The 53917-nt window shown below is 63.4% G+C and carries 70 protein-coding genes, 2 tRNA genes and 2 pseudogenes (1 of these 74 cut by a window edge); 43 read left to right on the top strand and 31 right to left on the bottom strand.

Features of this window, described 5'->3' with window-relative positions; all coding sequences use genetic code 11:
* From KBY72_RS05430 to hisF, 10 genes are all read right to left on the bottom strand, one after another.
* Positions 1-35: transfer RNA gene (locus KBY72_RS05430), tRNA-Ser, on the bottom strand; it reaches 50 nt to the left of the window's first position.
* Between the two features lie 36 nt (positions 36-71).
* Positions 72-2015, bottom strand: coding sequence for a ComEC/Rec2 family competence protein (locus tag KBY72_RS05425; protein ID WP_254993193.1), 1944 nt, complete (start codon positions 2013-2015; stop codon positions 72-74).
* 124 nt (positions 2016-2139) lie between these two features.
* A complete protein-coding gene (locus KBY72_RS05420) occupies positions 2140-2334 on the bottom strand; it encodes a hypothetical protein (RefSeq protein ID WP_254960089.1) in 195 nt (64 codons plus the stop codon).
* Positions 2331-3221 carry a glycine--tRNA ligase subunit alpha gene (glyQ, locus tag KBY72_RS05415; protein ID WP_106502163.1) on the bottom strand — a complete coding sequence of 297 codons (891 nt, stop codon included), beginning with the start codon at positions 3219-3221 and terminating at the stop codon, positions 2331-2333. The genes KBY72_RS05420 and glyQ overlap by 4 nt, the downstream gene beginning before the upstream one ends.
* Complete coding sequence (locus tag KBY72_RS14415) at positions 3218-3724, bottom strand: GGDEF domain-containing protein (protein ID WP_254960061.1); 507 nt, start codon at positions 3722-3724, stop codon at positions 3218-3220. The genes glyQ and KBY72_RS14415 overlap by 4 nt, the downstream gene beginning before the upstream one ends.
* A gap of 27 nt (positions 3725-3751) precedes the next feature.
* A complete protein-coding gene (locus KBY72_RS05405; protein ID WP_254960058.1) occupies positions 3752-4339 on the bottom strand; it encodes a cache domain-containing protein in 588 nt (195 codons plus the stop codon).
* A gap of 151 nt (positions 4340-4490) precedes the next feature.
* Positions 4491-5279, bottom strand: coding sequence for an EAL domain-containing protein (locus tag KBY72_RS05400; protein WP_254993192.1), 789 nt, complete (start codon positions 5277-5279; stop codon positions 4491-4493).
* 56 nt (positions 5280-5335) lie between these two features.
* Positions 5336-6040, bottom strand: a complete 705-nt coding sequence (gene ubiE / locus KBY72_RS05395) for a bifunctional demethylmenaquinone methyltransferase/2-methoxy-6-polyprenyl-1,4-benzoquinol methylase UbiE (protein ID WP_254960056.1) — start codon at positions 6038-6040, stop codon at positions 5336-5338.
* Entirely contained in the window at positions 6027-6311 is a 285-nt protein-coding gene (locus KBY72_RS05390) for a hypothetical protein (protein WP_254960055.1), read from the bottom strand. The genes ubiE and KBY72_RS05390 overlap by 14 nt, the downstream gene beginning before the upstream one ends.
* Positions 6312-6356: 45 nt before the next feature.
* On the bottom strand, positions 6357-7142 hold the full coding sequence (gene hisF, locus KBY72_RS05385) for an imidazole glycerol phosphate synthase subunit HisF (RefSeq protein ID WP_254960054.1): 786 nt from the start codon (positions 7140-7142) through the stop codon (positions 6357-6359).
* 57 nt (positions 7143-7199) lie between these two features.
* On the opposite strand from hisF, the gene KBY72_RS05380 reads away from it, so the two are divergent.
* From KBY72_RS05380 to KBY72_RS05370, 3 genes are all read left to right on the top strand, one after another.
* Positions 7200-7415 carry a DUF2862 domain-containing protein gene (locus tag KBY72_RS05380; RefSeq protein ID WP_254960053.1) on the top strand — a complete coding sequence of 72 codons (216 nt, stop codon included), beginning with the start codon at positions 7200-7202 and terminating at the stop codon, positions 7413-7415.
* 71 nt (positions 7416-7486) lie between these two features.
* Positions 7487-8407, top strand: a complete 921-nt coding sequence (chlG, locus tag KBY72_RS05375) for a chlorophyll synthase ChlG (protein WP_396121808.1) — start codon at positions 7487-7489, stop codon at positions 8405-8407.
* A gap of 1 nt (position 8408) precedes the next feature.
* A complete protein-coding gene (locus KBY72_RS05370; RefSeq protein ID WP_254960051.1) occupies positions 8409-10529 on the top strand; it encodes a transglycosylase domain-containing protein in 2121 nt (706 codons plus the stop codon).
* 7 nt (positions 10530-10536) lie between these two features.
* Here the strand turns inward: KBY72_RS05370 and KBY72_RS05365 are convergent, their stop codons facing one another.
* Together KBY72_RS05365 and KBY72_RS05360 are read right to left on the bottom strand one after the other, a co-directional pair.
* Positions 10537-11880: a 16S rRNA (cytosine(967)-C(5))-methyltransferase gene (locus KBY72_RS05365; RefSeq protein WP_254960141.1), complete on the bottom strand. Its 1344-nt coding sequence runs from the start codon at positions 11878-11880 to the stop codon at positions 10537-10539.
* Between the two features lie 120 nt (positions 11881-12000).
* Complete coding sequence (locus KBY72_RS05360) at positions 12001-12363, bottom strand: MGMT family protein (RefSeq protein WP_254960050.1); 363 nt, start codon at positions 12361-12363, stop codon at positions 12001-12003.
* 163 nt (positions 12364-12526) lie between these two features.
* Between KBY72_RS05360 and KBY72_RS05355 the strand changes: the two genes are divergently transcribed.
* The gene (locus KBY72_RS05355) at positions 12527-13222 is read left to right on the top strand and encodes a TrmH family RNA methyltransferase (RefSeq protein WP_254993190.1); all 696 of its coding nucleotides are present in this window, start codon (positions 12527-12529) and stop codon (positions 13220-13222) included.
* A gap of 21 nt (positions 13223-13243) precedes the next feature.
* Here the strand turns inward: KBY72_RS05355 and KBY72_RS05350 are convergent, their stop codons facing one another.
* Complete coding sequence (locus tag KBY72_RS05350; protein ID WP_254993189.1) at positions 13244-13444, bottom strand: hypothetical protein; 201 nt, start codon at positions 13442-13444, stop codon at positions 13244-13246.
* A gap of 113 nt (positions 13445-13557) precedes the next feature.
* On the opposite strand from KBY72_RS05350, the gene KBY72_RS05345 reads away from it, so the two are divergent.
* The gene (locus KBY72_RS05345; RefSeq protein WP_254960047.1) at positions 13558-13686 is read left to right on the top strand and encodes a hypothetical protein; all 129 of its coding nucleotides are present in this window, start codon (positions 13558-13560) and stop codon (positions 13684-13686) included.
* A gap of 45 nt (positions 13687-13731) precedes the next feature.
* The gene (locus KBY72_RS05340) at positions 13732-14850 is read left to right on the top strand and encodes an ATP-binding protein (RefSeq protein WP_254960046.1); all 1119 of its coding nucleotides are present in this window, start codon (positions 13732-13734) and stop codon (positions 14848-14850) included.
* 40 nt (positions 14851-14890) lie between these two features.
* Here KBY72_RS05340 and KBY72_RS05335 read toward each other — a convergent pair whose 3' ends face one another.
* From KBY72_RS05335 to KBY72_RS05325, 3 genes are read right to left on the bottom strand one after another with little or no spacing between them, the layout of a single operon-like run.
* Positions 14891-15754, bottom strand: a complete 864-nt coding sequence (locus tag KBY72_RS05335; RefSeq protein WP_254932458.1) for an ABC transporter permease — start codon at positions 15752-15754, stop codon at positions 14891-14893.
* Positions 15755-15771: 17 nt separating this feature from the next.
* Positions 15772-16227 (bottom strand): TA system VapC family ribonuclease toxin, encoded by a 456-nt coding sequence (locus KBY72_RS05330; RefSeq protein WP_254932459.1) that lies wholly within the window; start codon positions 16225-16227, stop codon positions 15772-15774.
* Positions 16208-16507, bottom strand: coding sequence for a hypothetical protein (locus KBY72_RS05325; protein WP_254932460.1), 300 nt, complete (start codon positions 16505-16507; stop codon positions 16208-16210). Before KBY72_RS05325 ends, KBY72_RS05330 begins: the two co-directional genes overlap by 20 nt.
* Positions 16508-16665: 158 nt before the next feature.
* On the opposite strand from KBY72_RS05325, the gene KBY72_RS05320 reads away from it, so the two are divergent.
* The 8 genes and pseudogenes from KBY72_RS05320 (at position 16666) to KBY72_RS14405 (ending at position 19427) form a co-directional block, all read left to right on the top strand.
* Entirely contained in the window at positions 16666-16890 is a 225-nt protein-coding gene (locus KBY72_RS05320; RefSeq protein ID WP_254932461.1) for an AbrB/MazE/SpoVT family DNA-binding domain-containing protein, read from the top strand.
* Complete coding sequence (locus tag KBY72_RS05315; RefSeq protein ID WP_254993188.1) at positions 16887-17051, top strand: type II toxin-antitoxin system PemK/MazF family toxin; 165 nt, start codon at positions 16887-16889, stop codon at positions 17049-17051. The genes KBY72_RS05320 and KBY72_RS05315 overlap by 4 nt, the downstream gene beginning before the upstream one ends.
* A gap of 201 nt (positions 17052-17252) precedes the next feature.
* A complete protein-coding gene (locus KBY72_RS05310) occupies positions 17253-17522 on the top strand; it encodes a CopG family transcriptional regulator (protein ID WP_254932463.1) in 270 nt (89 codons plus the stop codon).
* Positions 17519-18004, top strand: coding sequence for a TA system VapC family ribonuclease toxin (locus KBY72_RS05305; RefSeq protein ID WP_254932464.1), 486 nt, complete (start codon positions 17519-17521; stop codon positions 18002-18004). The genes KBY72_RS05310 and KBY72_RS05305 overlap by 4 nt, the downstream gene beginning before the upstream one ends.
* A 48-nt stretch (positions 18005-18052) precedes the next feature.
* Positions 18053-18325, top strand: a complete 273-nt coding sequence (locus tag KBY72_RS05300; protein WP_254993187.1) for a FitA-like ribbon-helix-helix domain-containing protein — start codon at positions 18053-18055, stop codon at positions 18323-18325.
* Complete coding sequence (locus KBY72_RS05295; protein WP_254993186.1) at positions 18325-18723, top strand: type II toxin-antitoxin system VapC family toxin; 399 nt, start codon at positions 18325-18327, stop codon at positions 18721-18723. Before KBY72_RS05300 ends, KBY72_RS05295 begins: the two co-directional genes overlap by 1 nt.
* Before the next feature lie 107 nt (positions 18724-18830).
* Positions 18831-19058: pseudogene (locus KBY72_RS14410) on the top strand (response regulator transcription factor); the annotation flags it as partial.
* 105 nt (positions 19059-19163) lie between these two features.
* Positions 19164-19427 carry a winged helix-turn-helix domain-containing protein gene (locus KBY72_RS14405; protein WP_315859525.1) on the top strand — a complete coding sequence of 88 codons (264 nt, stop codon included), beginning with the start codon at positions 19164-19166 and terminating at the stop codon, positions 19425-19427.
* Here KBY72_RS14405 and KBY72_RS05285 read toward each other — a convergent pair.
* The 5 genes from KBY72_RS05285 to KBY72_RS05270 all read right to left on the bottom strand — a co-directional run bounded on the left by KBY72_RS05285 (position 19396) and on the right by KBY72_RS05270 (position 21581).
* Positions 19396-19995: a zeta toxin family protein gene (locus KBY72_RS05285; RefSeq protein WP_254993185.1), complete on the bottom strand. Its 600-nt coding sequence runs from the start codon at positions 19993-19995 to the stop codon at positions 19396-19398. The two genes, KBY72_RS14405 and KBY72_RS05285, sit on opposite strands and share 32 nt — an antisense overlap.
* Before the next feature lie 8 nt (positions 19996-20003).
* Positions 20004-20420, bottom strand: coding sequence for a ParD-like family protein (locus KBY72_RS05280; protein ID WP_254960038.1), 417 nt, complete (start codon positions 20418-20420; stop codon positions 20004-20006).
* A 42-nt stretch (positions 20421-20462) separates the two neighbouring features.
* Positions 20463-20672, bottom strand: a complete 210-nt coding sequence (locus KBY72_RS14515) for a hypothetical protein (RefSeq protein WP_409995479.1) — start codon at positions 20670-20672, stop codon at positions 20463-20465.
* Positions 20578-21339, bottom strand: a complete 762-nt coding sequence (locus tag KBY72_RS05275; RefSeq protein WP_254993184.1) for a sensor histidine kinase — start codon at positions 21337-21339, stop codon at positions 20578-20580. The genes KBY72_RS14515 and KBY72_RS05275 overlap by 95 nt, the downstream gene beginning before the upstream one ends.
* Positions 21340-21425: 86 nt before the next feature.
* Complete coding sequence (locus KBY72_RS05270) at positions 21426-21581, bottom strand: hypothetical protein (RefSeq protein ID WP_254960036.1); 156 nt, start codon at positions 21579-21581, stop codon at positions 21426-21428.
* Between the two features lie 108 nt (positions 21582-21689).
* Between KBY72_RS05270 and KBY72_RS05265 the strand changes: the two genes are divergently transcribed.
* From KBY72_RS05265 to KBY72_RS05235, 7 genes are all read left to right on the top strand, one after another.
* A complete protein-coding gene (locus KBY72_RS05265; protein WP_254960035.1) occupies positions 21690-22118 on the top strand; it encodes a prepilin-type N-terminal cleavage/methylation domain-containing protein in 429 nt (142 codons plus the stop codon).
* Positions 22119-22739: 621 nt separating this feature from the next.
* Positions 22740-23780 (top strand): hypothetical protein, encoded by a 1041-nt coding sequence (locus KBY72_RS05260; protein ID WP_254960034.1) that lies wholly within the window; start codon positions 22740-22742, stop codon positions 23778-23780.
* Between the two features lie 86 nt (positions 23781-23866).
* On the top strand, positions 23867-24418 hold the full coding sequence (locus KBY72_RS05255; protein ID WP_254993183.1) for a hypothetical protein: 552 nt from the start codon (positions 23867-23869) through the stop codon (positions 24416-24418).
* Positions 24415-24954, top strand: coding sequence for a type II secretion system protein (locus KBY72_RS05250; RefSeq protein WP_254960032.1), 540 nt, complete (start codon positions 24415-24417; stop codon positions 24952-24954). Before KBY72_RS05255 ends, KBY72_RS05250 begins: the two co-directional genes overlap by 4 nt.
* Complete coding sequence (locus tag KBY72_RS05245; protein WP_254960031.1) at positions 24954-25529, top strand: prepilin-type N-terminal cleavage/methylation domain-containing protein; 576 nt, start codon at positions 24954-24956, stop codon at positions 25527-25529. The genes KBY72_RS05250 and KBY72_RS05245 overlap by 1 nt, the downstream gene beginning before the upstream one ends.
* A 9-nt stretch (positions 25530-25538) precedes the next feature.
* A complete protein-coding gene (locus KBY72_RS05240; RefSeq protein ID WP_254960030.1) occupies positions 25539-26057 on the top strand; it encodes a type II secretion system protein J in 519 nt (172 codons plus the stop codon).
* 16 nt (positions 26058-26073) lie between these two features.
* Entirely contained in the window at positions 26074-26208 is a 135-nt protein-coding gene (locus tag KBY72_RS05235; RefSeq protein WP_254960029.1) for a hypothetical protein, read from the top strand.
* 103 nt (positions 26209-26311) lie between these two features.
* Here KBY72_RS05235 and KBY72_RS05230 read toward each other — a convergent pair whose 3' ends face one another.
* From KBY72_RS05230 to KBY72_RS05215, 4 genes are read right to left on the bottom strand one after another with little or no spacing between them, the layout of a single operon-like run.
* Positions 26312-26890: a type II secretion system protein J gene (locus KBY72_RS05230; RefSeq protein WP_254960028.1), complete on the bottom strand. Its 579-nt coding sequence runs from the start codon at positions 26888-26890 to the stop codon at positions 26312-26314.
* Positions 26887-27399, bottom strand: a complete 513-nt coding sequence (locus KBY72_RS05225; RefSeq protein WP_254932257.1) for a GspH/FimT family pseudopilin — start codon at positions 27397-27399, stop codon at positions 26887-26889. The genes KBY72_RS05230 and KBY72_RS05225 overlap by 4 nt, the downstream gene beginning before the upstream one ends.
* Positions 27386-27793: a hypothetical protein gene (locus KBY72_RS05220; protein WP_254932258.1), complete on the bottom strand. Its 408-nt coding sequence runs from the start codon at positions 27791-27793 to the stop codon at positions 27386-27388. Before KBY72_RS05220 ends, KBY72_RS05225 begins: the two co-directional genes overlap by 14 nt.
* Positions 27790-28257, bottom strand: a complete 468-nt coding sequence (locus KBY72_RS05215; protein WP_254932259.1) for a hypothetical protein — start codon at positions 28255-28257, stop codon at positions 27790-27792. Before KBY72_RS05215 ends, KBY72_RS05220 begins: the two co-directional genes overlap by 4 nt.
* A 92-nt stretch (positions 28258-28349) precedes the next feature.
* Here KBY72_RS05215 and KBY72_RS05210 point away from each other — a divergent pair, with 92 nt between their 5' ends.
* The 4 genes from KBY72_RS05210 (at position 28350) to KBY72_RS05200 (ending at position 29124) form a co-directional block, all read left to right on the top strand.
* Entirely contained in the window at positions 28350-28490 is a 141-nt protein-coding gene (locus KBY72_RS05210; RefSeq protein ID WP_254960027.1) for a hypothetical protein, read from the top strand.
* Positions 28491-28523: 33 nt separating this feature from the next.
* Positions 28524-28688 carry a hypothetical protein gene (locus KBY72_RS14510; protein ID WP_409995480.1) on the top strand — a complete coding sequence of 55 codons (165 nt, stop codon included), beginning with the start codon at positions 28524-28526 and terminating at the stop codon, positions 28686-28688.
* 81 nt (positions 28689-28769) lie between these two features.
* On the top strand, positions 28770-28964 hold the full coding sequence (locus KBY72_RS05205) for an Rpn family recombination-promoting nuclease/putative transposase (protein ID WP_254932260.1): 195 nt from the start codon (positions 28770-28772) through the stop codon (positions 28962-28964).
* Between the two features lie 19 nt (positions 28965-28983).
* Positions 28984-29124 (top strand): DUF4351 domain-containing protein, encoded by a 141-nt coding sequence (locus tag KBY72_RS05200; RefSeq protein WP_254932261.1) that lies wholly within the window; start codon positions 28984-28986, stop codon positions 29122-29124.
* Positions 29125-29206: 82 nt separating this feature from the next.
* Here the strand turns inward: KBY72_RS05200 and lepA are convergent, their stop codons facing one another.
* Positions 29207-31015: a translation elongation factor 4 gene (gene lepA / locus KBY72_RS05195; RefSeq protein WP_106502140.1), complete on the bottom strand. Its 1809-nt coding sequence runs from the start codon at positions 31013-31015 to the stop codon at positions 29207-29209.
* A gap of 262 nt (positions 31016-31277) precedes the next feature.
* Between lepA and KBY72_RS05190 the strand changes: the two genes are divergently transcribed.
* From KBY72_RS05190 to serS, 8 genes and pseudogenes are all read left to right on the top strand, one after another.
* Positions 31278-31781, top strand: coding sequence for a hypothetical protein (locus tag KBY72_RS05190; protein ID WP_254993182.1), 504 nt, complete (start codon positions 31278-31280; stop codon positions 31779-31781).
* A 53-nt stretch (positions 31782-31834) separates the two neighbouring features.
* Positions 31835-32107 (top strand): NifU family protein, encoded by a 273-nt coding sequence (locus tag KBY72_RS05185; protein WP_254960024.1) that lies wholly within the window; start codon positions 31835-31837, stop codon positions 32105-32107.
* 466 nt (positions 32108-32573) lie between these two features.
* Positions 32574-35381, top strand: coding sequence for a hypothetical protein (locus KBY72_RS05180; protein ID WP_254993180.1), 2808 nt, complete (start codon positions 32574-32576; stop codon positions 35379-35381).
* The gene (locus tag KBY72_RS05175; protein WP_254960022.1) at positions 35378-36025 is read left to right on the top strand and encodes a hypothetical protein; all 648 of its coding nucleotides are present in this window, start codon (positions 35378-35380) and stop codon (positions 36023-36025) included. Before KBY72_RS05180 ends, KBY72_RS05175 begins: the two co-directional genes overlap by 4 nt.
* Positions 36022-36588: a prepilin-type N-terminal cleavage/methylation domain-containing protein gene (locus KBY72_RS05170; RefSeq protein ID WP_254960021.1), complete on the top strand. Its 567-nt coding sequence runs from the start codon at positions 36022-36024 to the stop codon at positions 36586-36588. The genes KBY72_RS05175 and KBY72_RS05170 overlap by 4 nt, the downstream gene beginning before the upstream one ends.
* A gap of 4 nt (positions 36589-36592) precedes the next feature.
* On the top strand, positions 36593-37246 hold the full coding sequence (locus KBY72_RS05165; RefSeq protein ID WP_254960020.1) for a prepilin-type N-terminal cleavage/methylation domain-containing protein: 654 nt from the start codon (positions 36593-36595) through the stop codon (positions 37244-37246).
* Positions 37247-37363: pseudogene (locus tag KBY72_RS05160) on the top strand (NifU family protein); the annotation flags it as partial.
* A gap of 56 nt (positions 37364-37419) precedes the next feature.
* Positions 37420-38697 carry a serine--tRNA ligase gene (serS, locus tag KBY72_RS05155; RefSeq protein ID WP_254960018.1) on the top strand — a complete coding sequence of 426 codons (1278 nt, stop codon included), beginning with the start codon at positions 37420-37422 and terminating at the stop codon, positions 38695-38697.
* A 50-nt stretch (positions 38698-38747) separates the two neighbouring features.
* On the opposite strand, the gene KBY72_RS05150 is transcribed toward serS, so the two are convergent.
* The gene (locus KBY72_RS05150; protein ID WP_254960016.1) at positions 38748-39998 is read right to left on the bottom strand and encodes an ATP-binding protein; all 1251 of its coding nucleotides are present in this window, start codon (positions 39996-39998) and stop codon (positions 38748-38750) included.
* 442 nt (positions 39999-40440) lie between these two features.
* The gene (locus KBY72_RS05140; protein WP_254960015.1) at positions 40441-41259 is read right to left on the bottom strand and encodes a neuromedin U; all 819 of its coding nucleotides are present in this window, start codon (positions 41257-41259) and stop codon (positions 40441-40443) included.
* Between the two features lie 195 nt (positions 41260-41454).
* On the opposite strand from KBY72_RS05140, the gene rseP reads away from it, so the two are divergent.
* The 3 genes from rseP (at position 41455) to KBY72_RS05125 (ending at position 45172) form a co-directional block, all read left to right on the top strand.
* Entirely contained in the window at positions 41455-42543 is a 1089-nt protein-coding gene (gene rseP / locus KBY72_RS05135; RefSeq protein ID WP_254931163.1) for an RIP metalloprotease RseP, read from the top strand.
* 56 nt (positions 42544-42599) lie between these two features.
* The gene (gene rpsN / locus KBY72_RS05130) at positions 42600-42902 is read left to right on the top strand and encodes a 30S ribosomal protein S14 (RefSeq protein WP_254931164.1); all 303 of its coding nucleotides are present in this window, start codon (positions 42600-42602) and stop codon (positions 42900-42902) included.
* A gap of 143 nt (positions 42903-43045) precedes the next feature.
* On the top strand, positions 43046-45172 hold the full coding sequence (locus KBY72_RS05125; protein ID WP_254931165.1) for a polyribonucleotide nucleotidyltransferase: 2127 nt from the start codon (positions 43046-43048) through the stop codon (positions 45170-45172).
* A 234-nt stretch (positions 45173-45406) separates the two neighbouring features.
* Here the strand turns inward: KBY72_RS05125 and KBY72_RS05120 are convergent, their stop codons facing one another.
* Positions 45407-46342: a 3'(2'),5'-bisphosphate nucleotidase CysQ gene (locus KBY72_RS05120; protein ID WP_254960013.1), complete on the bottom strand. Its 936-nt coding sequence runs from the start codon at positions 46340-46342 to the stop codon at positions 45407-45409.
* Between KBY72_RS05120 and rsmI the strand changes: the two genes are divergently transcribed.
* Both rsmI and KBY72_RS05110 read left to right on the top strand, forming a co-directional pair.
* The gene (rsmI, locus tag KBY72_RS05115; RefSeq protein ID WP_254931167.1) at positions 46341-47249 is read left to right on the top strand and encodes a 16S rRNA (cytidine(1402)-2'-O)-methyltransferase; all 909 of its coding nucleotides are present in this window, start codon (positions 46341-46343) and stop codon (positions 47247-47249) included. The genes KBY72_RS05120 and rsmI overlap by 2 nt on opposite strands.
* A gap of 39 nt (positions 47250-47288) precedes the next feature.
* A complete protein-coding gene (locus tag KBY72_RS05110; protein ID WP_106502124.1) occupies positions 47289-47528 on the top strand; it encodes a hypothetical protein in 240 nt (79 codons plus the stop codon).
* 42 nt (positions 47529-47570) lie between these two features.
* On the opposite strand, the gene KBY72_RS05105 is transcribed toward KBY72_RS05110, so the two are convergent.
* Both KBY72_RS05105 and KBY72_RS05100 read right to left on the bottom strand, forming a co-directional pair.
* A complete protein-coding gene (locus KBY72_RS05105) occupies positions 47571-48374 on the bottom strand; it encodes a hypothetical protein (RefSeq protein ID WP_254993178.1) in 804 nt (267 codons plus the stop codon).
* Positions 48375-48424: 50 nt separating this feature from the next.
* Positions 48425-48673, bottom strand: coding sequence for a hypothetical protein (locus tag KBY72_RS05100; RefSeq protein WP_254931169.1), 249 nt, complete (start codon positions 48671-48673; stop codon positions 48425-48427).
* A gap of 68 nt (positions 48674-48741) precedes the next feature.
* On the opposite strand from KBY72_RS05100, the gene KBY72_RS05095 reads away from it, so the two are divergent.
* The 5 genes from KBY72_RS05095 (at position 48742) to KBY72_RS05075 (ending at position 53850) form a co-directional block, all read left to right on the top strand.
* Positions 48742-48815 (top strand) — tRNA-Arg (locus KBY72_RS05095).
* 185 nt (positions 48816-49000) lie between these two features.
* On the top strand, positions 49001-50173 hold the full coding sequence (locus KBY72_RS05090; protein WP_254960010.1) for a site-specific integrase: 1173 nt from the start codon (positions 49001-49003) through the stop codon (positions 50171-50173).
* 174 nt (positions 50174-50347) lie between these two features.
* Positions 50348-50554, top strand: a complete 207-nt coding sequence (locus KBY72_RS05085; protein WP_254960009.1) for a helix-turn-helix domain-containing protein — start codon at positions 50348-50350, stop codon at positions 50552-50554.
* Positions 50554-53283, top strand: a complete 2730-nt coding sequence (locus tag KBY72_RS05080; protein WP_254960007.1) for a DUF3987 domain-containing protein — start codon at positions 50554-50556, stop codon at positions 53281-53283. The genes KBY72_RS05085 and KBY72_RS05080 overlap by 1 nt, the downstream gene beginning before the upstream one ends.
* Before the next feature lie 441 nt (positions 53284-53724).
* Positions 53725-53850 carry a hypothetical protein gene (locus KBY72_RS05075; protein ID WP_254960006.1) on the top strand — a complete coding sequence of 42 codons (126 nt, stop codon included), beginning with the start codon at positions 53725-53727 and terminating at the stop codon, positions 53848-53850.
* The last annotated feature ends 67 nt before the right edge of the window (positions 53851-53917 follow it).

Genomic DNA, 53917 nt, shown 5'->3' with positions numbered 1-53917 from the left:
GAGTCGTTCGCTTTCGACCACTCAGCCACCTCTCCAAAGACCCGCTGGGTCTTGATCACTCTAAGGACCGGTCAGCCGAGGGTGGCCTGCAGGTATCCACTGGGACCGCTGGCCGCCCAGGCCGCTGGCAAGCCCGCCGGGACAGCGCCACTGAGCCACAGCCGCTTGGCGCCAAGCTCCTTGAGGTGGTGGCGCTCGCGGGCGGAGGGCGCAAAACCCAGCCAGACGCCATCAATTCGGCCGCGCAGCACGCTTGGCTCTGAGCCATCAGCGGCCAGCTGCCGCCAGGCCCAGAGCGCCTGGCGGTCGGGCAACAGCAGCCAGCGCCAACGGCCCAGCTGCAGCTGGATGGCCCGGCTCTCGATCGCCACCGGTGCGGCGCTCAGCCCAGGGCTAGCCAGCCTTTGACCAGGCTGAAACGGCAAACTGCCATCGGCACTGGCCATCACCAGGCCCGCCTGCCCCTGCCAGCAGTTCGGTTGCTCGGGCGCCAGCGGATCTAGCAGTAGGGCCCAGTCGTAGCGCTGCACCCCCAGGCCCCGGGCCAGCTGGCTGGCCTGGCTGCAACTGAAGCCATCACCAGAACTGCTGACCAGCACCGCCCGGCCCTGGTGCCGCGCCACCAGCAGATCCAGCCGCCCCTGGTGCACCAGCAACAACTGGTCGCCGCTTAGCAAGCTGAACTGCACCACCACCACCAGCGCAAACAGGGCACCACCCAAAAGGCGCCAGCGCCGGGCCAGGGCAGGCCAGGCCAACGCCAGCAGCGCCACAGTGAAGAGCAGCACCAGGCCCGGGGCGGGGCGCCCCAATTGCCACTGGGCCATGGGCAGCGCCGCAAACACCTTGACCACCGCCACCAACACATTGGTAAGCCAGGCCACGGGCGCGGTGGCCAGCGGCAGCAGCGGCGGCAGCAGCACCGCCAGGCAGGCCAGGGCCATCGCCCCGAGGGTGAGGGGGGTGAGCAGGGGTGCCACCACCAAATTGGCGGGCACCGCATAGAGGGGCACCACGCCGAAGTGCAGCAGCTGCAGCGGCAGGGTGTAAAGCGAGGCCGCCAGCGGCACCGCCGTGGCTACCGCCAACCAACCCGGCAGCCAGCGGCGCAGGCCCAGCTCCAGCGGCCGGGCCGACACCACCAGTGCAGCAGTCGCCACAACGCTGAGCTGGAAACCCACATCGAGCAGCCAGTCGGGCCGCGCCAGCAGCAACACCAGGGCGCTGGCGACCAGGATGCCCAAGGGCCTGCCGCGATAGCCGCACTCCACCACCCCCAGGGCCAGGCCCCCCATCAGCACTGCCCTGAGCACGGAGGGCTGGGGGCCTGCCAACAGCACAAATAGGCCCATCGCCGCGGCCGCCAAAGTGAGCCGCCCCAGCCGCGGCAAGCGCTTGCCCAGGGGCAGCACCACGCCCAGCAGCACCGACAAATGGAAGCCGGAAGCCGCCAGGGCATGGGATAGCCCCGCTGCCCGAAAGGCATCGCGCAGCTCCGCCGGCACGGGCACCACGGCGCTACCAAGCACCAAGGCAGCCAGCACGCTGCCGTTGTTTGGGCCGGCATGCTGCACCAGCGCCTGGGCCATGCGGCGGCGCAGGTCTGCCACCGGCGTTGCCGCACGCTGCAGCACCTCAAAATCCTGCACCTGCAGCTGGCTGAAGCTCCCCTGGCGCACCAGGCGCTCTGCCGGTGCGGCCAGCAGGGGATAGGGCGACACCTGGGGGCGCCGCAGGCGGCCCTGCACCTGCAGGCGCCAACCCTGCTGCAGCTCCGGGCACTGACCAAAGCGCAGTTCGGTGCGGCCCACGGGCAGCTGCAGCAAAGCCCGGCAGGCCCCACCACCGCCGCTGGGCACTGGACCACCGCTGGGCACTGGATCACTGAGCAGAACACCCCGCAGCGTCAGCTCCAGCGGGCCCCCGGCTGCCTCGAGTTGAAGCACTGGATCGCCGGCCGCCGGCTGGGGCGGCGTGAACGCCAGCCAGCCCACCCGCAGCAGCAGCAGGGCCAAAAGCAGGCCCCACAAAAGCGGCTTCAGGCGCGGCCCGGCTGCGCCGGCAGTGTTCGCCCCACCCCCACAACAGGCCACTGGCCACTCCGCATGAACCCAGCCAGGGTTCCCACGCGGTCTGGGGTTAGAGGCGAGGAATCTGCAGCAACAGCTCGCAGAGCTCCCGGCTCGGCATCTCCTGTCCCACTAGCGGTGCCACCAGCTTGGCCACCGGGCGCAGGCGACAGGGCCACACGGCCCGCTCACTTAAGCGCCCCAACTGGAAGCTGCCGCCGGCCAGCACCACCACCAGCAAGCAGCGCTGCAGCAGCCTCTTCAAGCCGCCACGGGGCGTTTGGCCTCAGGGAGCAGCGGAAAACCGAGGGCTTCCCTTTCGGCCAGCCAGGCCTCCGCCACCTGACGGGCCAGGGTGCGGATGCGGCCGATCGTGGCGGTGCGCTCCGTGACCGAGATCACGCCGCGGGCCTCCAGCAGGTTGAAGGTGTGGCTGCACTTGAGCACGAAATCCAGGGCTGGAGCGGGTAGCTGCTTGGCCACCAGATCTGCCGCCTCCGCCTCATAGATGGCAAACAGCTGCTGAAGCCGCTCGGGGTTGGAGGCTTCGAAGTTGTAGGCGCAGTGACCCTTCTCAAATGGCAGCCAGATGTCGCCGTAGGAGCGATTGCCATCCCAGCTCAGATCCCAGATGCTCTCCACATCCTGGAGATACATGGCCAGGCGCTCCAGCCCGTAGGTGATTTCAATCGACACCGGACGGCAATCGAGGCCGCCGCACTGCTGGAAATAGGTGAACTGGGTGACCTCCATGCCATCGAGCCAAACCTCCCAGCCCACACCCCAGGCGCCGAGGGTGGGGGATTCCCAGTTGTCTTCAACGAAGCGAATGTCGTGCTCCCGGGCGCGGATGCCCAGCGCTTCCAGCGAGGCCAGATAGGTCTCCTGGATGCCATCGGGGCTGGGCTTGATCAGCACCTGATATTGGAAATAGTGCTGGGCCCGGTTGGGGTTGTCGCCGTAGCGGCCATCGGTGGGGCGGCGACAGGGCTCGGGGTAGGCCACGGCCCAGGGCTCGGGCCCGATCGCCCGCAGCACCGTGTGGGGGCTCATCGTGCCGGCGCCCTTCTCGGTGTCGTAGGGCTGCAGGATCAGGCAGCCCTGGTCGGCCCAGAAGCGGTTCAGGGTGCTGATGATGTCCTGGAAGTTCACGCTGCTGTGCTGGGCTTTGGATCGATTCTGCCCAGTAGGGGGGCCTCAGCCTCCAGGCACACAACCCGATCACGCCCCCCACGCTTGGCCGTGTAGAGAACCTGATCAGCCCGCAGCAGCAGCTCCTTAAGAGTTTCACCGTGCTGATAGGTGGTGACGCCGCAGCTGAGGGTGGGTGGGGCAATGGGCTCAGCCGAGCTGGAGGAAGCGGCCAGCAGCAACACCACCGCTGACACCGCCAGGGCAATCAGCAGATTCTGAGCAAGGATCGACAGCAGAGCTGCCTTGCTCGGATCGTTTTGCTGCAGCACCACAATCACCCAACCGAGTGCGGGGATCTGGCGACTGTTCACGAACAGCTGGCCCTCGCCATGGGGGAACTGCAGGGATGTGGCGGGCTGATTAAGGATCCGGGAAACATAAGGAGCCAGCCCGGAAACCTTTTTGAGGGTTGCCCCAGAGTCGGCGCCGGGGGAGAGCACCACCTGACCTGCATGGGTCACCAAGAGCACCCGGGCGCCATAGCGATCCTAATAGCGATTCAGCTCCCGGGCCAACTCGCGCACGTCCATACCTAAGCCGATAGAGCCAATGAAGCCACCCGCCTGATCCAGCACCCGAAAGTTGGTGAAGGCGGTTACCCGGTTGGGATCGGCCGTATCCCTATCGATGTTGACTTCAAAGGGATCGGCACTGGCCTGCACCCGGTAAAACCAGCGGTCGTTGGGATCGCTAGGGGAGACAGACTTAATCACCCCGTTTAGGTGGTAATAGCGACCGGTGCGATCGGACACAAAAAAGGCAGTGGTGGCTCCGTGTTCGGCCTGGATATTGCGGAGACAGCCAACCATTGCGGTTTGATCCCGCTCCCCGGCGGCAACCCAGCTCTCCAGGAAGGTGTTGCGTGCCATTGAAGACGAAAGCAGCGCCTGCGGGGTGAGGTACTGCTCCACTTCACCGGAGAGCGCCTGGGCCGTTAACGGCAGGGTGGTGTTGGCCAGCTGGCGATCAAGGATGCCGCGGGCACTGAAGTAGCTGAAGGCGCTGGAGGCTCCAAAACCGCAGAGCAGCAGCACCCCCATGGTGGGCAAAAACGGAAAGCGCCGCCCAGCCCGCACCGAAACAGGCCCAAAAGAAAAAGCTACTTAGCGTAAGCGGAGTCATAGGGCACTTAGCTCCAAGTTACCCCTCAAAAGATAGAGAATTAAAGGCATCTAGCCAGCCTGTTATTGTTCAACGCATTTGCTATACCAGCGACGGGGTTTTGATTCAGGATGCGTTGAGCATGCGGCCGAGCGACTCAGTGACGGCTGCGCTTGGCACGGTGAGGTTTTCAAACTGCTCAGCAGGTATGGCCTTGCTCCACAGCCAGCCCTGGCCCTGGTTGACGCCGATGCGGCGTAGGAAGGTGGCCTCCGATTCCGTTTCCACACCCTCGGCGCAGACATCCACGTTGATGGCGTGACAACCAGACACCAGCCACTTGAGAAAACGCTGGCGGAAGGAATCGGCATCAATGCCGGAGACAATCGAGCGATCCACCTTCACCTTGCTGAAATTCAGATTCAGCATGTGGGACAGGGGCGCATCTCCAGTGCCGAAGTCGTCCACCGCAATGGTGTGCAGCGAGGTGAGCTCGTTAATAAACGACGACTCATGCTGGCCGGACACACCACGCTCTGTGACCTCCACCACCAGGCGGCGACCAACCTTGCGGCGCAGGGTTTCGAGATCACCAACCGCCTTGGAGATCGGCCGGAAAAACATCTTGCCAGAGCCGATGTACTGGCAGGAGAGATTCACCGACAGCCACACGTTCGACTGCATCCGGTCGAGGGCCCGCAGAGCAAATATGAAAGAGTCTTGTGTGACGGAGATATTGAGAGCGGGATCTTCATCTAGAGCCTGAATCTCCTCAGAGCTGGGCACGTTGTGGTTGGGGCGCCACAGGACCTCGCCGCCGCAAACCCGGCCGGAAGAAAGGTCGATGATGGGCTGGATGTAGAAGTTTTCCAAAACCCTTGGGGATTCAACCCCTATGCAAAACAGATACTCCAATAGTAGTCACAATCGGGCCGCACACCAGGAGCCAGGATCCAAGCTGTCCACTGGCCTCAGGCCACCAGCTCCAGCAAACCCATCAGGCCACCAGCCAGGGGCCGATGCCTCACTTCGCTGAAGCCCGCCCGCCTCGCCAGCTGCTGCTGCTCGGAGCCCGTGGGAAACCGCTGCAGGCTCTCCTCCAGGTAGGCGTAGTGCTCGGGAATGCCGAACCGCTCGGCGGTGGGCACCACCAACCGGCGTAGATAAAAGCTCTGGAAACTCTCTACAGCCCCAGAGGTGCGATTGAAATCAAGCACTGCGGCGCGGCCGCCGTCGCGCAACAGCCGTCGCAACTCCAGCAGGCCTGCCCCTGGATCAGCGAGGTTGCGCAGCCCGTAGGCGATCACGGCCCCATCGCAACTAGCGCTCGCCAAGCCAGTGGCCAGGGCATCCCCCTGCTGCCAGCTCACCGCTAGCCAGGGCTGGGCGGCTGCCCGACGGGCCGCCACCGCCAGGGGGGCAGCGGCCGCATCTATGCCGAGCACGCTTCCACCCGGCCGCACCCGGTCAGCCAGCACTAGGGCCAGATCGCCGGTGCCGCAACAAAGATCTAAAAGATGCTGGCCAGGCTGGGGCTGCAACCAAGCAATCGCCTGACGTTTCCAGAGGCGATGCAGGCCAAAACTGAGCAGGTCGTTGAGCTGGTCGTAGCGGGGCGCTATCTGTTCAAACAGCTCCTGAACCGCATGTGGATCTCCGGGCCTAAAGCTGGCCATCCCAAGGCAACACAATCGAATCGAGACTGATGCCCGCATCCACAGCAGGCAAAAAGCTGGGGCTGGTGAAGGTGAGCACCATCACGGTGGCCAGGCCAACTGCAGCTGAGCACACCATGCAGCCAGCCAGCATCAACGAAAATTCCTGGCGATCGTTGGCGGCCTGCATCAGCTGCAGCGCCCAAGCAACCAGAGCCACCACAGCCGCCACCATGCCGAGGGCAATTGCGGTGGAGGCATTAGACGGGAGTACGGGAAGGGCAGAGAACAAGTGCTGGCCGAACCGAGTGAAGGTCTCTAGCCAATGTAACGAGCCTTAACAACTCAATGCGAGGGGCCGTATCGGCAAACCACGGCGCAGCAGCTCGGTCTTGATCTGCTCAACGCTGAGAATGCCATCGTGCAGCAAGGAGGCCAATAGGGCTGCTGAGGCATGGCCACCCGCCAGACCGGGGTCGAGGACCTCAGCGAGGTGGTCGATGCAGCCGGCACCGCCGGAGGCGATCACTGGCACCTGCACCGCATCGGCCACGGCGCGGGTGAGCTCCAGGGCGTAGCCCGCCTGGGTGCCATCACCATCCATGGAGGTGAGCAGGATCTCGCCAGCTCCGAGGGCCACCACCTGCCGGGCCCAGGCCACCGCATCGAGGCCCGTGTTCTCGCGGCCACCTTTGACGTACACATCCCAGCCCCCGCCAGCGCGGGCCCGGGCATCGATCGCCACCACGATGCATTGGCAACCAAAGCGCTCGGCGCCGCGGGCCACCAGCTCGGGATCGCGCACGGCTGATGAGTTGAGGCTCACCTTGTCGGCGCCGGCGCGCAGCAGGGCGGTGATGCCCTCAACGCTGCTGATGCCACCGCCCACGGTGAAGGGAATGGTGACCGCTTCAGCGGTGCGTTGCACCAGCTCCACCAGGGTGCCGCGGCCCTGGTGACTGGCGGCGATGTCGAGGAAAACCAGCTCATCTGCCCCAGCAGCGCTGTACCGACAGGCCAGCTCGACCGGATCACCAGCATCGCGCAGCCCAACAAAATTCACCCCCTTCACCACCCGGCCATCGGCCACGTCGAGACAGGGAATGATCCGCTTGGCAACCATGGACTGGAGCTCCGTAGGGCACTGTTAAGGTTGCGCCACTTTCCAGTCGCGCCGGCCATGTCCCAGGCTGCCACCATCAACATCGGCTCGAAGGTGCGGATCACCCGGGTTCGGGATCGCATCTCCAGTGAGATGGTTGATTCCCTGAAGGCCGATTCCACCGGCACCGTGACCGGCTTCCGCACGGTGGATGGCAAGGGCATCGGTGTGGTGGTGGAGCTAAGCGGTGGTCAGATCGCCTGGTTCTTTGACGACGAACTCACCCTCGCCTGAGGCCTAGGCCGTTGAGCAACAGCCCCAATCCCGAAGCGGCCAGCGGCGGCGGCGCCCGTCAGCTGCTGGGCATGAAGGGTGCCAGCGGTACCAGCAGTATCTGGAAAATCCGGCTGCAGCTGATGAAGCCGGTCACCTGGATACCCCTGATTTGGGGTGTGCTGTGCGGTGCTGCCGCCTCAGGCAATTTCCATTGGAGCCTCAGCGAGGTGGGAGCCTCGATCGCCTGCATGCTGATGAGCGGGCCCCTGCTGGCCGGCTACACCCAAACGATCAACGACTACTACGACCGCGAAATCGACGCGATCAACGAGCCATACCGGCCGATTCCTTCAGGAGCGATTCCTTTAGGCCAGGTGAAGGCCCAGATCTGGATCCTGCTGCTAGCAGGGCTAGGAGTGGCCTACGGCCTTGATCTCTGGGCCGGTCACACCACCCCGGTGCTGCTGCTGCTGGCCCTGGGCGGCTCCTTTGTGAGCTTTATCTATTCAGCTCCGCCGCTGAAGCTCAAGCAAAACGGTTGGCTGGGAAACTACGCCCTTGGCGCCAGCTACATCGCCCTGCCCTGGTGGGCAGGCCAGGCTCTTTTTGGCCAGCTCACCTGGACCACCGCCCTACTCACCCTGGCCTACTCCCTAGCGGGCCTTGGCATCGCCGTGGTCAACGACTTCAAGAGCGTCGAGGGCGACCGTGCCATGGGCCTGCAATCCCTACCGGTTGCTTTCGGTATCGAAAAAGCCAGCTGGATCAGCGCCGGCATGATCGATGTATTTCAGCTGGCGATGGTGGCCGTGCTGATCGCCATCGGCCAACACTTCGCGGCGGTGTTGTTGGTGCTGCTGATCATTCCCCAGATCACCTTCCAGGACATCTGGCTGCTGCGTGATCCAGTTGCCTTCGATGTCAAATACCAGGCAAGTGCCCAACCATTCCTGGTGCTCGGCATGCTTGTGACCGCCCTGGCAATCGGCCACAGCTCCCTCGTTAGCTGAGGTGAACCGCCAGCCCCCCGCCAACGGCAAAGCTCCCCAGCCCCGCCGCACCAACCTGGTGGGAGTAGGGCTGCTTGCAGCCCTGATTGGCGGTGGCGTTGCCTGCGGCCAGGCGGCGCTAGTGGCGGGCTTTGACAGCCTGCTGCCCGACGCCCGCGGCATCAACCACTTCAACCGCCCAGGCACCCTCACCATCCTCTCGGCCGATGGCCAGGTGGTGCACAAGATCGGGCCGGTTACTCGCGAAAAGCTGACGCCCGAAACGATGCCGGCGTTGGTGCAGCAGGCTTTTATCGCCGCGGAAGACCGGCGCTTCTATCGGCACGACGGCATTGACCCGGTAGGGATCGGCCGGGCCATGGTGCGCAACCTGCGCAAGGGCTCGGTGGAGGAGGGGGCCAGCACGATCACCCAGCAGCTGGCCCGCACCGTATTTCTGAGCCAGGATCGCACCCTGATTCGCAAGCTCAAGGAGGCCGCCCTGGCCGGCAAGCTCGAGCGCCAGCTCAGCAAACCGCAGATCCTCACCGAATACCTCAACGTCGTTTATCTCGGCTCAAGCGCCTACGGCGTGGCCGACGCGGCCTGGGTGTATTTCACAAAAACCCCAGACCAGCTAACCCTCCCGGAAGCCGCCCTGATCGCAGGGCTGCCACCAGCCCCCTCGGTTTATTCGCCCCTGGTGAATCCCGACCTGGCCCTGGAGCGGCGGGCAGTGGTGCTGCGCCGCATGGAGGAGGCGGGCTTCATCAGCGTCAGTGAGCAACAGCAGGCTGAAGCGGCACCGCTGCAACTGAAGCCAGCTGAACCCAAATACTTAGACAGCCGCGCCCCCTACTTCAGCAGCTGGGTGCAGCAGGAACTGCCCAAGGTGCTCAGCCCCGAGCAGCTCGAGGTGGGTGGTTTGACAGTGCGCAGCAGCGTCAATTTGGCCTGGCAGGAGAAGGCGCAGTCGGCGGTGAACATCTATGCCACCGGCAGCATGCAGGGCGCTCTGGTGGCGATGGAGCCCGGCACCGGCCTGGTGCGGGCGATGGTGGGTGGCACCGACTTCAAGGACAGCCAGTTCAATCGGGCAGCCCAGGCCCTGCGCTCGCCCGGCTCCACCTTCAAGTTGTTTGTGTATCTCACGGCCCTGCAGCGGGGGATGCTGCCAGAGCGAATATTCCGCGATTCGGCCCGCTGCTTCGCCGGCTACTGCCCCAAGAACTTCGGCAACCGCTACTTCGGTTCGGTGTCGATGGTGATGGCGCTGCAGAACTCGCTCAACACGGTGGCGGTGGGGCTGCTGCAGGAGCTGGGCTTCGACAAGGTGATTGAAACGGCCAAGAACCTCGGCATCACCCGCGAGCTGGGGCGCTTCTACCCCCTAGCTCTTGGCGCTACCGAGCAAACCGTGGTGGACATGACCGCCGCCTACGCCGCCATCAATAACGGTGGTATCTACGTGAAACCAACACCGTTTGAAGAGATCCTCGGCCCCGATGGCGAGCTGCTGTGGAGCCGCCGGGTGGATGGCGATCAAGGGCGCCGGGCCGTCAATAGCGACATCGCTGCCCTGATGCTGTGGATGCTGGAGCAGGCGGTGCGGTCGGGCACGGGCGGCGGCGCGGCCCTGCCAGACCGGCCGGTGGCCGGCAAGACGGGCACCTCAGAGGGGGGCCGCGACCTGTGGTTTATCGGTTCGATTCCCCAGCTCACCACTGGGGTGTGGCTGGGCTACGACGACAGCCGCACAACCAGGGACACCAGCGTGGTGGCCACCTACGCCTGGCGGGCCTTTATGGCGCCGATAAGCAAGGACCTGCCAGTGCGCCAGTTTCCGCCCAAGCCGCAGCTAGAGGACACCTACCGGCGCGATAAGAAGCAAGCTGAGCGCCGCCGTAAACCGGCAGCCAGCCCCGAAAGCTGGCGTGAACCGGCACCCCAGCCGTTGGAGCTTGATCCCACCCCCAGCCTCAACGAGCAGCCCTACACACCAGCCGTACCGGCCAGCCCTGCCGCGCCCCAGCCGCAAACACCAAGCACCCCTGCTGCTCCAAGCCCGGCGCCCGCCCCACCGCCACCGCCACCGCTGGAAGCCCCGCCACCCCCGGTGATGGCGCCACCACCACCCCCCTAACCCCGCCTTAGGCCTGCAGCCGGCCGGCAAAAAAGCCGTCGCCACCACTGGCGGCTGGCCAGCGCTGCCAGCTCTGCTGCAGCTGCCAGCCGGGGTGATCAGCAAGGAAGCCAGCGAGCAGCTGGCCATTTTCAGCCGGATGCACGGTGCAGGTGGCATACACGAGCTGACCGCCCGGCTTGAGCAGGGGCAGCAGGGATTCCAGCAGGGCCCGCTGCAGGGGCACCAACTCGGTGATGGATTCAGGGCTGATCCGCCAGCGGGCATCGGCGTGGCGGGCCAGGGTGCCGAGGCCCGAACAGGGGGCATCCAGCAGGATGCGATCAAACCAGCCGAGCCACTCAGGCTTCTCAGCCGCCAGGGCAGTGGCATCGGCGGCCAGGGTGTGGATGCACTGCAGGCCAAGGCGGGCGGCATTGACGCCCACCCGGCGCAGGCGCCCCTCGGAGCGATCCACGGCCCACACCTCACCCTCGTTGCCCATGAGCTCAGCGAGATGGGTGCTCTTGCCACCGGGGGCGGCGCAGGCATCGAGGATCCGCTCGCCGGGCTGGGGATCGAGCAGCAGACCCACCGCCTGGGCAGCGCGATCTTGCACGCACCAGTGCCCCTCGGCGTAGCCGGGCAGGGCGCGCAACTCACCGCTGCGGCCCAGCAGCGTGAGGCCCCCGGGCAGATCCGGCAGGGGGGCCGCCTCGATCCCGGCGGCAGTGAAGGCCTCCAAAACAGCAGCAGGCGTGGTGCGCAGCAGGTTGAGGCGCAGGTCGAGGGCGGGGGGTTGGTTGCAGGCCAGACCGAAGGCCTCGGGATCAGGCCACTGCAACGCCAGCTCAGCGAGCCAGGCGGGCAGGGAATGGCGCAGGCCATAGCTGGCGGCGGGGTCGCTGGGCAGGGGGCCCAGACCATCCCAGGGCTCAGGCCCGGCCTCCGCGCGCCGGCGCCCGCAGGCCCGAAGTAGGCCATTGGCCACCGGCGCCAGCCGGCCGAGTTTGCCCCGTTTCGCCAGCTCCACGGTGGTGCTCACCGCCGCGGAGGCCGGCACCCGGCTGCTGAACAGCAGCTGGTAGAGCCCCAAGTGCAGCAGCCAGCGCAACTTGGGCGGCTGGCGGGCTGCGGGCACCTTGCCGAGGGCATCGAGCCAGGCATCGAGCAGGCGCCGCTGGCGGATGGTGCCGTAGGCAAGTTCGGTGGCTAGGGCCCGGTCGGCGCCCTCAAGGGGATGGCGCTGGAGCTCCCGCTCGAGCGCCACATCGGCGTAGGCGCCAGCGCCCACCGCCAGCAACACCTGCCAGGCAAGCTGGCGCGGCGCCAGGCCAATCGCGGGAGTTTCGGCTGGGGGGGCGAGTGCCAGGGAGTGGGAAAGCGGAGGTCAAGGCTCCACAACTAGCGCGCAGGGGTGTGATGGGCGGGGGGAGGCGGCGGGGAAGGTGGCTGGGGAGGTGGATGTTTTTTGCTAGTTAGCTAAGGAGAACTAATTGATAAACACACCTTCTCCATCCCCAGCTCCAGTTCCAGCCCGCCAACGGTGCTGGGCCAGGGGAAGCTGGCCGGCTGCATCTACGGGGATGCCTTCAGCGAGCAGCAGCTCACGCTGGATCCAGTCGCTGCCTTCACGGCTGGGGTTGAAGCTGATCTGGCCGCGGGCATTCACCACCCGCTGCCAGGGAATGGGCGACGGCAACGGCAGCCGCCGCAGGGCCCAGCCCACCTGGCGGGCGGCGCCCCACACCCCAACCAGCTCAGCGATCTGGCCGTAGGTGGCCAGCTGTCCGCAAGGGATCTGGGCAACGACGGCGTAAACCCGCTGATCAAACGTGGGGGCGGGAGCTTGCATCGAGCGCCGGGCGGGAGGAAGCAAAGCTGGTTTGAGCTTGGGCAACCGAATGTTGAACCCAGCCTAAAAACAAAAAAGTGACTGCCGAAGGCCTACTTGTCATTAGGGAGACTGGGCATTCGGGAGATGCCCGTGATTCCGCACCTCAACTAAGCCCGACGCCATGCCCCTGCTGCCCCGCCGCTTTGAGCGGCTCAAGGCCGTGCTCGATCGCCGCATGGGCGATCTCACCGTGGTGCTTGAGCACGTGGATAAGCCCCACAACCTCTCGGCGATCCTGCGCAGCTGCGATGCGGTGGGGGTGCTGGAGGCCCATGTGGTGAGCCTGGCGGGCCGCACCCCCACCTTCAATTGCACCTCTAAGGGCAGTGAAAAGTGGGTACCGCTGCATCGCCATAGCGACGGCGCCAGCGTGGCCCTGCTGCGCCAACTCAAGGACCAGGGCTTTCGGCTCTATGGCACCCACCTGTCGGTGGAAGCGGTGGACTACCGCCAGTGCGACTTCACCGGCCCCAGCGCCCTGGTGCTGGGGGCGGAGAAGTGGGGTTTAAGCGCTGAAGCGGCGGCATTGGTAGATCAGCCGATCGTGATCCCGATGCACGGCATGGTGCAGTCGCTGAATGTGAGCGTGGCCTGCGCCACGCTGCTGTTTGAGGCGCTGCGTCAGCGGCAGGCCGCCGGGGTGCTGCCACTCCACGGCGAAGGGGTGCCGGCCGGGCGCTACGACAACCTGCTGTTTGAGTGGGCCTATCCGGAGGTGGCGGCCTGGTGCCAGCGGGAAGGCCGCCCCTATCCAAGCCTTGATGCCGAGGGGGCCATCAGCGAAACCCTGCCCCGCACGATCAAGCTCAGGCACTGAAGCCCGGCTACTGATGCTGGGCTACTGATATCTGCGGGCACTGGGCAGCCACAGGGCCAAGCCGAGGGCCAGCAGCTCCAGGAAAATCTGGCGGCCGCCCAGCAGCACCACCGCCAGGGCAACGGCAGCGAGAAACTTCTGGAACAGGCTCCAAACGTCGTCGTCATTGGCGTTGCCGCTGCACCAAAGCGCCGTCGCTGCAGAGAGCAGAAGCAGATCCAACCACCAGGGCATGGCTATCCACAGGCTGGCGGGACGTTCCCATTGTGGGGCGCCACTTGCAGGCCGTGTCCCCTAGCCCTGCAAGTTTGCAGATTCCGGCTTCGATCGGGTAGGTGGTCGACAAGATCACGATCCTGGAGCCCAAGGCCGCGCGGCTCAGCGGCGAGCGGCAGATCAACGCCAAGCCCGGGAGCATCAAGAAACAAGCGAGTAAACGCCTAGATCCCGTGCAAAATGGCTAGCAAAACTCCATTTTGGCTGCGTATATGGCGGCAGTGCGGCGATTTTTGCAGCCACCTCCTGGCAGCTTCTTCCTTTTTGGCCCCCGCGGCACCGGCAAGTCGACCTGGCTGGCACAGGTGTTTCCCGAAGCCCTGCGGCTGGATCTGCTGGCACCGGATGTACTGAGGGCCTACCAGGCCCGGCCAGAGCGGCTGGCCGAATTAATCGCTGCCGCTGGCAAATCCGCTCACACGGTGGTGATCGACGAAATCCAGAAAGCCCCCCAGTTGCTCGATGTGGTGCATGCCCTGGTGGAGCAGCGGCGTGATCTGCGTTTTGTGCTCACCGGTTCGAGTGCTCGCAAGCTGCGCCACGGGGCTGCCAACCTGCTCGGCGGGCGGCTGGTGGCAGTGCACATGGGGCCCTTCATGGCTGCTGAGCTCGGCCAGGATTTTGATCTGATGCGGGCCCAATCCAATGGACTAGTGCCCCTCGTGTGGCAGGCAGTGGATCCCCAGGCAACCCTGGCGGCCTATGCCTCGCTGTATCTGCAAGAAGAGGTGCAGGCAGAAGCCCTGGTGCGTCAGATCGGGGATTTCGCAAGGTTTCTAGAGGTGATTAGCTTTTCGCAGGGCTCATTACTAAACCTGGCAAACCTGGCCCGGGAAACCGAGATACCCCGCAAAAGGGCCGAAAGCTATCTGGGAATTCTTGAGGATCTGTTGATCAGCTTTCGACTACCGGTGTTTCAACGACGGGCCCAGCGGCAGCTGGTGCAGCACCAGAAGTTTTTCTGCTTCGATGCCGGAGTTTTTCGCTCCCTCAGGCCCCGCGGCCCGCTTGATGCACCGGAAGAGATTGGCGGCATCGCTCTGGAATCCCTGGTGGCACAGCACCTGCGGGCGCTCTGCCAGCTGCGGCCAGGAGGGGCCCAACTCAGCTTCTGGCGCACCCGATCTGGATTGGAGGTGGATTTCGTTGTGTATGGCCCAGACCTGTTTATGGCAATCGAGGTGAAACACAGCAGGCGCATCGATCGGAGCGACCTCAAGGCGCTGCGGGCCTTCGGCGAGGACTACCCGGAGGCAGAGCGCTTGCTGCTCTCCTTTTGCCCAGAACCGCTGCTGATCGATGGCATCCGCTGTGAACCTCTGGAAGCCTGGCTTAGGCAGCTGCGCCCCTGAAGGAGCCAGGCTTCTGCTCTGGGCTTTCAAGATCTGGGCTTCAGGATCCCGTCCGCTGGGCGCTGCCACCGCTGAGCCAGGTCTCGAGGCCTTCACCTAAAAACGACAGCCCCAGCACCAGCACAAACATGGCCAGGCCCGGGTAGAGGGCGGTCCACCAGATGCCGGTGGGCACGGCGGTGAGGGCCTGCTGCAGGTCGCCGCCCCACTCGGGGATGGTTTCGGGCAGGCCCAGGCCAAGAAAGCCGAGGCCACCGAGCACCAGCACGGCATCGGCGGCGTTGAGGGTGAGCAGCACCGGCACCGAGGTGATCACGTTGCGCAGCAGGTAGCGGCGCAGGATCCAGATCGGGCCGGCGCCAAGCGACTGGGCCGCCTCCACAAACAACTCGGCCTTCACCTGGGCGGTTTGGTTGCGCACCACCCGGAAGTATTGGGGGATGTAGACGACGCAAAGGGCGGCGGCGGCATTGGGCAGGCCCCGGCCCAGCAGGAAGGCCAGCACAACCGAGAGCAGCAGCACCGGCAGGGTGTAGAGGGTGTCCATCAGCAGCACCAGCACCCGATCCACCCAGCCGCCCAAGTAGCCGCTCACCATGCCAAGCGGCACACCGATCAGCAGGGCGATCACCAGGGCCAGCAGCACCACCTGCAGGGCCACGCCACTGCCGGCCAGGGTGCGCACGCACACGTCGCGGCCCAAACGATCGGTGCCGCACCAGTGGCTCAGCGAGGGCTGGGCGTAGATCGGATTTTGCAAGCCGGAGTTGGGATCGGCCAGCCAGCCGGCATGCACCAGCAGCGGCGTGAGCAGGGCCACCAGGGCGTAGGCCACCACGATCACCAACCCCCAGCGGGCCATGCGGGCCGAGAGGCTGGGGGCGCGGCGCAGCGATAGGAGCATGGCGCGACCTTACGCAGCTAGGCGGCGTGAGGCAACAGCCACAGATCCAATCCCTGGGGCTGAAAGCTGCGGAAATCGCGATCGAAGCTGATCAAACACCAGCCGCCCGCAATGGCCACGGCAGCCAGATAGGCATCCATCCAGCGCTTGGGGGCCACCTGATCGACAGCGGCCAACCTGGCCCAGTGGGCCATCACCCCGGGCGGCTCCTCCACAAACGCCACCTGCCGAAGCACCAACCACTGCTCAAGTGCTGCCATGGCATCGGCATTGGTAGCTCGTTCCACTCCGCACGAGCGAAACACGGCCGCGGTGCTGGCTAGGCGCAAAAAACTCTGCTGCGTGGCCCGGCACCACAGCCAAGGATCGGCGGGTGTGGCAGCCAAGAGCTCCTGACGGGCGCTTTGATGACAGGGATGGCCTTCAAAAGTGGCGGCCAACCACACGTTGGTGTCAACCAGGGAAGCCGGCACGCTGCTGGTCCTCCGCCGCCAGGGTGGTGTGCTCGAGCTCCAGAAGCTCCTGCAGCGAGGGGATTTGCGGCGCCACAGCTGGATCGCGGCGGAACACCGGCAGGCCATCGGCCGCCAACTCAAGTGGACTGCCTGGCCGGGTTGCTGGCTTGGCACCCACCTGGCTCAATCCCTGGCGAATGAACTCGGCAACCAGGTCTTTAAAGGGGCGACCTTCATGCAAGGCGCGCTGCCTGGCCTGATGCAGCAGTGTGTCTGGCAGATCGATGGTGGTTTTCACGGTCGACGCCCTCAGCAGCCACAAAAGCCAGCTTACTGGCATGCCAGCAAGCATGCCCAGTTGACCATGCCCAGCTGACCATGCGAGCCGAAAGGCTTCCTTACCGAAAGGAGACCTCAGCCCTAGGGTGGGATACCGAGGGCATTGGTGAGAGGGTGATGGAGGTCGCAACCCATACGGCCAAGGGGCAAGTGACCGTACCCAAGGCGGTGCGTGAAGCCTTGGGGCTGCGGCAGGCGGATCAACTCAGCTGGGAGATGGAAGATGGCTCGGTCCGCGTGCGGGCAATTGCTCCACTCGACCTGGCCTACTTACGCAGCCTCGATGCCAGCCTGCAGGAGTGGAGCAGCCCAGCGGATGAGGAAGCCTTCGCCGGGCTATGAAGCCGTTGGAACGTCATTCGCTGGTTCTGGTGCCGTTCCCCTTCACGGATCGCGCCACCCAGAAGCGGCGACCGGCGGTGGTGCTGTCTTCACCCGACTTCCAGCGCGCCTCAGGCCACGTGCTGCTGGCGATGGTGACGTCGGCCAAACAATCCGCGTGACCCCTGGATTGGAGGATCCAACACCACCAGGCCGCCGGCCTGCCCCAGCCCTGCCTGGTGCGCTTCAAGGTGTTCACGCTGGATGAACGCCTGATCCTGAAGACCCTGGGACACATGGCCCCGCCCGATCGCGATGGGGTCGCAGCCCAGCTGCACAAATTGGTGGGCTGAGAACGAGGCTGAAGATCGCGGCTAAGGTTGATGATTGATGCCTCACACCAGATGCGCACCACCCTGCGGCTGGATGACGACGTGCTCTCAGCAGCACGGGTGCTGGCTCGCGAACAGCGCCAACCCATCGGGAACGTGATCAGCGACTTGCTACGCCGCGCCCTAACCACCCCAGGGCCAGCAGATCCCGGCAGCCCGCCGCCGGAGCAGCGCAATGGGTTTCCGTTGCTGCCCCTGCAACCCAGCGGAGGCCCCGTGGATCTTGAGCTCGTCAACAGCCTGCGGGAGGACGGGGAGTGATCCCTGTTGCCCTGCTCGATGCCAACGTGCTAATCGCCTTAATCGACCCAAGGCATGTGCACCACGAGAGCTGCCACCGCTGGTTTTCCAGCCGGGGCGAAGCTCCCTGGGCCAGTTGTGTGATCACCCAGAACGCAGTCCTGCGGATCGTGGGGCATCCCCGCTACCCGAATTCCCCGGGATCGCCGGCGGTGGTGAGCCGGATCCTGGAGGAGCTGGTTGGCCATCCGCAGCACCGGTTCTGGGCAGACGCCCCGAGCCTGCTGGGCCTTAGCCATGTCAACCCCCGGGCCCTGGTGGACTCGGGCCAGATCACCGACACCTATCTCCTAGCTCTGGCGGTGCAACAGGGAGGGGTGCTGGCCAGCCTCGACCAACGCCTCACCACCGTTGCCGTGGCAGGCGGGCAGGCCAGCCTCGAGCTGATTGCCACGGACACCGCAGGCTTGGCAGGTCATGCCCCTGAACGCGCCAGCCAGTAGCTGGAGAGCCCAAGCAAGTGCATGCATAACGCATGCGCTTGCATTAAAGTGTTTACCGAGTCCGACACGATGACGATGCCGTCGCTTCAGATTCGCGACCTGCCCGAACCGCTGCATCGGCTGCTGCAGCGGCGTGCCCGGGCCCACAAACGCAGCCTCAGCCAGCAGGCCTTGTCCGACCTGGAAACCCAGGCGGGCGGAGATCCCCGTCTACGGCGCCGAGCGGCCCTGGAGCGCATCGAACAACGCTGGTCACAGAGCCCGCCCCTGAAGTGGTCCCAGTCCCCGGAAGATCTGGTCCGGGCCGACCGGGAGCGCTAATGGACGCCATGCCGACTTGTGTGCTGGATGCCTCTGCAGCGATCCGGGTGATAACGGGCGATCCGGTGGGGTCCAAGTGGCTGGATCAACTCAAACAGGCCCCGCTGGTCCTGGCACCAGAGTTGATGTTGAGCGAAGTAGCCAACACCTTGTGGAAACTGCAGCGCGGCGGCAACCTCAACGGACTTGATCCGCAGGCCCTGCTGGCGGATGCCCGCGATCTGGTGGATCAAATCGAACCGGATCGCCACCTACAGGTGGAGGCACTGGCACTGGCCTGCCACCTCGACCATCCTGTCTACGATTGTCTTTACCTTGCCCTAGCCAGGCGAGAGGCAGCCCAGCTATTAACGGCTGATCAGCGCCTTGAGGGACTTGCCTCCAAGGTGCTGCCGTGAAACTCATACCCAGCCCCCGCCTACTGATCGTCGACGACGACCCGGAGCTGCGGATGTTTCTGCGCACCGAGCTGGAGATCGAGGGCTAAGCCTGCACGGAGGCGGCCAGCGGCCAGCAGGCCCTGGGGTTGATCCGCGCCGAATCCTGGGACCTGCTGCTGCTGGATTGGACCCTGCCGGATTTCAGCGGTGTGGAGATCTGCCGGCGCTTGCGGGGCAGCGATGATCACACGCCGGTGCTGATGCTCACCGCCCGCGACGACGTGCGCGAACGGGTGGAGGCGCTCGATGCCGGCGCCGACGACTACCTCACCAAACCCTTTTCAATCGAGGAGCTGCTGGCCCGGGGACGGGCACGGCTGCGCAGCACCAGCAAATCCAGCAGCGAGCCGGAAATACTGCAGCTAGCGGATCTGCAGCTCACTGCGGCCAGCCGGGAGGTGAGCCGGGGCGGCGAAAGCATCACCCTCACCGGCAGGGAATTTGAGCTGTTGCACCTGTTACTGCGTCAGCCCAATCAGGTGCATAGCCGCGAAGCGATCCTCAACGCGGTGTGGGGCGAACAATGGGTAGGCGACGACAACGTGCTTGATGTCTATATACGGGCGCTGCGCCGCAAGCTAGAGAGAGAGGGCCAACCCAACCTGATTCAGACGGTGCGCGGCGTGGGCTTCATGCTGAAGGAGGCACCCCCAAGGGCCTAAGCAGATCGAGGGCCCAATCCGGGAGTGGATCTTGGTAGCGCTGCTCAAGGCCAGCAATGATTGTGGCTACAGGCAAAAACGGATTATCAGCAGAGGAATTATCAACAAGACGCACTTGATCGCAAAGGGGCAATGAAGCCTTTACATTTTTGAGCAGTCGGGGGATACGGCTGATCACCTTTTCAGCCGGAACGTGATGACCACCCTCTGATATGCGTTGGACGATCCGTGCCTGGTTTAAGGAGGCGTTATTGAGATGAATCAGCACCAAGATCACCTCGTAACCCAGTGCCTTGGCGCGGGCAACAAAATCGACCTTGGAAGGATGGGAATAGACCGTTTCAAAGCAAAAGCTGAAACCTCTCAGCAGCAATAATTCGCGCTGCTGCTCAGCCAGTAGGGCCGCCTCAAGCCCATGGGCTTCCGGGGCCTCCGGCTCGATGAGTTTGGCGAGGTTGTCGGCATTCACAAAGGGAAGACCCAGGGGCTCCAGGAAAAGCCGATGAAAGGTGCTCTTGCCGGCGCCGTTACCGCCCACCAGCAACCAGAGCTGTTTGCCAGAAACCACACGCTCGCTCAACCCAACTCCGGCTCACAGGGAATAAAGATGCCGTTGGAAAAGCTGCCGGTGCTGCGGCTGCCATCTGCTGCAATGCGCTCCAGCGCTCCGGGCTGACTGGCAGAAGCCTGGTAGCGGATGGCGGCATGACTCACCAAGTGGGGCAGCTCCCCGCTCTGCCTTGTCCTTTCAATGGCAGCGAACACCGCTTCTGGCGCCACGGGCTGAGCCACAACCGGCTCCACCTGCAGCCGCGCCAGCCCAGCTTGCACATCCAGCAAGCTGTCGGGGTCGACAAAACGACAAACCTGCCGGCCCAGTGCTGCCCAGTATTCGATCTGCTCGGCGGCGCTGCGATGGTGCCGGGCACCTGCCTGGGTAGCGCTTTGCATCAACTCCTCCTGCAGGCGCACCGGGGATGGGGATTTCGCCATAGCCCAGCTCGACAGGAGAACGGATTTGATCGTAGCAATCTGCTACGCGCTGACCACCTCCAAGCTCCTAGACAGGGGTAGATGCAGCTGAAAATCAGCGCCACCACCGGGGGCCTCGGCCACCTGCACCGAGCCAGCTTCCACACCAGGGCCTTGGTCACACACATGCAGCACCAGGGAATCGCCCTGCTGATCGGCGGCAAGGCTGACCGGCTGCGGCGTGGGGCTGTAGTGGAGGGCGTTTTCGATCAAGGCGGCCAGGCACTCCTGCAGCCGCTCCGGATCCCCCATCGCCACTAGCAGCTCCGCCGCTGGCGTATCTAGGCGCAAGCGCCAACCGCTGCTGACGGCCCGAATCAATGCGGGCCAGATCGAGCAGGTTGCTCACGAGGCTGCCCATGCGCAGGGCCTCCTGCTGAATCAGCTGCAGCGAGGGCGCTGTGGCCTCAAGACCCGGCTGGCGCAGCAAGCGCTGGGCATGGCCGGAGATCAGGGTGATCGGCGTGCGCAGCTCATGGGCCACGCCATCCACAAAGGAACGCTGCCGCTCCCAGGGAACCGAAAGGCGCTGCTGAAGATCGTTGAAAGCAAGGGCGACGGGCTGCAGCTCCTCGGGCTGCTCGGCCACGGGAATCTGGTCCCAGGCCAGGGGCGACGGCTGGGTGGCGGAGAGATGATTTGTGAATTCCTGCAGGGGCTGCACCAGACCCCTCTGCAACACAAGGCGCAGCAGGCCATTGGTGAATAGGCTGGATACACCGGCGGCTACCACCAGCAGCCAGAAGGCCAGGCGCTCCTGCTGCACCGAGGCGGTCACGTTTTGCTCTACCAACAGGGTGGCAGCGCTGCCATCCACCAGGGCCAGGGGCACCTGGCTCACCAGCCACTCCTGGCCACCACGGCTCTGCAGCACAGGCATCGCCTTGGGCTCTGAAGGGCGGCTGCCCCAGGGCTGCAGCAGCTGCAGGTGCCAGCCCGGCAGCAGGGCAGCCTTCAGCTGGGGCGCTAGCTGGCGGCGTTGCGGTGGGCGGCGTTGCGATGCAGCCCGGCCATCTGCTGGTTGAACAGCAGCAGCAGGCTGTAGCCAGCCAGCACCGCCAGCAGCGAGGTGCTCTGCAGCCAGAGCCGCAGTGGAGAAATCCGCACTGGCCAGCGGGCCATGGCGCAACAACCAGACAATCCTCTGATTCTGCTCAGATTGCCTCTGTTGGCACGGCGGCAAAACAGCGCAATAATTATTTCGTGTTTCAGTCGACGAGCCGCTTTTCCATGACCTCCAGCCTCCAATCCAAGCTTCTGGCCCAACGCGCGATATTCCAGCGCCTCCATAGCTCCAAGAAGCGCAGCAAGCTGCAAGCCGGCTTCACGCTGGTGGAACTGCTGATCGTTGTGATCATCATTGGCATCCTGTCGGCCATCGCCATTCCTGCATTCCTGAACCAGCAAGAAAAAGCCAGAGCGAAGGCAGCCGATTCAACCGTTATGAGCGCAGCACGAGCATGCGCCGCTCTTCAAATTGATACCGAACAGACTCAGTTCGTTGCGCCAGCTGGTATTACTCCCACCACATGTGCCGCAACCGGGACTGCGCAAACTTATACATCTTTGGTTGCTAATTTTCCCGCCCTTACCACACAAGCCGTTGCAACCATAGCAACTAATGGTGGCGTCTCCCTTACCACTCCAGCAGTTCCCTAGACCAATCTAAACAAGACCAGAGCCTCGCTTTTCCTATCCATCTAATTAATACTTTAGAACCATGCATCCCCGCTGACTACGATACAAGTAGTTGTCAGCCTTAAATCTCTTCCACGGGCAGGCTCCGGGGGAGAGATTTTTTATTAGATGCCAAGCCCCATATATTCCTTGCGACCCATACGCAAGCCAAGCGGGGAAAGCAAGCAGAGAGAGACCTTGGCGTAGTCAGCTCAAAACCCAGCAAGCCCCTGCAGCTCCATTGCCTTGTGCGACCAGCTACTCAGCAAAGCTACTCTTTTATCATACGTTTCCCGCTTACACAAAATAGTATCAGGAATATCGATTTTTCAAATATCATGCAATCGAGCAGCGTTCAATCTAATCAACCACAGCCCCGCCCAGGCATCAACAGCCAGTCCAGCCAGCAGCATCCTCACTTGATATTTCCGGTTTAAAAACCTCACCGCACCCCTAAGAAGTGGGCCAAATCAGCTATTACGAGCGGTGCCGCCTGAACCGCAAATCCGTTATCCACCGCGTGGCCAATAAAGTTTGCCACCACTACCAATACCAATCCCAAATTCTCTGTATACCCTGAAGTAAGACACCCCTATTCCCAGGGTGAAAATCCCGCCCCGCCACCTCAACAGAGCCCACCCAGAAGAAGGCTTCTCCCTCCCCCTGGTGTTGGTGGCTTCGCTGATGGTGCTGCTGGGCGGCCTGATGCTGGCCGATCGTGCCAGCGATGGCGTGATCAGTGCCGCCTTTCAGCGCGACAGCAGCGATGCGCGCGATGCGGCTGAAACAGGGGTCACCCGCATCGTGGGCGAGCTAAACCGGCCCCAAAACCGCGGCTTACTGGCCAAAAAAACTAGCGGCGCCGACCCCGCCAGCTACCGCTGGACCGCGGCAGATGCAGCTGCATCGGTGAATCCCTGCCTTGGCGGCACAAGCGGCAGGCCCGATCTGGAAAGCAACGCCAGCCTCGGCTACGCCGCTAATGCCCCATACAACCGGGTGCTGCTCAATGCCAACGGCCAGGTGGTGACCAACCTCAGCCAGGCCACCAAGGCATATCAGCTGCTGTGGGTGAAACGCCAGCCCCTTGCAGGCGTTGACAGCAACCCCCTACTGCGCATATTTCAGCCCACGGGCCGAGGCAAGGTGGTGCTCGCAGCGGAGGGCTCGGCCCTGCGCAATGGCCAGACCATCAGCAGTGTGCGCCTGGAAGAGGAGCTGCAACTCGTTCCCAAGTGCTGTGGCGTGCCCTTCGGGGGAGCCCACGGCAATGTGAACTACGGCCTAGGTAGTGATGGGGCCAGCGTTTGCATCTCAGCCAACTGGGGCTTTCTTGGCGGTGCCGCCGAGAACAACACTGGTTACATCAAGATCAATGGCATAACCACGATTGAAACAGGAGGAAGTAATTCAAAACCAGTAAATCCGCTGATTTGCATTGCCGACTCCACTCCCGATTGCGACTTCGATCCCACCTCCACCTCCTACACCCTGCAGGTGGCGACAGTGGATCTAAATCCTGTGCCGCAAGTGCCCGCACCAGCCCCTACCGGCGTAGGAAGCATCGCCCGGCTTGGCGGCTCCCTCTCTGCGGCAATCAAAGACACCCCCTGGCCTTTGCAACTTGCCACAGCAGTGATGTAATCAACGCCGCAAACCTAAGCAGCACGATCGTGCCGAATTGCAAGGCCGCAGACACCAGCACCGTAGCGTTTAATGCCGCTGTAGACATGAGCAGCACGACCAACCACAACTACTGCAAAACCCACGACAGTGATGGCGATGGCAGAGAAGAATTGCACTGCGTGCTGGACACGCTTGATTACAGCGCTTTCAACATAAAAGTGATCGGCACAAGTGTTCGGCTCCTACGGCTTTACTTCCCCAATTCAGGCACAGTAATTAGCAGCGGCGGCGGCAAAACACTGGAACATGCCGGGGGCGCGAAAATCACCGATCTATCCCTATTCGGCTGCGCCAGCTGCGGCACCCAGGTCGTTTCCCTAGCAGGTGGGGTCAGCAGTCTCAATCTGTTTGCCTGGTTTCCCCAAGGCTCAGTGACAATCAGTGGTGGCTCGCACTACAGCGGCGTGCTGTGGGCCAACCGAATCACCTCTAACGGCAGCGTCGCCTGGGTGGTGCCTGGCTCGGGGGTTGCCCAGGCCATGGGTCTCGCCGGCCACGGAGTACCGCCAGACACCGCTACCACCAGCGCTACCAATCCGCTGGTGTTCGACTGGGTGGCACGGGCGGTCGAAGGCTTCCGTTGGTATGGCAAATGATCCAATCCCATCAAGCTCAGCCACAACGCAACTCCGGCTTCAGCCTGGTGGAGTTGCTGGTGGCTGCTGTAGTGATGGCGATCTCCTCAATGGGCGGCACCTACCTGTTTAACCAGGCCACTAGCCAGGCCAGAGCCATCAGCCAAACCCTCGAACAGCAATTTGCGATCAACAATGAATTAGCGGTGATCCTTGATCACAACGACCGCTACACCTGCGCAACCATCCCCTGCAGCGTGCAAACCGGCGGCAATCCGCCAAACCAGAACCAATACGTGCCCGCCAATCCTGACAACCCAGCCCACACGCCCACTTTCCGTCAGCTCTGCGCAGTTGGGCTAGCAGACAACCTGATTAGCCACATCAACAGCACTCCAAAGCTCACTGGCTCCGAGATCACCCGCCGTGCCAGCACTGATCTCAGCAGCTCTGGCTCACCATCCTCCACACCACCTCAGCGCTACTTAGTGCGCTGGAGCGGCACCGATGGCCGCGTGCTGCGCCAGGTGCAGCTAATGCCCACCGTGGCGGCCTGATGCCCATGAAGCGCCCCTATCCAGGCTTCAGCCTGACGGAAGTGTTGGTGGTGGTGGCAATTTTGGGCGTGCTCTCAGGCCTGGTTATCGACGCAGGCAACCGCGACTGGCGCCGCGAGCAGGTGAATGCCGTGGTGGTGGAGCTAGCCGGCTGGCTCGAATCAGTGCGCCGCGCCGCCCTCAAGGGCAGCAGCTGTCAAGTGACACTTTTCGACGGCACCCTGGCCGCTGGTGCCGTACTGGCCCAGGGAGCTGATGTGGGTACAACCGATGCCGACTCTGTTGCCGCCGCCTCGCCCATCGCCAACAACTGCCGCAGCAGCCAGCCCCTGGTCATTCCCAGCCTCGGCACCAGCCAGCGCTTCCAGGTGGTAACCACCGCAGGCAGCTTTGTATTCACCCCGGCTGGCACCCTGTTTCCAGCGCCGGCAGCCAATGCGCCGATCGTAATTGAGGTGTCGCTGGCTGATGGCCAGGATCCTCTGCGCTGCGTGCAGCTAGAGGGCCTGATGGGCCTTATCCAGGTGGGCCGCCTCAACGCAGGCCACTGCGACACCGCCAGCGACCGCATCTGAGCAGAAGCCATGCCTATCCGCCGCCAACTCCGCACCGCAGGCATAACCCTGGTGGAGCTACTTGTGGTGCTGGCGATCGGCGGCGTGATCCTAAGCGGCGCCATCACCATGATGCTTACCCACATACGTACCAGCAGCCGGCTGACCGCCCTGCTACGCCTGCAGGACCAATGCGGCCGGGTGCAATTTCTAATTAACCACGAAATCCAGCAAGCTGAGCAAGCACATACTGAGGGCAGCGCCCTAGTGCTTGACGTGCCAGGAATGACCGCACCGATTCGCTACGAAGTTATTAGTGGTGAGCTAATCCGCAACGGACCACCCATAAACGCCCAAGGACGATTGGTGGATTCCAGCGCCAGCGATGCCTTGGTGGTGCGAGGCGTAGTCGACTTTGATGTGGACACCAGCAATGCCCGTCAACCGACTTATCGAATCAGCGTGCAGGATTCAAACGGCGTTATCTATAAAACTGCTAGTCCCGACGGCGCCCAGTGCCGCGTGCGCTCGATCACGGAAGGTGTATGAAAACCATGAACCAGTAGTGATCACACGCCGCGGTGAGGAGGAAACAACCTTTCTCCTGCGCAGCCCTGCCAACGCCCAGCGCCTGCTCCGCTCTATCGCCTGCCTGAACAGCGGTGGCGGAGAAGAACACGACCTACTGCCGTGCGACTGATTTTCTCCCCAGAGGCATGGGAGGACTAAATCCACCCTGCGTCATGCTTTAACCGGCTATTGGTAACGGCGCATCGACGCTGAAAATCGCATCGTCTACTGCATCAGCTGTCGCCAGCGTGGTCTGTCTGGTTTTGTACGGTATTTGCCCCAATAGCCACCGGCAAGCGGGAGCTCAGCCGCCCCCCATCGGCCCAGGCCTGCGCCAATTCCAGCTGCAGCACCCCCGCGCCAGCGGGCTGGGCCCGGAAGCCATCGCTGGCCGCCAACGCATCGAGCACCACCCGGTTTTGGGCTGCGCCGCTGCCCAGCTCGCCATGCAGGCCGTAGGCCGGTCCGCAGCGCATCAGCACCTTGCCCCGCCAGATCGGTTCAGCCGGCTTACCCAATGAATAGGTGATCGGGCCAGAGGCAGTATCCAGATGCAGCACCACGCTGCGGCCCGCCAGGTTGCAGGCCGGCGCCAGCCCGGCGGGATCGGCCAAGCCCCGCGCCTGGAGCAAATCACCGCGCACCAGCTCCAGGGTGCGCTGGGCCACAGCCCGCTCCCGCAGCAGCCGGCCAAAGCGCTGGCTCGTGGCCCCCTCCGCCACCAGCGCCTGCAGGATCACGCCACTGAGGCCGCAACCAATCGCCAGGGCCAGCAGCAACTCCACCAGCGAAAACCCTTGCTCCTCTTTCACAACGCCTCCTCGGCCCGGCAGGCGCTGCTGCTGGGCGAATCGCCCTGCCCGCCCTCGTAGCGGCCCAGCCGCACCACCCCCAGCGGCAGCGACATCACCAAACAACGGCGCAGATCCGTGCCCGCTGCGCTGATTACCACCGTGCCGCCATCAAGCACCAGGCCGTTGCTGCTGAAACGCAAGGCCCCAGGGAAATTGGAGCCGATAGCCACCCCGGTGGCCTCATTGGGCTGAAGCTCAACATCAGCCAAGCCGCAGCCGGGCAGGCTGCCGCCACTGGGCTGGCGCCAACCGCTGGGGCCCAGCTCGAGGGCGCAGGGCTGGCCCAGGCTCTGGGCTTGGCGGCGCGCCTGCTCTAAGCCCCAACCCAGCCGCCGGCTGGTGGTTTCCACCCGCATCCGCGCCAGGCTGCGCTGGCCGCCATCTATGGCCAGGCTGGCCAGCAAGCCCAGCACACTCACCGTCACCAGCAGCTCGGGCAGGCTGAAGCCTGAGTCAGGTCGTTGCATCGCCCTGCTCCGGGGGGTGGGCACCGCACAGCCCATAGGCCGCCGGGCTGAGCCAGCGCTGGCGCTCCAGGCCATTGGCGTCGCTAACCGCCACCCGCACCAGGGCTCCGGGCTCGGCGCTCACCTGGCGCACGAGGCCCTCGCCACTGGGCAGGCTTTGCAAATGGGCCGCAAGCCAGCTGCTGGCGGCCGTGCAATCAGCGGCAATCGCTGTGCCTGCCAGGGCCGTGAGCTGGGCCTGGCTAGCCAGGAGCGCTGCCTCCAGCTGGGCAGCCTGCTGCTGCTGCGCTTCCGCCTGGCGCGCCCAGCTGACGCTGCCCGACCACAACTGCAAGGAGCAACTCGACGAGGTCACAAACATCGCCGAAGCCACCATCGCCTCCACCAAGTTCATGGCGCCACCCCATTGCTGGTGCGGCCACGCAAACCGAGCTCCCGCACTGCCAGCAGCTGCTGGCTGCCGGTGCCTTCAGGGGTAAGGGTGCGGGACAGCTCCAGGCCATAGGCCGCCCGCAGGGCACGGGGCTGCTCCGCCGTGGGCTGCAGCTCCAAGGTGGCGGCAGCTCGGCCCCGCTGCAGGCCGCCGGCCGCAAGGGCGCCATCCCAATGGGGGCCGTCAAAAGCCACCAAGCGGTAGGCCACCGGGCCCACCTGGCCGGTTTGGCCCTCGACGGGGGTAGCTGGCGCCGCCAGCAGGTGCTGGGCCGCCGACATCAACTGATCTTCCGCCTGCCGCAACCGCTGGCCGGCCTGCACCTGGCTACGGGCCTGCAGCGCCGCCGCCTGGAGCGAAACGCTACTGAGCACAAGCAGCAGCGAGGCTGTGGCAGAGAGGGGCAACAGAAAACCAGCCGCCATGGGAGGAGGGCTAGCTAAAGAACGGGGGAACCGGGCCATGGGGCACCTGGCGTACAACGACCCGATCAGTGTTCCCACGGGCAGCAAAATCCTTGAAATTGCTATTGGCTCTGCTGCTGCTCACGGCAGTTGTTCTGGCAGTTGTTCTGGTAGCGGTGTTGCTGATGCGCGCCAAAGTGATGCTGAAGCGGCGGCGCCATTTCATTGAGCCGCCTTGCGGTGCTGTTTATTGATGTAGATAAGTTGAAAGCAATCAACGACACCGACTGCTGCTGGGCATCCTGGATCGCTCCGCCACCACCAAAGCAAATCTCCAGGCCTTACGCGCCGCGGGCATCGAGCTGTCGCCGGATAATTTCGGCACCGGCTACTCCTCGCTCAACTTGTTAAGTACTCAGCAGCCAAATGAGATAACAAGCGATCGCCGTTAGCCACAGCGCTGCCATTGGTGCTGGCACCTAGGGCTGTTGACGCACAGGCACTGTCGAAGACTTCCTCAAAACCAGATCCACATGGAGATCGTGGCTATCGGCCTTTCTGTCCGCACTCTTAAGGAGTTTGTACAGCTGTACAAACTCCTTAAGCAGTTCCAAAACAATCCCAACCGGATCCTCTCGCAAGTTGAGGGGCTTCCTGCTGACGCCGCCGGTTACACCTTTTCAGCACCAGCACTGAAAGAGCGCGAATATCGACTCGACGCTCGATGATGTGATCGCCCCTATCTTGGTGAGACGCTTTCCAACCCGATCTATCCCGGAGGCATGCGCCATGGGCGGCATCACCGCCCAGATCGAGGCCCTTGCGGAAGCCCTGCTCGATTTTCATGGACAGGACGACCTGGCCGCCTGGTTCGCTGCGCTCCCCTGAATTCCGTACAGCTTGTACAGATTTCAGGAGACAAAGCTTTTAAGACCCATCTACCCCAGAAATCACCCCGACCAGCAGATCCTTACTGATTCAGCTTGAGCACGGCCATGAAGGCTTCTTGGGGCACATCAACCTTGCCCATTGCCTTCATGCGCTTTTTGCCCTTGGCTTGCTTTTGGAGCAGCTTTTTCTTGCGGGAGATGTCACCGCCATAGCATTTGGCAAGCACATCTTTACGCATGGCGCTGATGCTTTCGGAAGCAATGATGCGGCTACCGATTGATGCTTGGATTGGAATCTTGAACTGCTGACGGGGGATCAGCTCCTTGAGTTTCTCCACCAAACCCTTGCCTACGTTGTAGGCCTTATCGCGATGCACAATCGTGGTGAGGGGATCGGCCTTTTCGGCATTTATCAATACATCAAGACGTACCAACTCATTTTTGCGGTAGCCGATCAGGCTGTATTCCATTGAGGCATAACCCTTGGTGCGCGACTTCATCTGGTCAAAGAAGTCTGTAACCACCTCGGCCAGCGGCATCTCGTAGTGGAGGGTTACCCGATCGGTGGTGATGTATTTCATATCGATGAATTCACCGCGCCGCTCCTGGCACAGCTCCATCAAAGCGCCGTTATAGATATTCGGGGTATAAATTTCAAGCTTCACATAGGGCTCTTCTATGGATTCACGCTTTTGCGGGTCGGGCAGGGTAGCTGGGTTATCCACCATCATGACGGTGTTATCGAGCATGTTCACCTGATAGATCACCGATGGCGCAGTAACGATCAGATCAAGGTTGTATTCCCGCTCCAGCCGCTCCTGCACGATCTCCATGTGCAGCAAGCCGAGGAAGCCACAACGGAAACCAAAGCCCATGGCGCTACTGGTTTCCGGCTCATATTTGAGCGCGGCATCAGAGAGCTGCAGCTTGTCTAGGGCTTCGCGCAAATCAGGGTATTGGTCAGCATCGGTGGGAAACAGGCCGCAGAACACCATGGGCTTGGCCTCGGTGTAACCGGGCAGCGGCTCAGCGGCAGGGTTTGATGCCAGCGTGATGGTGTCGCCAACGCGGGCATCGGCCACGGCCTTGATAGAAGCGGCCATGTAACCCACCTCGCCGGCATGGAGGGAATCCACCTGGCGCTGATCGGGCGCCATCACGCCCACCTCATCCAGTTCCACCACCTTGCCGCTGGCCATCAGCAGCACCTTGTCGCGCTTGCTAATCGAGCCGGAGATCACGCGGAAATACACGATCACGCCCCGGTAGGCGTCGTAGTAGGAGTCGAATATCAGGGCCCGCAGCGGCTCGGCCACTTTGTCGGCGGGAGCCGGCACCCGATCCACCACAGCCTGGAGGATTGCGGGCACTCCGAGACCAGTTTTTGCCGAGCAATGGATTGCATTGGAGCAGTCGAGCCCGATGATTGCCTCAATTTCTTCAGCGATGCGGTCTGCATCAGCACCAGGCAGATCGATCTTGTTGAGAACAGGAATGATCTCAAGATTGTTTTCAAGGGCCAGGTATACGTTGGCCAGGGTTTGGGCTTCCACCCCCTGGCTGGCATCTACTACCAGCAGGGCGCCTTCACAAGCCTGCAATGAACGGCTTACTTCATAGGAGAAATCGACGTGCCCAGGGGTATCAATCAGGTTGAGGATGTAGACCTCGCCATCGGCCGCGGTGTATTCCATGCGAGCGGGCTGGAGCTTGATGGTGATGCCGCGTTCGCGCTCCAGCTCCATGTTGTCGAGAAACTGCGCCTGCATGTCGCGAGCCGCAACGGTGCCGGTGTCCTGCAGGAGCCGGTCGGCCAGGGTGGATTTACCGTGGTCAATATGGGCGATGATGCAGAAATTACGGATCCGCTGAACGGGAACGTCGGTCATCTCGCCGGCGGAGGCTTCATGGGTGCTGCTGCCAGCTTAGGAGACGGAAGCCTGGGGCGAAACGGCCAGCTGGTCTACCCATCGAGGGATCGCCCCCAACTGCCAGTAGAAGAATCCACAAAGCTATAAAATTATTAATTGTTTTTGGGCCAGCGCTTTATCCATGGATCAGCCGTACCTTCCCAAGCCGCAAGCCCGAGACGATCACCGGCTCGTGAATCGGGAGGAGGGGCTGAACCTGCTGTTTGCCGCAGCCCAGGATGTGGCAAGGGCGGAGGGGAAGCTGGCTGATGGCATTTATGGCTCTTTGGAGCAGTCACACATCAGTGCGACCAGCTTCACACTGAAGAGTTCCACTGGCCAGATGATTGCCCGGATGTCCCTGGCTAAGGCAAGGGAGGTGATCGGTATACGGCGTCAGATTGCGCGAGATATGACCCGCAAGGCAGGGCTTGAGATCACACCCTATGCAAACGACCAATCAAATAAACGCAATTTCCGCAATCTCCCCGAGGAAATCCGGGCGCTCGGCTGGGCGATCAGTAATGGCCGTAGGTTCCCGGTCAAGGGCTACCAGAAGCGTGACATCTGGATCGGCCTGCTGCTTTTGATCCCAGGCATCATCCCAGGGGTGCTGTATCTGGGCTGGATCGCGCGGAAGCGCCGTCGCTATGAAAAAAGCCTCAAAGAGCTGGAAACTCGCTGGCATACCTACGGGCGGCAGGAGCCAGCCGAGAACCTATTTGCCCATTTCCACCTGGACTAAGCCAGGCGCAGGCCCAGCTGTCCTAAGCTTGGATTTCATTCCGGCTGGCCCAAATGAGCAGCGAAACCACGAGCGCAGCCCAGGCCCAAGACCCCCACGCCCTGACGCTGGAAAACGTGGAGCGCACCCTCGATGAGCTGCGCCCCTACCTAATGGCCGACGGCGGCAACGTGGAAGTGGTGGAAATCGACGGCCCAATCGTGAAAGTGCGCCTGCAGGGCGCCTGCGGCAGCTGCCCCAGCAGCACGATGACGCTCAAGATGGGAATTGAGCGCAAGCTAAGGGAGGCGATTCCTGAGGTGAGTGAGGTCATTCAAGTTATATAAACCAACCAAGCGGAATACCAATCAATTCCAGCCACTGGCAATCGATTCACCATAATGGATGCACATCCAAGGCCTCCCTTGTGGGCACATCAAAGACATAATTAGGCCTTGCTTACGCGCGCCCAATGACCTATGACCTAGCGAGTAAAATGTGTCGATCGGCGCGATGGTCGCGCTCCTAGCCATAGCGTCGGGGGGCTTGGGTATGGCTAATCCGTCGTTATGTGGCCTACCGCAAAGCTGTTGAAGACCTCGTTCTTCGCTGGCATATGAATGGCAAACGAGACCCCGACCCGTGCTTTTTCAAGCTTTAGAGCCGAAAAGGGTAGCCAGGCGTTTATAACCATCACAAAGGTGTCCATGCTGAGCACTGCCGTTTGCGGGCACCTTCCCCAGCCCTAGGCTGAATACAGCACCCCTGGCAGAGTCAACGAAGAAGCCGGGATCCTTCAGTGGAGTAGTGAGGATGTCTGGCCCCTTGAACCGACGCCTGCGAGTGGCCAAGGTGCTGATGCATGCTCTCGTCGCCAGTCGGCGCTCCGAAGATCACGGTGTAATCACCGTGGCAGTGGGAATCGTCGCGGCCCTGGTGCTGATCCTCAGCGGTGCGGCGATCGTGCAGTTGAGCAGCGGTAACCTGCGCGGGGTTTTTGCCTCCTCCGACACCCGCCAGGCGCGAGGGGCTGCGGCCGAGGGCACGGATCTGATGATCGACACATGGAACCAGCCCCAGAACCGTCAGCTGCTCGTATCGGGCCAGACCCCCACCACCTGGAACGCAGCCAACCTCAGAAGCCCCTGTTTTGAGTCAACCACCAACACCCGGCCCGGCCCCAACAATGACGGACTGCCCGATCAAGCCGCCATCAATTTGGGTGATGGCCAGTGGCGCAATGTGTTGAGCGGAGCAGTGGCCACTGCCACGCAGGATGGGCGGCAGTTCAGGCTGGTTCGGATCAGTTTCACCGCCTCAAACGGCGGCGCCACCCCCAATCCCCGCGGCCTGCGTCGCACCGCAACCCCTGGGGCTGCCGCCACCGGCGACACCCTGCCCGCGGGAGTCACCAGCTGGGACCAGCTGGTGAACCTCGATGATCCGGATGGTCTCGGCAACGCCCAGCCCGGGAGCAACAGGGGCTTTGTGGTGCTGGAGGTGGAGGGACGAGTGGTGCGCAATGGCCAGGTGGTAGCCAACTCCCGAGAAACCCGCGAATTCGAGGTGTTGCCCAAGTGCTGCGGCGCCTCAGTGGGAAGCAACAACTCCGGCGGCATGAACTACGCAGGCACCACTGGCTCGCTGGGCTCAGACAGCCGCGTGTGCAATCTCCAGTATGGAGTGGTTACGGGCTTCAACGATGGCTGGCATTGGTCGTATTTCGCCAACGACCAATTCACCCAGAGGAATCCCATCACAGGCGCGGTGGAGCGCTATTCGCCGATTCTTGGCGTGGTGGCGAACCCTGGCGATCTCTTCGAGCGCCGTAACTGCCGGGTGCGACCCGGCCGGGGCAAGCTTCAATCTGGGGACTGCCCAGACACATTCCAATCAGGCGATCCACGCGGCACCGATTCTAGCTTCAGCACCAACATCCGTGGTGCTGGTGCACCCGATGCTGCTGAGCAGATCTGCCAGCAAACAGGCACTCCCAGCTATTTTTCTGGTCCTGAATCTGATATCCGCGGCACATCGGCATCATGTTCACCGATCGTGCCTCTCCAAGCGACGGCCTTTCCCAACGTCAACGACTTTGTCCTCGGATGGACCGCCGGCTGGGGTCCAAGGAACATCATCACCCTGGCTACGGCCACCACCAACCAAGTGGCCAATGCAGCCATCTGGCCCAGCCTCAGCACCGACAACGGCGACGGCACAAGACCCAACAGCCAGGCCACCCTTCGCCTGCGCACCAACAATGAGGCCAACCGGCAGCGGGTGGAGCTCTGTTTGACCGATAAAACAACGGCAAGCACCGACAACTGCACCGCCAACACCTGGCTGAATGTGACAGCTTCTGAGGCACCGAACAGCAACTTCTACGGGCTCGGAGCCAGCGCTGCAGGCAGCCAGCTCTTTTTGGAAGCAGGGAATCCCTCCACCACGTCGAACCCTCTGCCCAACCTGACTATTTTTGGAGCTCAAACAATCCAAGGGAATACCAATCTGTTCCGTGACGTGAATCTTGACAGCTTCACAGCACCTTTCCTGCAGACTCCCTATCTCGAATTTGCGGTCAACAGGCAGGGCTTTGGTTCGACTACCAACAAGAGCCTGGCCGTCCAAGCGTCTCCCAACAACGGCACCAGCTGGTATGCCCTCACCGCGGCGCCCATCCCCGTGAGCTCAATCATCTCAAACACCAGCACAACAATCAGCCCAACAACAACCACAAGCTTCCGGCTGGGGCTGCCGTTCTCGGGCTCGGACGTGCGCATTCGATTCCTAGATGCTGGGACCACACAATGGGCCAGCAATGATAACGTCACCATCAGAAATCTGAAGATCGAATCAAGCCAGCCCACGACCGTGGCGAGCACCCCAACGGGAGTGAGAAACCTGACGGAAATCTTCCGAGGCCCCTGGTGTCAGTTCAGCAGCAGCTCCCCCGTCACGGCCGAGCCAGGCTTCCATTGCATCGGTCCCACCATCAACCAATTCGACGGCGGTCGCGTGTTCATCGACACCACCGGCGGCCCCTTGAGTTTGATTTATAACGAGCCCACCACCACAGACCGGCGATTCGGTATTGCCAATACGGCAAATCCGGAACGCTTCATCTTCCTTTCGCAGTCACCCGCCCAATTCACCCACGTCTTCTGCCCCTCCATCGTATCCGAATGCGCCAACGTCATCGACGATCAAACCTACAACTTCTCCGCCGTTGGCGAGCCTGATCGACTCAACTTCTTCGGTCGCAACACTGGATCAGCCGGCCAGGAACAGAACGTTTCAATAACAACGCCGTTTGGACAAACCGCCAAGGTAGGTGGTGTGTGGTTCTATCTACCCCAGGGGTTCGTGGAACTCACCATCAATGACTCTGGAGCAGCCGGCAGCGTTCCAGCAGGCTTCTACACCAACAACGAAGACAACTGGAGCTTCTACGGCCGAATCTGGGTGAAAAATTTCAGGCCCTTCGGCGCATTCCACCTGAGACTGCCCGATTCCAGGGTGGCCGGGGCTGGCGCCCTGGGCGTTGCCAACCCCGCCCAGTTCACCTCCCAGAGCGGTGTCGACTGGGTCGCCCGGGCCACCACCAGTTCCCGACTTTGGTGACCTTCCCACAGCGCGTGCAGCGGCGCCTCCGGCAGCTGCATCCCCAGGAACGGGGTGGCTTTCTGGTTGAGGCGTTGGTGGTGAGCGTGATCGTGACCGTTGCCCTACTCGGCACGCTCAGCGTGTTCAATATTTCCTCCCAGCTGCGCAATCGGGCAGGTGAGCGCAGCCAACTCAACGACGCCATCGACGCCGATCTGGCAGCCATTGAGGATCGGGCTGCAGACCTCACCTGTTGCACCGGGGTGTGCAGGCTTGGCTTGGCCGGCGTGACCACAGACAACACGGCCCCCTTCACCCAGCCGTGCAACACCGCCAATCGACGCGACGATCGCTATTTCTACCCTCAACTTGATTCGGATCCGGGGACTGCCGGCAGTGAGGCGGAAACCGTGGATGCCCTCTGCCGGGAACCCGTGCGCGGAATCATCAGCGATGCCGTGTTGATCGCGTTCAACACCATCCCCGTCAATGGCGCCCTCACGACAGCCAATCATGCCCGGACGATCGTGCGCCTCAACAGCGTTCAGAACCAGCTGGGCAATCAGAACATCCTTCAGGTCACTTACACCGACACCAACAGCGGGAACGCGGTCGTGCGCGTCGCGCGCGTTGTGCCACCCATGGCCCGCTTCTGCCCATGACGCGTCCTCGACCTCCCAGCAGCGGCTTCAGCCTTCCGGAAATGTTGATCACGGTGGTGATCCTCGGCGTGATCGCTGCCATTGGAACCGACTCCCTGGTGAACCTCGCCCGGCGCGAGCGCGCCAACTCTGTGACCACCGAACTGACGGGTTGGCTCGATCAGGTGAGTCGCGATGCCAGTCGCTTCAATGCCCAGGCCGGTGGCGCCCTCTGCACCGTGACCATCAGCACCGGCACCGTAGCCGTCGGAGCCCAGCTGGCCAGGATCGAACCCGCTGCCTGCGCCTCCCAAAACATCCTCACGCTGTCGGACCTCTACGCCAACAACGCCAGCGCCACTATCACCGGCACCCCATCCCAGTTTGTGTTCACCCCACGCGGCACCCTCTCCACCACCACCACCAACGCCGCTCTTCCCAACGGCCAGGTGCTGATCAATATCAACGTGAACAATGAGCGTCCCCTCCGCTGCATACGCCTAGTGGGCCTGATCGGGGTGCTGGAGGTGGGGCGCAACAACGCGGCCGCAACGGGTGCCTGCACCGAGTGGGGTCGGGTGTAACGCAATGACCAATCCCGTCTCCAGCCCGAAGCTCTCCAGGCCCCAGGTCACATCCCAGCACGGGTTCACCCTCGTGGAACTGCTGGTGGCCCTGGCGATTAGCGCCCTGTTCGTGCCCCTGATCTGGAGCAGCATTCAGGGAGCCATTCGATTTTTCGAAGCCAACCTCTGGCAGGTGCAGCTTGAGCGTGATCTCAACCGTGTTTCAACCCTTCTCGATGCGGAGGCGGAGGATGCCTGTGTGTTCGGCACCACCGCCGCGCCAGCCGCCTGCGCCGCAGCCGCTCCCGTGTGCGCCGCAGCGGCAAACCAACTGCGCATGCGCGTGACCCTGTTGGATGCCAACAGTGTTCCCACCGGCGCCGATGCGGTGATCCTTTACACCCGCAACACGGCGACCAACGAGCTCCTCCGCTCTGGCCCCCAGATCCTGGCCAACGGCCGGCTCGATCCCGCCAACACCGCCGCCAACGACCAGCTGGTGATGCGTGGCGTCACCGGCTTCGCCGTGACCCCCAACAACGACTGTGACACCGCCACCGTGGCCATTACCGCTACCCCTGTGGCCCCCAACACCTTCACCGCTGCCCAGGGATTCGGCAATCCCGTGACCCGCACTATCAGCCTGCGCACCGGCTCTCGCCCTTATGTGGACTGAGTTGCATCCATGTCCAGCCCCCCCGATGAGCTGCGCCTGCAGGGCGCCTGCGGCAGTTGCCCCAGCAGCACGATGACGCTCGAGATGGGAGTCGCCGAAGTGGTGCAGGTGCTCTGAGCACCACGGGGCACCACTCCGTTGGCTTTTAGGCTCCCCCCAACCGCCCCGCCCCCGTGCTCGACCAGCGCCTCCTGCGCGACAGCCCTGAGCTGATCACCACCCAGCTGGCCCGTCGGGGCATGGCGCTAGACCTCGCTCCTCTTCAGCAAATCGCCCGCCAAGAGCGCGATCTCGAGGAGCAGCGCAGCAACTTTCAAGCCGAGGGCAACCGCATCGGCAAGGCCGTGGGGCAGCTGATCCAGGGCGGATCTGCCCCAAACAGCCCCGAAGTGCAGGCCCTGCGCGATCAGGGCAACGCCATCAAGCAGCAGGTGGCCGCCCTCGAGGAGCAGGAAAAAGCCCTAGAGCTGCAGCTGCGCGATGCCCTATCGGCCCTGCCCAACCTGCCCTCGCCCGAGGCCCCTGATGGTCGCAGCGAAGCCGACAACATCGAGATCAAGCGTTGGGGCAGACCCCGGGTAGAAGACGGCCTGCAGGAGCACTGGCAGATCGGCGAGCGGCTCGGCCTATTTGAAACCGAGCGCTCCGTGCGCATCGCCCAGAGCCGTTTCATCACCCTGATGGGCGCTGGCGCCCGCCTGGAGCGGTCCCTGATCAGCTTCATGCTCGATCTGCACACCGCCAAGGGCTACCGGGAGGTGATGCCGCCGATCCTGGTGAATTCCGCCAGCCTCACCGGTTCGGGCCAGCTGCCCAAATTCGCCGAGGAGAGCTTCCGCTGCGCCGACGACGACCTCTGGCTTACCCCCACCGCCGAGGTGCCAATCACCTCCCTGCACCGCGACGAGGTGATTCCCGCCGAGCAGCTGCCGCTCAAATACGCCGCCTACACCCCCTGCTTCCGCCGCGAAGCCGGCAGCTACGGCCGCGACACCCGCGGCCTGATCCGCCTGCACCAGTTCAACAAGGTGGAGCTCTACTGGTTTTGCCATCCCGACCACTCCGCCGCCGCCCACCAACAAATCACCGCTGACGCGGAAGCCGTGCTGGAAGCCCTCGAGCTGCCCTACCGCAAGATCGAGCTCTGCACCGGTGATATGGGCTTCTCCGCCGCCCGCACCTACGACCTCGAGGTATGGCTGCCCGGCGCCGGCTCCTACCGCGAGATCTCCAGCTGTTCGGTGTGCAACGACTTCCAGTCCCGCCGCTCCGCCATCCGCTTCAAAGATGGCAAAAACACCCGCCTGCTCCACACCCTCAACGGCAGCGGCCTCGCCATCGGCCGCACCATGGCCGCCCTGCTCGAAACCGGCCAGGAGGCCGATGGCTCCGTGCGCCTACCCGCTGCCCTAGTGCCTTACTTCGGTGGTGACACGATCAGCGCGGGGTGAGGGTGGGGGATAGCGCACCGTGACCAACACCTGAACACCCAAGGGGATGGCTACGGCCCAAGGGCACCGACCGGCACCACCACAACCCCATCGGTCCGGCGATAGCCGTACCCCTTGCCGCAGATCACGGCCAGAAACGCCGGTGCCCCCGAGCGTTGGCTGTCGATCTGCTCTGAGAAGCGCTTGAGGTTGGCGGCGGCCTGGTCAACCTGCCCCTCGCCGAGCTTGATCTCGATGGCGCCCCAGCGCCCATCGCGCAGCTGCACGATCGCATCCGCCTCCACCCCGTAGTCATCGCGGTAGTGCAATACCTCTCCTTCCAGGGGTTGGCTGAGCACGCGCAAATCGCGGATCACCAGTGATTCGAACAACTGCCCGAACCACTCAAAATCCTCGAGCAATCGCTCCGCAGCAGCCCCGCTGGCCGCCAGCGCCAGCGATGGGTCGACGAAATGACGCTTTGGGGCCTTGCGCAGCCGCGCCCTCGAACGCAGATGGGGAGCCCAGGCGGGCTGATCTTCGATCACCATCAGCTGCTCCAACGCCTGCAGGTAATCCGTCACGGTGCGCTCATCCAGGGCGCCATCGGCGCCACCGGCATCGGCGGCCAGTGTTGAAAGCCTGGCCTCAGTGGCGCAATGGCGTCCGAGAGAGCGCAACAGTGCCCCCACCCTGGCTGGATCGCGGCGGCGATCCACTCGGCTGATGTCAACCTGCCGCACCTGCACGAGGTAGTCGCGGGCGGCCCGGCTCGCCGCTTTCAGGGGCCTGCCCTGCTGCGCCGGCCAGCCGCCGCGGGCAATCAGCGCACCGAGATCCTGCACGCTCAGCCCTGGATCCGCCACGGCCTGCACCTCGCCAGCAAACAGCTGACGCAGCGACACGGCGCCGTTGGAAACTCCGGATTCGAACAAGCTCATTGGCCGCATGCGCAGGAACCCGAAACGGCCGGCGCCGGTGTGGCGGCTGGCATCTTCCGCCGGCACCGCTGAGCCGGTGAGCAGAAACTGGCCGGGTTGATCGGAGGCATCGACGGCCCTGCGCACCTGATTCCAGAGCTCGGGTGCCACCTGCCACTCATCCAGAAGTCGCGGCCTTGCTCCTTCCAGCACCAGCCTCGGCTCCACCGCCAGGGCCTGCCGCGCGGCCTGGTCGATGTCGAGCAGCACGCGGGAGGCGGATTGCTGCGAGGCCGTCATCGTCTTGCCGCAGGCCTTAGGCCCTTCGATCACCACAGCACCTGCGGATTCCAACAGCTCCCGCAGTTCACCATCCACGATCCGGGGGCTGTAGACAGGCACTCAGGCTCACTAATACGGTAAACAGCGGCATCTTAATGCGGAAAATGCGGAGCTTCGAATCCGGTTTTTGCAGGCAGCATGATGATGCTTTTGCCGACCAGCTGGCGTCAGTCGATGGAGCGCCCCTTGGGCAGGAGTGCCCGTGACCGGCACCTCATGCTCCAAACCAGCTTGCTGCAGCAGGGGTCGATTCCAGGGATGGGCGAATCGATCCTTGAAGGCATGGCCACCGCCCTACGAAGCCCTTGTTGGTGATCTGAGCGGCGCCTACTCACGGCGCATCAACATTCAGCCCCGGCTGATATACCAGGTACTCGATAACGAGCGCAGGGAATACTCATCGAGCCTGCCAGGGTAGATAGGCATGGACGATTGACTGAGGGTTCAGCTAATCGCGCGTATCTAGGCCGCGTATCTAGGCACAGTGACGGAGCCGCCTCACCTACTTCGGGAACAAAAACTGAATCTGGGCCCGGATCGTGACATCACCGAAAAGATCAGGATTCACCACATTTGCATAAGCCTGCAGCGACGCATTGATCGGTTGCTTGCCGATGCGAAACAAGCGGCCCACACCGCCGCCCACAGGCAGAATCCACTGGTCGCCACTGGTCGCCCGCCAGTTGGCGGTGATGATCGGCGAGGTCACCAGATACCAGCCGTGGGGCAGGTTGAAGTTAATGAAGGGCTGCAGCAGGAAAGCACTCACCGAGCTGCGATCGCTTTTGCCCGCAAACGACCAGACGTTGTTCACCAGCGCCCCAGCCACCCAGGGGCCCTTGCTGTACACCGCCACCGCCGCCGGCCCCGCAGACCACTTACCCCGGCCCAGGCTGCTATCGCTAGCCGTTGGTAATACAAGCGTGGGGCCAAAACCAAAGGTCCAAGCGCCCCTGCCCTTGGGCACGAAGAAGAAGCTGGGGTTGAGATCGCCGATGCCATTTTGAATGCCCGTTGCCGTCGGCTGGCTCAGCACCGGCAGAATCGTGCGGGTCACCAAAGTGAGATTCGGGCTGAGCGAAAACGGCACCACTGGCTGAATATTCAGCAGGCTCTGGGTTTGGTCTTCATTGGGCCCAATGCCCGGAGTGAGGTTGTACTGAAACGGAACACTGACCAAATTCGAGATCGGGTTCTGGGCCTCAGTGGCCAGCGCCTCGGTTTGGGCTTCTTGCACTGCTTCTTGCACTGCTTCCTGCTCTGCTGCGGCGGGCAGTTGCAGCAAGGTGGCGCAGATCAGGGCACTCAAATAGCGCGTCATATGGGTAAAAACAACTACTGCTGAGGCGGGATCTTAAGGGTCGAGCTGCTGCTGCCACGGCCCGGATTCGGCGGGGGAACACACGGCCGCAGCAACTGGACTTAGCCAAGACTTAGTTCAGCGTTTAAGCGTGCATGCCGCCCCCCTGGCCCCAAGCAAACCCAGCACAATGGATGCATAAATAGCGGGGCCTGGATGGGCGTTCTCACAGCACTGGCGATCCTGGCGGGGCTGATCGTGGTGCACGAGGCGGGGCATTTCTTTGCCGCCACCTTGCAGGGAATCCGCGTCAGCAGCTTTTCGATCGGCTTTGGGCCGGTGCTGATCGAGCGCCAGCGCCGCGGTGTGCAATTCGCCCTAAGGGCCATTCCCCTGGGCGGCTTCGTGGCCTTTCCCGATGACGATGAAGACAGCCCCATCCCCAAAAACGACCCCAACCTGCTGAGCAACCGGCCCCTAGCCCAGCGGGCCCTGGTGATCGCCGCCGGCGTGTTGGCCAACTTGGTGCTCGCCTATGCGGTGCTACTCGGCCAGGGCCTAGTGCTCGGCATACCCGCCGGTTTCAGCGCCAGCCCCGGCGTGCTGGTGAGTGGCGTGCAACCCGGCCTAGCCGCTGCTGCTGCCGGCCTCCAGCCGGGCGACCGCATCTTGAGCCTCAATGGCAGCGATCTGGGCGGCGGCCAAAGCGCCGTTGCCGCCTTGGTGGAGCGCATCAAGGCCGCCCCCGAGCAAACCCTGCGCCTCGAAGCCGAGCGCAACGGCCAAACCCTGCCTCTAGATCTCACCCCCGCCGATCTCGGCGGCGTTGGCCGCATCGGCGCCCAGCTGCAACCCAATGGCACCGAGGCCTTCCGCCCCGCCCGCACGCCCCTGGAGCCCTTCCGCCAGGCCAACCACGACTTCGCCGCTCTCACCAGCCGCACCGTGGAAGGGTTCGTGACCCTCGCCACCCACTTCGGCGAGACCGCCGGCCAAGTATCTGGCCCCGTAAAAATTGTGGAAATGGGGGCGTCGCTGGCCAAGCAGGGCGGCAGCAGCCTGTTCATCTTCACCGCCTTGATCTCAATCAACCTGGCGGTGCTCAATGCCCTGCCGCTACCCCTGCTCGATGGCGGTCAGTTCGTGTTTCTGCTGCTCGAGGGCCTGCGGGGTAAGCCCCTGCCCGAGCGCTTTCAGATGGCTTTCATGCAGTCGGGCTTTGTCTTCCTGGTGGGCTTGAGCGTGGTGCTGATCGTCAAGGACACCTCCCAGCTGCCGGTCGTGCAGCAGCTGCTTGGGCGCTGAGCCTCACCGCCGCAAGGTAAGATTGAAAGCACTTATCCGATCGCAGTTCAGGCCGCATGGCGAAGAAGTCGATGATTGCGCGCGATGTCAAGCGCAAGAAGATGGTTGAGCGTTTTGCCGCCAAGCGCTCTGCCCTCAAGGCAGCCTTCGACGCCGCTGCAGGTCCCATGGAGCGTCTGGAAATCCACCGTAAAATCCAGCTGCTGCCCCGCAACAGCGCTCCCAACCGCGTACGCAACCGCTGCTGGGCCACCGGCAAGCCCCGGGGCTACTACCGCGATTTCGGTCTGTGCCGCAACCAGCTGCGCGAGCGTGCCCACAAGGGTGAGCTGCCTGGAGTGGTCAAGTCTTCCTGGTAATCAGCCAAAGATTCCCAAGGCGCCTACGGGCGCTTTTTTTATGGCCAAGAAAGCCCATAAACGCGATAAAAAGCGAAGGATGCCCCAGTAGTAACTGCCTAAATGCGAGAATGGTCCCTGACAACAACAGGACATAAGCGCACGTGCAAGGACAAACTCAGTCGATCTCCTTCGATGGTCGGGAGATCCGGCTGACCACCGGTCGTTTCGCCCCCCAGGCTGGGGGCTCGGTGATGGTTGAGTGTGGTGATACCTCGGTTTTGGTCACCGCCACCCGCTCCGGCGGTCGCCCAGGCATCGATTTTCTGCCCCTAACCTGCGATTACGAAGAGCGTCTCTACGCCGCTGGGCGCATCCCTGGCAGCTTTTTCCGTCGCGAAGGCCGTCCCTCTGAGCGAGCGATTCTCACCTGCCGCCTGATCGATCGGCCGATCCGGCCCCTATTCCCCAGCTGGATGCGCGACGACATCCAGATCGTGGCCACCTGCCTCTCCCTCGATGAGCGCGTGCCACCCGATGTGCTCGCAGTCACCGGCGCCTCGATGGCAACCCTGCTGGCCGGCATTCCCTTCTATGGCCCCATGGCCACCGTGCGGGTGGGTCTGCTCGGCGACGACTTCGTGCTCAACCCGAGCTTCCGTGAAATCGAGCGCAGCGAGCTTGATCTGGTGGTAGCTGGCACGCCCCAGGGCGTGGTGATGGTGGAAGCCGGTGCCAACCAGCTGCCCGAGCAAGACGTGATCGAAGCGATCGACTTCGGCTACGAAGCGGTGTGCGAACTGATCAAGGCGCAGCAAAACCTGCTCAAGGAGCTCGGCATCGAGCAGGTGATCCCCGAACCTCAGGTCATCGACCCCACCCTGCCCAACTTCCTTGAAAAGGAATGTGCCGGTGGCATTGGTGAGGTGCTCAAGCAGTTCTCCCAAACCAAAACCGAACGCGACGAGAAGCTCGACGCCATCAAGGCCGAAGTGAGCCAGAAGATCTCCGCCCTAGCCGAAGACGACCCGATTCGCTCCGCTTCCAGCGGCAAGGCCCTGGGCAACAGCTACAAGGACCTGACCAAAAAGCTGATGCGCGCCCAGATCCTCCAGGAGGGCAAGCGTGTCGATGGCCGCAACCTTGATGAAGTGCGGCCGATCAGCGCCGCGGCCGGCGTACTGCCCAAGCGGGTGCACGGCTCAGCGTTGTTCCAGCGCGGCCTCACCCAGGTGCTCTCCTGCGCCACCCTCGGCACCCCGAGCGACTCCCAGGAAATGGACGACCTCAACCCGTCCACCGAGAAGCACTACCTCCACCACTACAACTTCCCCCCCTACTCCACCGGCGAAACCAAGCCGATGCGCTCCCCCGGCCGCCGCGAAATTGGCCACGGCGCCCTGGCTGAACGGGCGATTGTGCCCGTGCTGCCCAACAAGGAGTCCTTCCCCTACGTGCTGCGCGTGGTGTCGGAGTGCCTCAGCTCAAACGGCTCCACCTCGATGGGTTCGGTGTGCGGCAGCACCCTCGCCCTGATGGATGCGGGCGTGCCCCTTAAGGCACCAGTGAGCGGAGCCGCCATGGGCCTGATCAAGGAGGGCGAGGAGGTGCGCATCCTCACCGACATCCAAGGCATCGAAGATTTCCTTGGCGACATGGACTTCAAGGTGGCCGGCACCGAAAAGGGCATCACCGCCCTGCAGATGGACATGAAGATCACGGGTCTAGATATGAAAACCGTGGCTGAAGCCGTTAACCAGGCTCGCCCTGCCAGGCTGCACATCCTCGAGAAGATGCTCGAGGCGATCGACAAGCCCCGCGACACCATGTCGCCCCACGCCCCACGCCTGCTCAGCTTCCGCATTGATCCGGAACTGATCGGCACCGTGATCGGCCCCGGCGGCCGCACGATCAAGGGCATCACAGAGCGCACCAACACCAAGATCGACATCGAAGATGGCGGCATCGTCACGATTGCCAGCCACGATGGCGCTGCCGCCGAAGAGGCCCAGCGCATCATCGAAGGCCTCACCCGTCGCATCAGCGAAGGCGAGGTATTCAGCGGTGCCGTAACCCGCGTGATCCCGATCGGTGCCTTCGTGGAGATCCTGCCCGGCAAGGAAGGGATGATTCACATCTCCCAACTCTCCGAAGCCCGAGTAGAGAAGGTGGAAGATGTGGTGAATGTGGGTGATCAGGTAACCGTGCGCGTACGCGAAATCGACAACCGCGGCCGCATCAACCTCACCCTGCGCGGTGTGCCCCAAAGCGAAGCCCCTGCACCGGAGTGATTGAAAGGGAGGGCGGCTAACTAGCCCTTTCTAAATTTGGCCTCGAGCACTTAGAGCCGGCCCTGCAAGGCCGGCTTTTTTGTTGGAAACCAGCGCATGAATGAGCTCGCCTTAGCGCCAACTAAAAACTGAAGACCAGGGAGGGTCAAACAACATTTTTCGAGGCGGGCTAAGTCCTAGCTAAGTCCACCAGCAAAAAACGACCACTCCCCTCCAGCAATCACCCTCTGGCCCTCAAACAACAAAACCAGGATCAATCACAGCCATCGCAGCCGCCGCCTCTTCGCACAATTCGGCGTGGGCTAGGCCGTGGCTGGCGATTAGACAGCCGGCCTGGCGTACGTCACCGCTGTTGTAGGCCAGGGCGCGGCCATCGGCATGGCTGAAAGCGCCACCGGCGGCGCGCAACACCGCCTCAGGAGCAGCCATATCCCAATCCTTCGGGGCGCTCTTGCCCGACAGGGAGATATAGAGATCCGTCTCGCCGCGCAGGATCGTGGCCACCTTGCCGCCCACGCTGCCGATCGCCTTGGTGTCGCCCAGGGCCAGGGCCGCAAGCAGCTGCTCGAGCCGCTGGTCGCGGTGGTTGCGGCTGGCTACCAGCACCAGCTCCCCCAGGGCGCGGCGGCCGCTGAAGCGCACGGGCGAGCGCACACCAGCGCGGTTTTCGCACCAGGCCTCTCCTGCCGAGCCCGCCAACCCCGGCATCACGCCCAGCCACAGCTCCTCCAGCTCCGGCAGCAGCACCACCCCCAGCACCGGCTCGCCGCCGTGCACCAGGGCCAGATGCACCGCATATTCGCCCGTGCCCTGCAGAAAGTCTTTAGTGCCATCGAGGGGATCGAGGATCCACAGCCACTCCGCCGCCAGGGGCTCGCCTTCAGTGAGCTGCTCCTTGGCGGTTTCCTCGCTCAGCACGGTCCACGCGGCCATGGGGAAGGCTGCGGCCAGGCCCTCCAGCAACCACTGGTTCACCGCCAGATCCGCCGCACTCACCGGACCCTCGCCGCCCTCATCCACGCTCAACGCCGGCGGGAAGCCATAGGGGGGCTGCTCGACGCGGCCGTAGGCCAGCAGGATGTCTGCCGCGCCCCAGCTAAGCCGCCGCAGCTCCACAAGCAAGCCTTCGAGCGCAATGCCTGAGGGCAGGGGGAGGGCAGCCGGCATCATGGGTGGGCAGGGCTCAGCATTTTGCAGGAGCCCACCCCAAGCCGTGCAAGCCCCCGAACCCGCCCCCGGCGTGCTCTACCTGGTGGGCACCCCCATCGGCAACCTGGCCGACCTCTCACCCCGCGCCCGCCAGGTGCTCGCCGGCGTGCAGCGCATCGCCTGCGAAGACACCCGCCGCAGCGGCCTGCTGCTGCATCAACTCGGCCTACGCCATAAGGAGCAGGGGCCGCGGCTGGTGAGCTTCCACGCCCACAACCAAACCGCCCGCATCCCCGAACTACTCGCGGCCCTCGCCGCCGGCGAAGCCCTGGCCGTGATCAGTGACGCCGGGCTGCCGGGCATCTCCGATCCTGGCGAGGTGCTGGTGGCGGCCGCCCGCACGGCTGGGCACAACGTGATCTGCATCCCCGGCCCCAGCGCCGTCACCACCGCGCTGGTGAGCAGTGGCCTGCCGTGCGGCCGCTTCTGCTTTGAGGGCTTCCTGCCGCCCAAGACCAACCAGCGCCGTCAGCGACTGCAGGAATTGCAAGCTGAGCAGCGCACCATGGTGCTGTTTGAAGCCCCGCACCGGCTGCTCGATCTGCTCGACGATCTGCTGGCGGTGCTGGGTGATCGGCCCCTGCGCGTCGCCCGCGAACTCACCAAAAAGCACGAAGAGCAGGTGGGCCCCAGCGTGAGCGCAGCCATCGAACACTTCCGCCGCACGCCGCCCCAGGGGGAATGCACCCTGGTGTTGGCAGGCGCCCTGCCGCCAGAGCCCCTGGCCTGGGATAGCGCTGCCCTCAGCGCCGAGCTCCAGGAGCTGCAGCGGGCCGGCCACAGCAGCAACGCCGCCGCCAAGCTGCTGGCCGAGCGCACCGGCCACAGCAAGCGGGAGCTTTACGCCCTGCTGCACCAGGAGTCCTGACCGGGCAGACTGCCGCCAGAGAGTTCTCCTGTTGCCCTGATGGTCTTGCGCCTGCGCCTGCTTGCATCCAGCCTGCTGGGCGGTGGCTTGCTGCTCGCGATTCTCTGCCTGGGTGCTCAAAACCTCGACCAGCGCCCCAGCCTCAACTTGGGCTTTGCCCGCAGCACCCCTCTGCCAGCCGGTTTTCTGGTGGGAATTGCTCTAGTAATTGGCGTACTCAGTGGCGGCTGCAGCGCCGCCCTGCTCGCCCCCCGCAACGAGCAACTGCCCGGTGATTAACTGCCTGGCAATTAACTGACTGTCAATTAACTGCCTGGCCGATTAACTGCCTGGCAAAGAGTAGAGGCTGCCCTCCATCACAACCCGGCTGATGCCCTGGGCGATCAAGTAGGGCGCCGTGCGCTCCAGGATGCGAGTGTCTGGCACCTTGATCACCCGCTGGGTGCGGCCGCAGTGGCGTTTGGCCTGGCGGGGATTAGCAAACACCATCAGGGCCTGCCGCTCCTCTTCGCCATCGGGTAACTGGCCAAGTTCGGGGAAGTCCTTGAGCGGCTTGGCTTGGAGCTCCACTGTTTTGTCCACCAGCATGTAGACGCTGGCTGGAAGGGGCGCATCTGCGAGCGGCTGGCATTGGGCCAGCTCACCAACGTGATCCACCAGCAACAGCGGCACGGCCACAAACTGGTCGGCTAGGTCGTCGTCAGCGAAGTCGAGTTCATTGGCGTCATCGCCAAAATCATCGGCGTCATCGATTGCCAGCACCGCATGGTCTTCGTCGTCGCCGGCCGGCTCTGGCAGCTCAGGCTCTGCCAGCTCAAGCGCAGGGGGTTCAGGCTCTAGGGGTTCAGGCTCCAAGAGTTCAGGCTCTGATGGAGCTAGTTCTGGAGCGGCTTGTTCTGGAGCAGCTGGTTCTAGAGCAGGTTGTTCTTGTGAAACTTTGAGCGGCCGAATGCGTTGCTGCTTGAGCTGCTCGTATTCAGCTGGATCTAGACCAGCCTTCACCACGCGGCTCACCGTGTTGGTGCTGCAGCCATAGGCCTCTGCCAGTTCGGCGCTGACTTCACCAGCGCGGTAGCGAGCCACGATCTCGATCTTCTGGCTGTCAGTGAGCCGGGTGGCAGCCATGGGGCGAGAGTTGCGCAGCAGACCAGTGTAGGCCTAAAGAGCCAGCAGGTTTAGGGGGTTGGTGGCTTGACGTTCGGGCAGCTGGCACCGTTGAACCTCGAGGCGATGCGCGCTGAGCCCTCTTGATAGATCTTCTGGGCTTTTTGGGTATCACCCGCAGCCTGGGCGGCACTGAGCTTGCCGGCAAATATGCCGCAGGCCTCATCCAAGCTCACAGCCTGGGCGCCCAAGGGAGCCGCCAGGGCCAGCAGGCCAGCAGCAGAAAAAAGCAGGGCGAGCCGCATTTCAAAAAAGATCACTACAACTACTTTGGCGCCAGGGCAGCAGTTGTGTGGCCCCCACCTGCTGAGCGATCATGGCAACGGCTGCTCCCTTAGCTCAGCCGGATAGAGCAGCTGCCTTCTAAGCAGCCGGTCGTTGGTTCGAATCCAACAGGGGGCGTTACCAAAAGCCAAGCGGGATCTAGGGTTTCTCCCTGTCCTGGCTTGGCTTTTTATTTGCCGTCTCATTCTGCGAGATAGCCCAGAATCCCTCTGGATTCGTCAGGGTCGGCTAGTTTTTCCCACAGATTTCCCACCGAGGGGGAAATGGGGCAAAAGCGACTGGGATGGTTGGCGGACCTGAGCGTGGCCTTCAAGCGGCACCGTCAAGGCCGATCTGGCTGGTTCATTGAGCTGAAAGGCGACCGCCTCAGGGTCCGCTCCACCGAGCTGCCGCCACGACCCGATGAGGCGGCCGACGCCCCACTAAGACGCCGCGACGCCTGGCTGAGCACACCCGCAGGGCCGGCCATGTTCAAAGACGCCCTGGCTGAAGCCTGCGCCCTTTTTGATTCGGTGATTGCAGGGACCTGGAGGTGGCCCGACCCCGACGCTCTCCCAACCGAAGGGAAAGCCGGGCAGCTGGCCCCGGCCACACTCCAGCGGCTCACCGATCGGCTCAAGGCCGCCCTAGTGGGCGAGCGCATTGGGATGAGCACCTGGAACCGCACCTACCTCCCCTATCTGAATCGGCTGGTGGAGGTGGCCGGCTCCAGGGCCTGGCCCGATGAAAGCGATCTTTTGGAGGCCGTGCTGCGCAACTGGGAGCCCAACGGCAGGGCCCGGCAAATGGCCCACGACCGCATCCGTGCCCTGTGGAAGCAAGCCGGCTGGGAATGGCCGGAAACCATCGTGGCGATGCGTGGCAATGGCAAGGCCGCTGCCGCTGCCGAAGGTGTGCGGGCTTTCAACGATCCAGAGATTCAGGAACTACGCGCCAGACTCCTGCGCAGCTATCGCCTCACACCCGCCGATCTGGTGGCTTGGGATTGCCTGATCGCGTTCGGGCTACGCCCCGCAGAGCTGCAGGGCCTGGAGCTGCGGACCGATGAGGGATTGCCCCTCGCCCAAGTCACTCGCACCAAGCGCAGCAGCAAAGGCTCCAGCGGTCCCAGAGCAGTGCCGGCAGTCCCGCCGGAAGACTGGCCCGCTGATTGCTTTGATCTGGTGCAGCGATTCCAGGAGCATGGCCTGCCGCCAGGGATGGTGGCGGCTCGATCACCAGGAGAGGTGCTGGGCCAGCAGCTGGCCCGCCTGATGGATCGGCAGCCAATGGAGATCGAGCTGCCGCGCGAGCTGACGCCCTACGGGCTGCGCCATGCGTTCGCCCTGCGCTTGGGCCTGCAGTTGGGACTCCATGTCAGAGAGAGCGCGCAGCTGATGGGGCACAGCCCCCAGGTTCACCTGTCCACTTATGGGCGCCGATTGGATGCACCGAAGCTGCTGGCCACCGTGCGGGATCGGGTGATGGCTCGCTGATTTCCACAATTCCCCAGCGACGACTAAAACAGCAAGGGATAAAGAATCCCCAGGTTTCGACTAGACGCCGCAGTTAGTTTCAGGGTTTTCCACTAACTGGGGAAAGCCGAAGAAGCCCGATTAAATCTGCAAAAACGAGGTCCATAGGTTGAACGGGACAGCTCGTTATTAACCATGGCTTTCACCCTCACAACCACCGAAGCCGCCCAAGCGATTCGGCTTTCCCCCGCCACCCTGGCCCGCCTCCGAGCTGAAGGCGTTCTGAAAGCAGGTGTTCACTACCGCGCCGTAGGTGCAGGGCTGAAGCGTCCGCCGCTGCTCTGGAACGCCGAAGCCTGCGAAACAGCCTTGGCTCAGCGCAGCCGCCGGGTTCTGGCCTGATGAACGCCGCCCAGCGCAAAGGGCCCCCGATGGAGGCCCAGTGCGTCGCCGGCAGGGGACCGGCAATCAACCAACCGCAACCGTCTGGGGACGTTGCTGCAATGCAATCTAATTCGAGATCATTAGACCATCACGCACAGGCCGCCGCCGAACCTGAGCGGACCCTGCCCAATCACCCCGCAGAGCAGTTTCTGCAGCTGCTGGGCAAAGACCCCGGCCAGACCTACTTCCGCACAGTCCGGCACGGCAAGGGAGCCAACCGCAGCCGCAGGGGCAAAGACCTACACGGCTTCGACCTGCAGGCCCTGGCCCGCGACAACCAGGCGGGTGAGTCGATCTACTTCGTCACCGGCAACAGCACCACCGCATCAGGCAAGGCCGGCGGCGTCGAGAACGAGGACGTAACGAGCTGCCCCGCGTTGTTTGCTGAATGGGACGACAGGCCGATCGAGTGGCAACTGCAGGCCTGGCTAGAGCTGGGGTTGCCCGAGCCAACCATCCAGTTGTTGACAGGCAACAAGTCGGTGCACTGCTACTGGCTGCTAACCGAGGCCATGGAGAAAGCGCAGTGGCGGCCGCTGCAGGCCCAGCTGATTGACCATTGCGGCTCCGATCAGAAGTGCAAGAACGAAGCCCGCCTGATGCGGCTGCCTGGCTTCGCCTACATCGACAAGAAAACCGGCCAGCCCAACGGGAAGGTGGCCGAAGTGGTGCACACCAGCGCCACCCGCTACAGCCCAGAGCAGATCGAAGCCTGTCTGCCCTCGCTGTTGACCCCACCGCCAGCAGCACCCGCGAAACCGCCAGCCCGAGGCCTGCCCCATCGCACCCTGCAGGAGATCGAGGCCGCCGCAGCCTGCATCCCCGAGCGGGTGGTGGGGGGCAACACCTACGAGCCCAGCCGCCGTGCCCTATGTGGTTGCGCAGCCGCCCTGGCGGAGATTGGCCTGCCTGAGGAGCAGGCCCTCGACCTGCTGGCCAGCAAGTGGCCAGACCGCGCTACAGCCAAGCAAGTGCTCCACAGCAGCAGCACCCGCGAGGCCGCTTCGTTTTGGGCAATAGCGGGTGAGCACGGTTTCAGCCTTGCCAGGAGCGCCACCAATAACAAGGTGGTTCCGCTCAAATCGAAGCGGAAACAACACCAGGCGCCCGAGCCCAAGCACAGCCGTTTACTAACGATGGCTGAGGTTGCCGAGCGACTGCGCGAAGCGATCAGCGAAGGCATGGGCGGCGCTGATCTGGCCGCCCTGGTGGCCGAGCTGGCCGCAGCAGCGGAACAAGCATCATTCGACGTTCAGCGGATGGCCGAAGCGATCCGCGCCGAGCAACTGCAGGTAGTGGCCGTTGCCGTTGAGGCGCAGCAGATCGCCGCCGAGCACGACCGTCAAGAGATTGGCGAGTTGCTCAGTGCTGGCTACCTGCTGCCCCCCAGCATTGCCGCAGCGATCGAAACCCGCTCCCGCTACCTGCCCTGCTGTGGCCCATCGGCTGTGCTGCCATTCCTGGCAACAGTGGCCGGCCTGGTGAAGTTGGGAACCGAGGTTGAGGGCTGCGCAGTCGCTGGCTACCGCGTACCCATAAACCTGTTCGCCTGCCTGGTGGGGCGATCTGGGGCGAAGAAGTCGCCTATCGGTCGGCTGCTGGTGGAAGCGCCAACCGCTGGCCTTCGGGCTGAGCTGGCCCACGCCAACCAACGCGAGCGCGCGGCCTGGGAACAGGAGTGCCGCGAGATGAAGAAAGGCGAGGCCAAGCCAGCCGCGCCAACCCCTAAACGCCTGAGCGTTTCCGACTTCACCGGGGAGGCCCTGGCCGCACAACTGCAGACACAGGAGGCCGCCGGCCTGGGCCTGCTGGTGAACCGCGATGAACTGAGCGGACTATTCGGATCGCTGAACGCCTACCGGGGAGGCAGGGGAGCCGATGAGCAGCAGTTGCTTGAGCTGTTCGACGGCAGCGGGCTCAGCAGCCTGCGGATCGTGGGAGACCGCCACTACAGCCGCAGCCAGCTGAGCATCTGGGGCAGCACCCAACCCGATGTGCTGCGGCAGCTGGTGGCCGATGGCGACGCCTCAGGCCTGTGGGCTCGCTTCCTGTTTGTGCCGCTGCCTGAGCGGGCCATACCGCTGCCGATGAGCACCAGCGCCGCCGAGGTGGGAGAGGTGGAAGCCGCAGCGCAAACCCTGGCCGACGCCTGCAGCGCCGTCTATCGGCTGCCACGCCACACCTACCGGCTGGCACCAGCAGCGGCTGAGAGCTTCGCTCACTACGAGCTGAACCGGCAGCGGGCTGCCCTAGGAGCCACCATCGGCGCCCAGTCCGCGCTTTACGGCAAGTCGGCCGGCAAGGTGCTCAGGGTGGCCGGTGTCCTGCACCTGCTGCGCATCGCCGCCGGGGAGGCAAACAGCGGCGCCCTGATCGAACAGGCCACCATCGAGCAAGCCGCCGCCCTGGTGGATCACCTTGATGCCTGGGCGCTAGGGCTCCATGCCGAGGTTGCAGCTGGTGGCGTGGGCCAGCTGATGCGCACCGTTCATCGGGTGGCCGAAGCAGTTGCCGCGCCGATCCGGTGGAAGGAACTGGCAGTAAGGCTGAGCGCCAAGGCCAGGAAGGAAACCGACGCCGCAGCGTTTGCCGAGGCCGCCCGAGCCCTGGCCGCTGCTGGCTACGGGGAGGTGGAGGTGGGCAAGCGGCAAGCGGTCAGCTACCGGGCCACCTGTGCCCTGCCCTGAAGGTTGGTTGGTTGGCTGAAGGTTGGCGATGCAGCCAACCTTAAAAAGTAAGTCCCTCACAGGGAAGTAGGCCTGAAGGTTGGTTGGTTGGCTGTTTTTGATGTTTTTCCTGCTCACTGTGCTTTCAGTCATTTTTCACGTTCAAAACCGCCAACCAACCAACCAACCAACCTTCAGCACCAAACCGCCTGCAGCGCAAGGGATGTAAAGGTTGGCAGGGCAGCCAACCTAAGAACCAACCGCCAACCTTCAGGCCAACCGCCAACCATCGGCACCCGCCTGATCCGTGCTCGCTGATAGGCGCTGAGGGGCTAGCTGGGCCGATCCCCTTCGATCCCCCCGCTGGCCTAGTCGCCCCCTTGCGCCTGGGCCCAGGTGCGCGATAATGCAGGGACGCCATGAGCGAGGCCAGCAGCAGGCCCCCAGGACGTTCCCCAATCAATGAACCGCACTGCCCTATTGGCGGCACGGTTGCGCGATCTGCAGGCCCGCTCCGAAGCCACTGATCACGCTGCCGAGCGGCGTCCCATGGAGTGGTGTAACTCGGGGGGATCAGCCCCGGCGTAGCCGGGGCTGACGGCTCGCCTCCCTCAGACATCAGCTGTGGCAATGGGTGGGCCGGTCTGTGACCCTG

Origin of the sequence: Cyanobium sp. BA5m-21, from assembly GCF_024346235.1 — a bacterium.
In the GTDB taxonomy this organism is placed as follows: Bacteria; Cyanobacteriota; Cyanobacteriia; order PCC-6307; family Cyanobiaceae; genus Cyanobium_A; species Cyanobium_A usitatum.
Note: the sequence above shows the minus strand (reverse complement) of the source record. Positions and strands in the feature narration are given on the sequence as shown.

Bases quoted from the DNA above. Each gene is read 5' to 3' on its own strand.
- ubiE (WP_254960056.1), bottom strand. From the start codon at position 6,040: ATGGCCAGCTTTAGGCCCGGAGATCCACATGCGGTTCAGGAGCTGTTT.
- hisF (WP_254960054.1), bottom strand. From the start codon at position 7,142: ATGGTTGCCAAGCGGATCATTCCCTGTCTCGACGTGGCCGATGGCCGG.
- KBY72_RS05380 (WP_254960053.1), top strand. From the start codon at position 7,200: ATGTCCCAGGCTGCCACCATCAACATCGGCTCGAAGGTGCGGATCACC.
- chlG (WP_396121808.1), top strand. From the start codon at position 7,487: ATGAAGGGTGCCAGCGGTACCAGCAGTATCTGGAAAATCCGGCTGCAG.
- KBY72_RS05360 (WP_254960050.1), bottom strand. From the start codon at position 12,363: ATGCAAGCTCCCGCCCCCACGTTTGATCAGCGGGTTTACGCCGTCGTT.
- KBY72_RS05355 (WP_254993190.1), top strand. From the start codon at position 12,527: ATGCCCCTGCTGCCCCGCCGCTTTGAGCGGCTCAAGGCCGTGCTCGAT.
- KBY72_RS05335 (WP_254932458.1), bottom strand. From the start codon at position 15,754: ATGCTCCTATCGCTGCGCCGCGCCCCCAGCCTCTCGGCCCGCATGGCC.
- KBY72_RS05320 (WP_254932461.1), top strand. From the start codon at position 16,666: ATGGAGGTCGCAACCCATACGGCCAAGGGGCAAGTGACCGTACCCAAG.
- KBY72_RS05315 (WP_254993188.1), top strand. From the start codon at position 16,887: ATGAAGCCGTTGGAACGTCATTCGCTGGTTCTGGTGCCGTTCCCCTTC.
- KBY72_RS05310 (WP_254932463.1), top strand. From the start codon at position 17,253: ATGATTGATGCCTCACACCAGATGCGCACCACCCTGCGGCTGGATGAC.
- KBY72_RS05295 (WP_254993186.1), top strand. From the start codon at position 18,325: ATGGACGCCATGCCGACTTGTGTGCTGGATGCCTCTGCAGCGATCCGG.
- KBY72_RS05280 (WP_254960038.1), bottom strand. From the start codon at position 20,420: ATGGCGAAATCCCCATCCCCGGTGCGCCTGCAGGAGGAGTTGATGCAA.
- KBY72_RS05275 (WP_254993184.1), bottom strand. From the start codon at position 21,339: ATGCCTGTGCTGCAGAGCCGTGGTGGCCAGGAGTGGCTGGTGAGCCAG.
- KBY72_RS05270 (WP_254960036.1), bottom strand. From the start codon at position 21,581: ATGGCCCGCTGGCCAGTGCGGATTTCTCCACTGCGGCTCTGGCTGCAG.
- KBY72_RS05265 (WP_254960035.1), top strand. From the start codon at position 21,690: ATGACCTCCAGCCTCCAATCCAAGCTTCTGGCCCAACGCGCGATATTC.
- KBY72_RS05255 (WP_254993183.1), top strand. From the start codon at position 23,867: ATGAGCAGCACGACCAACCACAACTACTGCAAAACCCACGACAGTGAT.
- KBY72_RS05250 (WP_254960032.1), top strand. From the start codon at position 24,415: ATGATCCAATCCCATCAAGCTCAGCCACAACGCAACTCCGGCTTCAGC.
- KBY72_RS05245 (WP_254960031.1), top strand. From the start codon at position 24,954: ATGCCCATGAAGCGCCCCTATCCAGGCTTCAGCCTGACGGAAGTGTTG.
- KBY72_RS05240 (WP_254960030.1), top strand. From the start codon at position 25,539: ATGCCTATCCGCCGCCAACTCCGCACCGCAGGCATAACCCTGGTGGAG.
- KBY72_RS05225 (WP_254932257.1), bottom strand. From the start codon at position 27,399: ATGCAACGACCTGACTCAGGCTTCAGCCTGCCCGAGCTGCTGGTGACG.
- KBY72_RS05220 (WP_254932258.1), bottom strand. From the start codon at position 27,793: ATGAACTTGGTGGAGGCGATGGTGGCTTCGGCGATGTTTGTGACCTCG.
- KBY72_RS05215 (WP_254932259.1), bottom strand. From the start codon at position 28,257: ATGGCGGCTGGTTTTCTGTTGCCCCTCTCTGCCACAGCCTCGCTGCTG.
- KBY72_RS05205 (WP_254932260.1), top strand. From the start codon at position 28,770: ATGGAGATCGTGGCTATCGGCCTTTCTGTCCGCACTCTTAAGGAGTTT.
- lepA (WP_106502140.1), bottom strand. From the start codon at position 31,015: ATGACCGACGTTCCCGTTCAGCGGATCCGTAATTTCTGCATCATCGCC.
- KBY72_RS05185 (WP_254960024.1), top strand. From the start codon at position 31,835: ATGAGCAGCGAAACCACGAGCGCAGCCCAGGCCCAAGACCCCCACGCC.
- KBY72_RS05180 (WP_254993180.1), top strand. From the start codon at position 32,574: ATGTCTGGCCCCTTGAACCGACGCCTGCGAGTGGCCAAGGTGCTGATG.
- KBY72_RS05170 (WP_254960021.1), top strand. From the start codon at position 36,022: ATGACGCGTCCTCGACCTCCCAGCAGCGGCTTCAGCCTTCCGGAAATG.
- KBY72_RS05165 (WP_254960020.1), top strand. From the start codon at position 36,593: ATGACCAATCCCGTCTCCAGCCCGAAGCTCTCCAGGCCCCAGGTCACA.
- KBY72_RS05140 (WP_254960015.1), bottom strand. From the start codon at position 41,259: ATGACGCGCTATTTGAGTGCCCTGATCTGCGCCACCTTGCTGCAACTG.
- rseP (WP_254931163.1), top strand. From the start codon at position 41,455: ATGGGCGTTCTCACAGCACTGGCGATCCTGGCGGGGCTGATCGTGGTG.
- rpsN (WP_254931164.1), top strand. From the start codon at position 42,600: ATGGCGAAGAAGTCGATGATTGCGCGCGATGTCAAGCGCAAGAAGATG.
- rsmI (WP_254931167.1), top strand. From the start codon at position 46,341: ATGGGTGGGCAGGGCTCAGCATTTTGCAGGAGCCCACCCCAAGCCGTG.
- KBY72_RS05120 (WP_254960013.1), bottom strand. From the start codon at position 46,342: ATGATGCCGGCTGCCCTCCCCCTGCCCTCAGGCATTGCGCTCGAAGGC.
- KBY72_RS05110 (WP_106502124.1), top strand. From the start codon at position 47,289: ATGGTCTTGCGCCTGCGCCTGCTTGCATCCAGCCTGCTGGGCGGTGGC.
- KBY72_RS05105 (WP_254993178.1), bottom strand. From the start codon at position 48,374: ATGGCTGCCACCCGGCTCACTGACAGCCAGAAGATCGAGATCGTGGCT.
- KBY72_RS05085 (WP_254960009.1), top strand. From the start codon at position 50,348: ATGGCTTTCACCCTCACAACCACCGAAGCCGCCCAAGCGATTCGGCTT.
- KBY72_RS05080 (WP_254960007.1), top strand. From the start codon at position 50,554: ATGAACGCCGCCCAGCGCAAAGGGCCCCCGATGGAGGCCCAGTGCGTC.
- KBY72_RS05075 (WP_254960006.1), top strand. From the start codon at position 53,725: ATGAACCGCACTGCCCTATTGGCGGCACGGTTGCGCGATCTGCAGGCC.